50 protein-coding genes, 1 pseudogene and 1 CRISPR repeat array (1 of these 52 running past the window's edge) are annotated in these 57,671 nt (G+C 71.2%); of the genes and pseudogenes, 26 read left to right on the top strand and 25 right to left on the bottom strand.

Annotated features, from left to right (window positions below; genetic code table 11):
• Positions 1-314: the 5' portion of a VOC family protein gene (locus tag QSJ59_RS21140; protein ID WP_285761477.1), read on the bottom strand. Its footprint begins 70 nt before the window's first position; only the first 314 of its 384 coding nucleotides appear in the window; the start codon lies at positions 312-314; its stop codon lies beyond the left edge, outside the window.
• Positions 315-457: 143 nt separating this feature from the next.
• Between QSJ59_RS21140 and QSJ59_RS21135 the strand changes: the two genes are divergently transcribed.
• Complete coding sequence (locus QSJ59_RS21135) at positions 458-844, top strand: winged helix-turn-helix transcriptional regulator (RefSeq protein WP_285761476.1); 387 nt, start codon at positions 458-460, stop codon at positions 842-844.
• Between the two features lie 5 nt (positions 845-849).
• On the opposite strand, the gene QSJ59_RS21130 is transcribed toward QSJ59_RS21135, so the two are convergent.
• Positions 850-1,386 carry a kinase gene (locus tag QSJ59_RS21130; RefSeq protein ID WP_285761475.1) on the bottom strand — a complete coding sequence of 179 codons (537 nt, stop codon included), beginning with the start codon at positions 1,384-1,386 and terminating at the stop codon, positions 850-852.
• A gap of 408 nt (positions 1,387-1,794) precedes the next feature.
• Here QSJ59_RS21130 and QSJ59_RS21125 point away from each other — a divergent pair, with 408 nt between their 5' ends.
• The 7 genes from QSJ59_RS21125 to QSJ59_RS21095 are packed head-to-tail and all read left to right on the top strand — an operon-like array spanning position 1,795 to position 7,754.
• Positions 1,795-2,712 (top strand): DUF6282 family protein, encoded by a 918-nt coding sequence (locus QSJ59_RS21125; protein ID WP_285761474.1) that lies wholly within the window; start codon positions 1,795-1,797, stop codon positions 2,710-2,712.
• Between the two features lie 3 nt (positions 2,713-2,715).
• Entirely contained in the window at positions 2,716-3,639 is a 924-nt protein-coding gene (locus QSJ59_RS21120; protein WP_285761473.1) for a cupin domain-containing protein, read from the top strand.
• A complete protein-coding gene (locus QSJ59_RS21115) occupies positions 3,636-4,388 on the top strand; it encodes an HpcH/HpaI aldolase family protein (protein WP_285761472.1) in 753 nt (250 codons plus the stop codon). The genes QSJ59_RS21120 and QSJ59_RS21115 overlap by 4 nt, the downstream gene beginning before the upstream one ends.
• The gene (locus tag QSJ59_RS21110) at positions 4,381-5,151 is read left to right on the top strand and encodes an ABC transporter ATP-binding protein (protein ID WP_285761471.1); all 771 of its coding nucleotides are present in this window, start codon (positions 4,381-4,383) and stop codon (positions 5,149-5,151) included. Before QSJ59_RS21115 ends, QSJ59_RS21110 begins: the two co-directional genes overlap by 8 nt.
• Entirely contained in the window at positions 5,148-6,014 is an 867-nt protein-coding gene (locus QSJ59_RS21105) for an ABC transporter permease (protein WP_285761470.1), read from the top strand. Before QSJ59_RS21110 ends, QSJ59_RS21105 begins: the two co-directional genes overlap by 4 nt.
• A gap of 23 nt (positions 6,015-6,037) precedes the next feature.
• Positions 6,038-7,123: an ABC transporter substrate-binding protein gene (locus QSJ59_RS21100; RefSeq protein WP_285761469.1), complete on the top strand. Its 1,086-nt coding sequence runs from the start codon at positions 6,038-6,040 to the stop codon at positions 7,121-7,123.
• Positions 7,116-7,754, top strand: coding sequence for a flavin reductase family protein (locus QSJ59_RS21095; RefSeq protein ID WP_285761468.1), 639 nt, complete (start codon positions 7,116-7,118; stop codon positions 7,752-7,754). The genes QSJ59_RS21100 and QSJ59_RS21095 overlap by 8 nt, the downstream gene beginning before the upstream one ends.
• Before the next feature lie 43 nt (positions 7,755-7,797).
• Here the strand turns inward: QSJ59_RS21095 and QSJ59_RS21090 are convergent, their stop codons facing one another.
• The 4 genes from QSJ59_RS21090 to QSJ59_RS21075 form a co-directional block, all read right to left on the bottom strand.
• Entirely contained in the window at positions 7,798-8,520 is a 723-nt protein-coding gene (locus QSJ59_RS21090; protein ID WP_285761467.1) for an IclR family transcriptional regulator, read from the bottom strand.
• Positions 8,521-9,078: 558 nt separating this feature from the next.
• Positions 9,079-9,735 (bottom strand): CoA-transferase, encoded by a 657-nt coding sequence (locus QSJ59_RS21085; protein ID WP_285761466.1) that lies wholly within the window; start codon positions 9,733-9,735, stop codon positions 9,079-9,081.
• Between the two features lie 35 nt (positions 9,736-9,770).
• A complete protein-coding gene (locus QSJ59_RS21080; protein WP_285761465.1) occupies positions 9,771-10,466 on the bottom strand; it encodes a 3-oxoacid CoA-transferase subunit A in 696 nt (231 codons plus the stop codon).
• Positions 10,463-11,668 (bottom strand): thiolase family protein, encoded by a 1,206-nt coding sequence (locus QSJ59_RS21075; RefSeq protein WP_285761464.1) that lies wholly within the window; start codon positions 11,666-11,668, stop codon positions 10,463-10,465. Before QSJ59_RS21075 ends, QSJ59_RS21080 begins: the two co-directional genes overlap by 4 nt.
• A 71-nt stretch (positions 11,669-11,739) precedes the next feature.
• On the opposite strand from QSJ59_RS21075, the gene QSJ59_RS21070 reads away from it, so the two are divergent.
• Complete coding sequence (locus QSJ59_RS21070) at positions 11,740-12,621, top strand: LysR substrate-binding domain-containing protein (protein WP_285761463.1); 882 nt, start codon at positions 11,740-11,742, stop codon at positions 12,619-12,621.
• Positions 12,622-12,798: 177 nt separating this feature from the next.
• On the top strand, positions 12,799-13,077 hold the full coding sequence (locus QSJ59_RS21065; protein WP_285761462.1) for a hypothetical protein: 279 nt from the start codon (positions 12,799-12,801) through the stop codon (positions 13,075-13,077).
• A gap of 92 nt (positions 13,078-13,169) precedes the next feature.
• Here QSJ59_RS21065 and QSJ59_RS21060 read toward each other — a convergent pair whose 3' ends face one another.
• Together QSJ59_RS21060 and QSJ59_RS21055 are read right to left on the bottom strand one after the other, a co-directional pair.
• The gene (locus QSJ59_RS21060) at positions 13,170-15,161 is read right to left on the bottom strand and encodes a hypothetical protein (protein WP_285761461.1); all 1,992 of its coding nucleotides are present in this window, start codon (positions 15,159-15,161) and stop codon (positions 13,170-13,172) included.
• 386 nt (positions 15,162-15,547) lie between these two features.
• The gene (locus tag QSJ59_RS21055) at positions 15,548-15,955 is read right to left on the bottom strand and encodes a DUF6924 domain-containing protein (RefSeq protein ID WP_285761460.1); all 408 of its coding nucleotides are present in this window, start codon (positions 15,953-15,955) and stop codon (positions 15,548-15,550) included.
• A gap of 270 nt (positions 15,956-16,225) precedes the next feature.
• Between QSJ59_RS21055 and casA the strand changes: the two genes are divergently transcribed.
• The 8 genes from casA to QSJ59_RS21015 all read left to right on the top strand — a co-directional run bounded on the left by casA (position 16,226) and on the right by QSJ59_RS21015 (position 24,773).
• Complete coding sequence (casA, locus tag QSJ59_RS21050; RefSeq protein ID WP_285761459.1) at positions 16,226-17,866, top strand: type I-E CRISPR-associated protein Cse1/CasA; 1,641 nt, start codon at positions 16,226-16,228, stop codon at positions 17,864-17,866.
• Positions 17,863-18,546 carry a type I-E CRISPR-associated protein Cse2/CasB gene (casB, locus tag QSJ59_RS21045; protein WP_285761458.1) on the top strand — a complete coding sequence of 228 codons (684 nt, stop codon included), beginning with the start codon at positions 17,863-17,865 and terminating at the stop codon, positions 18,544-18,546. The genes casA and casB overlap by 4 nt, the downstream gene beginning before the upstream one ends.
• Complete coding sequence (cas7e, locus tag QSJ59_RS21040; RefSeq protein WP_285761457.1) at positions 18,543-19,679, top strand: type I-E CRISPR-associated protein Cas7/Cse4/CasC; 1,137 nt, start codon at positions 18,543-18,545, stop codon at positions 19,677-19,679. The genes casB and cas7e overlap by 4 nt, the downstream gene beginning before the upstream one ends.
• Positions 19,676-20,446, top strand: a complete 771-nt coding sequence (gene cas5e, locus QSJ59_RS21035) for a type I-E CRISPR-associated protein Cas5/CasD (protein ID WP_285761456.1) — start codon at positions 19,676-19,678, stop codon at positions 20,444-20,446. Before cas7e ends, cas5e begins: the two co-directional genes overlap by 4 nt.
• Positions 20,443-21,126 carry a type I-E CRISPR-associated protein Cas6/Cse3/CasE gene (gene cas6e / locus QSJ59_RS21030; protein ID WP_285761455.1) on the top strand — a complete coding sequence of 228 codons (684 nt, stop codon included), beginning with the start codon at positions 20,443-20,445 and terminating at the stop codon, positions 21,124-21,126. Before cas5e ends, cas6e begins: the two co-directional genes overlap by 4 nt.
• A 3-nt stretch (positions 21,127-21,129) precedes the next feature.
• Positions 21,130-22,128 carry a type I-E CRISPR-associated endonuclease Cas1e gene (gene cas1e / locus QSJ59_RS21025; protein ID WP_285761454.1) on the top strand — a complete coding sequence of 333 codons (999 nt, stop codon included), beginning with the start codon at positions 21,130-21,132 and terminating at the stop codon, positions 22,126-22,128.
• Complete coding sequence (gene cas2e, locus QSJ59_RS21020; RefSeq protein WP_285761453.1) at positions 22,125-22,451, top strand: type I-E CRISPR-associated endoribonuclease Cas2e; 327 nt, start codon at positions 22,125-22,127, stop codon at positions 22,449-22,451. Before cas1e ends, cas2e begins: the two co-directional genes overlap by 4 nt.
• Before the next feature lie 81 nt (positions 22,452-22,532).
• Positions 22,533-23,109: direct repeats of the CRISPR family, unit length 29 nt; unit sequence GTGACCCCCGCGCAGGCGGGGATGGGCCG.
• 470 nt (positions 23,110-23,579) lie between these two features.
• A complete protein-coding gene (locus QSJ59_RS21015) occupies positions 23,580-24,773 on the top strand; it encodes a UDP-N-acetylglucosamine--N-acetylmuramyl-(pentapeptide) pyrophosphoryl-undecaprenol N-acetylglucosamine transferase (RefSeq protein WP_285761452.1) in 1,194 nt (397 codons plus the stop codon).
• Between the two features lie 141 nt (positions 24,774-24,914).
• On the opposite strand, the gene QSJ59_RS21010 is transcribed toward QSJ59_RS21015, so the two are convergent.
• From QSJ59_RS21010 to QSJ59_RS21000, 3 genes are all read right to left on the bottom strand, one after another.
• On the bottom strand, positions 24,915-25,631 hold the full coding sequence (locus QSJ59_RS21010) for a CPBP family intramembrane glutamic endopeptidase (protein WP_285761451.1): 717 nt from the start codon (positions 25,629-25,631) through the stop codon (positions 24,915-24,917).
• Between the two features lie 280 nt (positions 25,632-25,911).
• Entirely contained in the window at positions 25,912-26,463 is a 552-nt protein-coding gene (locus QSJ59_RS21005; RefSeq protein ID WP_285761450.1) for a GNAT family N-acetyltransferase, read from the bottom strand.
• A 46-nt stretch (positions 26,464-26,509) separates the two neighbouring features.
• Positions 26,510-26,941 (bottom strand): DUF3592 domain-containing protein, encoded by a 432-nt coding sequence (locus tag QSJ59_RS21000; protein WP_285761449.1) that lies wholly within the window; start codon positions 26,939-26,941, stop codon positions 26,510-26,512.
• A 166-nt stretch (positions 26,942-27,107) separates the two neighbouring features.
• Here QSJ59_RS21000 and QSJ59_RS20995 point away from each other — a divergent pair, with 166 nt between their 5' ends.
• The gene (locus tag QSJ59_RS20995; RefSeq protein WP_285761448.1) at positions 27,108-27,821 is read left to right on the top strand and encodes a response regulator transcription factor; all 714 of its coding nucleotides are present in this window, start codon (positions 27,108-27,110) and stop codon (positions 27,819-27,821) included.
• Positions 27,821-29,269 carry a sensor histidine kinase gene (locus tag QSJ59_RS20990; protein ID WP_285761447.1) on the top strand — a complete coding sequence of 483 codons (1,449 nt, stop codon included), beginning with the start codon at positions 27,821-27,823 and terminating at the stop codon, positions 29,267-29,269. Before QSJ59_RS20995 ends, QSJ59_RS20990 begins: the two co-directional genes overlap by 1 nt.
• A gap of 83 nt (positions 29,270-29,352) precedes the next feature.
• On the opposite strand, the gene QSJ59_RS20985 is transcribed toward QSJ59_RS20990, so the two are convergent.
• From QSJ59_RS20985 to QSJ59_RS20970, 4 genes are all read right to left on the bottom strand, one after another.
• Positions 29,353-31,017, bottom strand: a complete 1,665-nt coding sequence (locus QSJ59_RS20985; RefSeq protein WP_285761446.1) for a CotH kinase family protein — start codon at positions 31,015-31,017, stop codon at positions 29,353-29,355.
• Positions 31,018-31,022: 5 nt separating this feature from the next.
• On the bottom strand, positions 31,023-31,709 hold the full coding sequence (locus QSJ59_RS20980) for a DUF4956 domain-containing protein (RefSeq protein WP_285761445.1): 687 nt from the start codon (positions 31,707-31,709) through the stop codon (positions 31,023-31,025).
• On the bottom strand, positions 31,706-32,626 hold the full coding sequence (locus QSJ59_RS20975; RefSeq protein WP_285761444.1) for a polyphosphate polymerase domain-containing protein: 921 nt from the start codon (positions 32,624-32,626) through the stop codon (positions 31,706-31,708). The genes QSJ59_RS20980 and QSJ59_RS20975 overlap by 4 nt, the downstream gene beginning before the upstream one ends.
• A 125-nt stretch (positions 32,627-32,751) precedes the next feature.
• Positions 32,752-33,930 carry a zinc-dependent alcohol dehydrogenase gene (locus QSJ59_RS20970; RefSeq protein ID WP_285761443.1) on the bottom strand — a complete coding sequence of 393 codons (1,179 nt, stop codon included), beginning with the start codon at positions 33,928-33,930 and terminating at the stop codon, positions 32,752-32,754.
• 196 nt (positions 33,931-34,126) lie between these two features.
• On the opposite strand from QSJ59_RS20970, the gene QSJ59_RS20965 reads away from it, so the two are divergent.
• The 4 genes from QSJ59_RS20965 to QSJ59_RS20950 all read left to right on the top strand — a co-directional run bounded on the left by QSJ59_RS20965 (position 34,127) and on the right by QSJ59_RS20950 (position 38,304).
• The gene (locus QSJ59_RS20965; protein ID WP_285761442.1) at positions 34,127-34,531 is read left to right on the top strand and encodes a ChaB family protein; all 405 of its coding nucleotides are present in this window, start codon (positions 34,127-34,129) and stop codon (positions 34,529-34,531) included.
• Positions 34,532-34,635: 104 nt separating this feature from the next.
• Positions 34,636-37,017 carry a phosphoketolase family protein gene (locus tag QSJ59_RS20960; protein WP_285761441.1) on the top strand — a complete coding sequence of 794 codons (2,382 nt, stop codon included), beginning with the start codon at positions 34,636-34,638 and terminating at the stop codon, positions 37,015-37,017.
• A complete protein-coding gene (locus QSJ59_RS20955; RefSeq protein ID WP_285761440.1) occupies positions 37,014-38,108 on the top strand; it encodes an acetate/propionate family kinase in 1,095 nt (364 codons plus the stop codon). The genes QSJ59_RS20960 and QSJ59_RS20955 overlap by 4 nt, the downstream gene beginning before the upstream one ends.
• Positions 38,109-38,157: 49 nt before the next feature.
• Complete coding sequence (locus QSJ59_RS20950; protein WP_285761439.1) at positions 38,158-38,304, top strand: hypothetical protein; 147 nt, start codon at positions 38,158-38,160, stop codon at positions 38,302-38,304.
• Between the two features lie 57 nt (positions 38,305-38,361).
• Here the strand turns inward: QSJ59_RS20950 and QSJ59_RS20945 are convergent, their stop codons facing one another.
• From QSJ59_RS20945 to QSJ59_RS20930, 4 genes are all read right to left on the bottom strand, one after another.
• A complete protein-coding gene (locus QSJ59_RS20945; protein WP_285761438.1) occupies positions 38,362-38,625 on the bottom strand; it encodes a beta-ketoacyl-[acyl-carrier-protein] synthase family protein in 264 nt (87 codons plus the stop codon).
• A gap of 86 nt (positions 38,626-38,711) precedes the next feature.
• Positions 38,712-39,266 (bottom strand): AAA family ATPase, encoded by a 555-nt coding sequence (locus QSJ59_RS20940; RefSeq protein ID WP_285761437.1) that lies wholly within the window; start codon positions 39,264-39,266, stop codon positions 38,712-38,714.
• A gap of 61 nt (positions 39,267-39,327) precedes the next feature.
• A complete protein-coding gene (locus QSJ59_RS20935) occupies positions 39,328-39,708 on the bottom strand; it encodes a hypothetical protein (protein ID WP_285761436.1) in 381 nt (126 codons plus the stop codon).
• A 184-nt stretch (positions 39,709-39,892) separates the two neighbouring features.
• Complete coding sequence (locus tag QSJ59_RS20930; RefSeq protein WP_285761435.1) at positions 39,893-40,381, bottom strand: acyl-CoA thioesterase; 489 nt, start codon at positions 40,379-40,381, stop codon at positions 39,893-39,895.
• 340 nt (positions 40,382-40,721) lie between these two features.
• On the opposite strand from QSJ59_RS20930, the gene QSJ59_RS20925 reads away from it, so the two are divergent.
• Positions 40,722-40,910 (top strand): hypothetical protein, encoded by a 189-nt coding sequence (locus tag QSJ59_RS20925; protein ID WP_285761434.1) that lies wholly within the window; start codon positions 40,722-40,724, stop codon positions 40,908-40,910.
• 44 nt (positions 40,911-40,954) lie between these two features.
• On the opposite strand, the gene QSJ59_RS20920 is transcribed toward QSJ59_RS20925, so the two are convergent.
• From QSJ59_RS20920 to QSJ59_RS20900, 5 genes are all read right to left on the bottom strand, one after another.
• Positions 40,955-41,716, bottom strand: coding sequence for an SDR family oxidoreductase (locus QSJ59_RS20920; RefSeq protein ID WP_285761433.1), 762 nt, complete (start codon positions 41,714-41,716; stop codon positions 40,955-40,957).
• Positions 41,717-41,742: 26 nt separating this feature from the next.
• Positions 41,743-42,891, bottom strand: coding sequence for a tryptophan dimethylallyltransferase family protein (locus QSJ59_RS20915; protein ID WP_285761432.1), 1,149 nt, complete (start codon positions 42,889-42,891; stop codon positions 41,743-41,745).
• Between the two features lie 38 nt (positions 42,892-42,929).
• Positions 42,930-44,309 carry a cytochrome P450 gene (locus tag QSJ59_RS20910; RefSeq protein ID WP_285761431.1) on the bottom strand — a complete coding sequence of 460 codons (1,380 nt, stop codon included), beginning with the start codon at positions 44,307-44,309 and terminating at the stop codon, positions 42,930-42,932.
• A 4-nt stretch (positions 44,310-44,313) separates the two neighbouring features.
• Complete coding sequence (locus QSJ59_RS20905) at positions 44,314-53,028, bottom strand: non-ribosomal peptide synthetase (protein ID WP_285761430.1); 8,715 nt, start codon at positions 53,026-53,028, stop codon at positions 44,314-44,316.
• 1,211 nt (positions 53,029-54,239) lie between these two features.
• The gene (locus tag QSJ59_RS20900) at positions 54,240-55,517 is read right to left on the bottom strand and encodes a PucR family transcriptional regulator (protein WP_285761429.1); all 1,278 of its coding nucleotides are present in this window, start codon (positions 55,515-55,517) and stop codon (positions 54,240-54,242) included.
• 132 nt (positions 55,518-55,649) lie between these two features.
• Between QSJ59_RS20900 and QSJ59_RS20895 the strand changes: the two genes are divergently transcribed.
• On the top strand, positions 55,650-57,305 hold the full coding sequence (locus QSJ59_RS20895; protein WP_285761554.1) for an FAD-binding dehydrogenase: 1,656 nt from the start codon (positions 55,650-55,652) through the stop codon (positions 57,303-57,305).
• Positions 57,306-57,312: 7 nt separating this feature from the next.
• Here QSJ59_RS20895 and QSJ59_RS20890 read toward each other — a convergent pair.
• Positions 57,313-57,671, bottom strand: a pseudogene (locus tag QSJ59_RS20890) (PTS mannose transporter subunit IIA); the annotation flags it as partial.

Raw genomic sequence — 57,671 nt, 5'->3', positions numbered from 1 at the left:
GCGTGCCTGGCGTACAGGAACCGGCCGGTCGCGCTCGCGGCCTCCGGGGTGGTCACCTCGGCGCCGTGCGCCGCCAGCTCGCGCGTCAGTTCGTCGAGGTCGGAGACGACCACGGTCGCCGACGCGTGCGCGTACCGGGCGCGTACCCCCGGCGGTCCGGCGACGACCAGGAAGTCCCCGATCGCGGCCAGTTCCACCCCCTCGAACGCGAACCGCAGGTCGGGTCCGCGCCCCACCAGCGAGCGCAGCAGGGGCAGTGTCCGGTCGAGGTCGTCGGCCCACAGCCGGGCGTAGGTCTTCAGGATGGTCGTCACGGTGCTCGTCCCGTCGGTCGGAGGCGGTTCGGGGCCGGATACCGTCCGGGGAGGATCGCCCCGGCCCGCTACTGGCGGGAATGCTAGGCGGCCGGCAGGCGTCCCTGGAAGAAGGCACTTTTTCGTGAGAGGGGAACCCCGAGGTGACCGAACAGGTCAGCGGTGCGTCCGGCACTGCCGATGTGACGCGGGTCAACGCCGTGGCCAACGAGGTCTTCGCAACAGTCGCCGGCCGGTGGGCGCTTCCGGTCGTCTACGCCCTGGGCCCCGACACGCTGCGCTTCACCGAACTGCGCGCCGCGCTCCCGGGCGTCAGCCACAAGATGCTCACCCAGACGCTGCGTGCCCTGGAGCGCGACGGCCTGGTCAAACGGCTGGTGCATCCGACGGTGCCGCCGCGCGTGGACTACTCGCTCACCGAGGCCGGCACGGCCCTGCGCGCGACCATCGACGGCGTGTGCGACTGGACCAGGCGCCACCTCGACCACATCGACGCCTCCCGTCGAGACTTCGACGTCTCCGCTGGTTAGCCCGGTCACGAACCGGCGGGGTGCGCGGGGGACAGGCCGGTGTCGGCGACGATTCGCCGCACGGTCTCCGGCAGGGTGCTCGCCGCCCCCACGACCTGTTCGTACCCGCCCGGCAGCAGGTCCGACTCCAGGTACCACGCGCGCATCTGCTCCTCGCCGATCTCGGCGGCCACCGGTTTCGTGGCGTGGCGGCGCAGCGTCTCGGCGAAGGGGACGTCCAGGTAGTAGTAGCGGCTCCGGCCGAGGTGGTCGGCGCGCAGAGCCTCCAGCACAGGTCCGTAGCGGTCGGCGTAGAGGATTCCTTCCACGACGACGTGATAGCCGGCGTCCAGCGCGTATCGGGCGACCGTGTCGATGAGCCCGATGTTCGCGGCGCCCGGGGTGTCCCGTTCCCGCAGGACGTCGCGTCGGATGGTGTCCTGGGCGATTAGTGCCACGCCCCGGCCGTGGTGCTCCCGCAGGGCGCGGGCGATGGAGCTCTTCCCCGAAGCGGAGTTGCCGCGCACCACGATCAGCACCGTCGCTGCCGAACCCGTCCGCACAGGGGAACCCTACCGACCGGCAGCGGGGGAGCGGGGGCTTTTCGTCCGCAACGGTTCGGGCCCCTCCGGGGCCGGCCGTGCGGTCTCCGTGACCGGGTTCCCGGCGTAGCGCCGCGCCCCGGCTCCCCTGTAGGTCTCCCGACAGGCGCTAGGCGAGTTTAGGACGCGCACCCGCCGCGGGCGGGTGGAGGGGACGCCGGGGGTGCGGGCCGTGGAGGCGGATACCGCGCCCGGGAGGCATCGTCCCTGCGTAGCGAACCCCCTATGCCGTAGAGGTTCTCGGCATCCCGTGGCACCACGGGCGACGCCGCCCTGCCGCGAGAGGCCAAAAGACAGGCTTGACAGTCGCCATATGAACATGAATGATTTAATACGAACATGTGACCCTGATCTCAAAGGTGTGCCCCTATGACTGTTACGTCCCTCCCGCCCATCGCGGAGGCTCTCGACGGAGCCGTCGATCTGCACTGCCACTCGGGGCCGAACCCGTTCGCGAGGGAGTTCGACCACGTGGAGGCGGCTCGCGACGGCGAGCGCTTGAACATGCGCGGCATCCTGGTCAAGTCGCACCACCACAACACCGTCATGGACCTGCTCGCGATGCACCGCGAACTGGACGGCATCGCCACGCCGATCTTCGGCGGGATCGCCCTCAACGCCCAGGTGGGCGGGCTCAACCCCTACGCTGTCGCGATGTCGTTGCAGATGGGCGGTCGCGCGGTGTGGTTCCCCACCTTCTCCAGCCGCTGCCACTGCGAGAACGAGCACCACGGTTTCCCCGAGTCCGACTACGACATCCCCAACCGGATCGTCGACGTGGTCGACGCCGAAGGCCGCCTCGTCGACGCCGCCCACGAGGTCATCGACCTCGTTGCGGAGTCCGACGCCCTCCTCTCGGCGGGCCACCTGGAGCCCGCCCAGTCGGCCCAGCTCTTCGCCGCCGCCACCGAGCGGGGCGTGCGGCGCATGATCCTCAGCCACCCGAACTTCGTCGTCGACGCCGACGTCGAGCGCTGCCGCCAACTGGCCGGCCTCGGCGGTTACATCGAGCACGAGGTCGGCATGTACGACCCGCAGGGCTTCCGCAAATGGGACCCGGGGCTGTTGATGGAGTGGATCCGGGCCATCGGCCCCGACCGCACGGTGCTGTCCTCGGACCTGGGGCAACGAGGGCGTCCCATGCCGGTCGACGCCTTCATGCGGGTCGGCGGGGAACTGCTCCGCAGAGGTCTGTCGGTCGAGGAGCTGCGCCAGGTCACGTCGCACAACGCAGCCTTCCTGCTCGGCCTGGACGACGAGCGGCCCGCCCCGGTCGAAGGGCGCTGAACGATGGCCTATCTCGCGAGTGACCCGCGCAGCCAACTGGCCGCCTCGACCGAGCCCGACGCCGACGCCGCGCTCGACCCGCAGTACTTCGCCTTCGACGAGCTGGCTCCCACCGAGACCACGGGACACGGCGGACGCCTGTGGACGGTACGGGCCGCCAACGTCGCCGTCGTCTACGCCGAACACGCCGACGGCGACGTCCTCGACCGCGAGGACACCGACGAGACGATGCTCGTGGTCCTGCCGTCCGCGGGCCGCCTCACGCTGCGCACGGCGCAGGGTGAGGCGGTCACCGTCGCACCGACGAGCATCGCGACGGTCCGGCCGGGCCCCTGGCGCTACGAGGTCGAGGGGGCACTGCGGCTGCTGCGCCTGCACACGACGGCGACATCCGACGTGCTCGACCGGGCGCTCAACGCCGACGCCTACGCCGACGGCCTCGGACTCAGCGTTCGCGCCACCCCGTGGCCCGCTCCTGCCGGCGACGCCGCGATCCGCGTCTACGAGGCAATCGAGGACATCGCCCCGCAGGAAGGACGCATGGGGCGCATCTTCCGCAGCCGCCACGCGATGGCGAACGTGCTGTACCCGCGCGTCGGCCCCCGGGACCCGCGCACGCTGTCCCCCCACACCCACGACGACTTCGAGCAGTTGAGCTTCGTCGACGCCGGCGAGTACGTCCACCACATCCGACGCGCGTGGGGAAACGACCGCACCGCCTGGCGCGCCGACGAGCACCACCGGATCGGCGGGCCGTCGCTGACCGTCATCCCGCCGCCGCTGGTCCACACGAGCGAGGCGGTCGGGGCGGGCGAGAACCGCATGATCGACATCTTCGCCGGACCGCGCGATGACTTCTCGCGCCGACCCGGCTGGGTCCTCAACGCCGAGGACTATCCGGCCCCGCGACGAGAGGAACTCCAGTGAGCTGGGCACGCAGGTCCGACGGCACGTGGTGGGCCGCCTGGGTCAAGCTCGACTCCTGGGAGTCCACCACCATCCTCGCCCACGCCGGGATCGAAGTGATCGTCATCGACGCCGAGCACACGATGCTGGACCTATCGGCGATCGCCCGGCACATCGCCGTCGGCCAGGCCCACGGCCTGCGCACCCTCGTGCGGATCCCCGACCAGGGGGCGTCCTTCGTCCAACGCGTCCTGGACGCGGGCGCCGACGGGATCGTCGTCCCCCACGTCGACGGTCCCGCAGCCGCCGCCGCGATCGTGTCCGCGACGCGGTTCGCCCCCGAGGGGCGGCGCGGTTCAGGTGCGACGTCGCGCGCCGGGGCATGGGGGCGGCGCCCGCGAGCCGACTACCTGGCCCGGCCGGTCGAGGTGATCGCCCAGATCGAGTCGCTCGCCGCGTTGGAAGCCGTCGAGGACATCGCCGCAGTCGAGGGGATCACCGGACTCCTCCTCGGGGCAGCGGACCTCACGCTCGACGCCCGCCGTGTCGTCGCCGACGCAGACGCCGTCGTCGCCGCCGCTGCCCGGGCGCACGGGATCGCCGCGGGAGCGGCCGGCGGCCCTGACGGCGCCGCACGCGCCCGCGAACTGGCGTTGGACTTCTTCGTCGGCGCCGCCGACACGACACTGCTCGCGGACGCGGCCGCAGGTGCCGTCGAGCGTATGCGGGCACACGAGGACCACACAGGAAAGGCGCCGCTCCATGCATGAACCGGTCATGAGCTTCATCCACGCCAAGAAGCACTACCGCGGTGGGACGGTGGCGGTCGAGGACTTCCACCTCGACATCGCCGACGGGGAGTTCGTCTCCATCGTCGGGCCGAGCGGATGCGGCAAGAGCACGCTGCTCAAACTCATCATGGGCCTGGAGCCGCTGACCGAGGGCAGTATCGAGTACCGGGCCGAAGCGCGCAGCGAGTCGGCGATGACCGGGATGGTGTTCCAGCAGCCGCTGCTGCTGCCGTGGAACACCGTCCTGGACAACGTGCTCGTCCCCTCGACGCTGCAAGGGCGTTCGCAACGGCGGCGCGACGAGGACCGGGCCCACGAGCTCCTCGCGATGCTCGGACTGTCCGACTTCGCCGCCAGCTACCCCTACGAGTTGTCGGGCGGGATGCAGCAGCGCGTCGGAATCGCCCGGGCCCTCCTGCACGACCCGCGGATCCTGCTCATGGACGAACCGTTCGGCGCACTCGACGCGATGACCCGCGACCAGCTGACGATGGACCTGCTGGACATCTGGGAGCGGGACCGCAAGACCGTCGTGTTCATCACCCACAGCATCTCCGAGGCGGTGCTCCTCTCCGACCGCGTCGTCGTGATGACCCCCCGTCCGGGGCGCATCGGCGACGTCGTCGACATCGACCTGCCGCGCCCCCGCACCCTCGACGTCGTGAGCACCGCCGAGTTCGGCGAGTACGCGCGTCGCATCAGAACCGTTCTCGACAAGGCCGAAGTGGTGACCACCCCATGACCACCCCACCGCTGGATTCCCCGCCGGCCGGGCGGACCCTGACCGTCCGCCGCGAGGCGGGCGGCACCGAGAGGCGCCGCCGGCTCTCCGACCTGCCCGGCTGGTTGCTGTCCAGCACCACGGTGCTCGCCCTGCTGATCGTCTGGGAGGTGACGGTACGCACGTTCGAGGTCTCGGAGATCTTGTTCCCCGCGCCCACCCGGATCGTCCAGGCACTCGTCGAGGGCTTCACCCACGGGCCGTTCCTGCGCCACACCTGGGTCACGCTCCAGGAGATCATCTACGGGTTCTGTATCGCCGCGGTCTCCGGGCTGCTCGTCGCCGTGTGGGTGAGCTCTTCGCGGCTCGCGGAGAAGATCGTCTTGCCGATCGTGGTGGTGCTGCAGACCGTGCCGAAGGTGGCGCTCGCGCCGTTGTTCCTCGTCTGGTTCGGCTTCGGCATGGAGTCGAAGATCCTCACGACGGCGCTGATCGCGTTCTTCCCGATCCTGGTCAACGCCACGCTTGGCTTCAACTCCACCAGCAGCGACCAGATCAACATGATGCGTTCCTTCGGGGCGACGCGTCTACAGGTCCTCACCCGGCTGCGCCTGCCCACGGCCGTCCCCAGCATCGTCGCCGGCCTGGACGTGGCGGTCGTGCTCTCGGTCATCGGCGCCATCGTCGCGGAGTTCGTGGGCTCCCAGGCCGGACTCGGCTACCTGATCATCGCCAGCAACACCTCACTGGACGTGGCCACGATGTTCGCGGCTCTCGTCGTGCTGTCGGTCATCGGCCTCGTCCTGCACTACGCGGTCGTCTTCGGGGGGCGGCGGCTCGCGTTCTGGTCCGAGGAGAACCGGGCCCGCTCCACCGGCAAGTAATGCTTCGAACCGAAAGAGAACTCATGCCCATCACACACGCTTTTCGTAAGGTTCTACAGGGTGGCGCGGTCCTGGCCATCACCCTCCCGCTCGCGGCCTGCGGCGGGTCGGGGAGCGGCGACGGTGCCCAGCAGGTCTCCATGACGCTCGCGACACCGACCTGGAACGCGGGGATCGCCTCGATCGCGGTCTCCGAGGAGATGGGCTACTTCGAGGACGAGGGCCTGGACGTCGAGGTCATCCTGACCGACTCCGCGACGACCCAGGCCCAGCAGATCGCGACCGGGCAGGTCGCGACCGGGGCCGTCAGCCCCGAACCGGTGATCCTCGGACGCCAGCCCGGCAAGAACCTCGACCTGACCTACTTCATGTCCTACTACAAGGACAACATCTACGGCCTGAGAGTCCCCGCCGACAGCGACATCACCTCGATCGAGGACCTCAAGGGCAAGACGGTCGGGGCGATCAGCCTCGCGAGCGCCTCGGTGACGCAGGCGAAGGCTGGTCTGCGCGAGGCCGGGATCCCGGAGGACTCGGTGACGTTCGTCGCGATTGGGACGGGAGGCCAGCAGGCCGCGGCGGTGGAGAACGGCCAGGTCGACGCGATCGCATTGCTGGACACGTCGTTCCAGGTCCTTGAGAACCAGGGCATCGAACTGCGCGAGATCGAGGTGCCGGGGGCCGAGAACCTCACGAGCGGCGGACTCGCGGCCCGGGCCGGCGACCTGGAGGAGGACCGTGAGCTGTACGTCAAGCTCGGTCGCGCGGTCGCGAAGGGCGTCGTCTTCAGCGAGGCCAACCCCGAGGCCGCGATCAAACTGCTGTTCGACGCCTATCCCGAGGCGCGGCCCTCCGGGCTTGAGGACGACGTCGCCGTGGCGTCGTCGGTTTCCGTCCTCGAAGCGCGACTGGCCAACCTGGGCGCCGACGACGACCCCTACGGGGCGGTCGACCCGCAGGCCCTGCAGGCGACCGTGGACTTCCTGCTCGAAGCGGGCGAGCTGACCGAGCCCGTGGACCCCGCCGACCTGTACGACGACACGCTGATCGAGGACATCAACGACTTCGACCGCGACGCCGTCCGCCAGGAAGCCGCCGATCATGCCTGACGACGAGATGACGGCGATCGACCCCGAGGGCCTGAGCGCGCAGGAGAACTACCGGCTGCTCACCGGATGCGTCGTCCCCCGCCCCATCGCCTGGGTGACGTCGGTGGGCCGGGACGGGGCGGCGAACCTGGCACCGTTCAGTGCCTTCACGATGGTGTCCAACGAGCCGCCCATGGTCGGGATCAACATCGGCCGGCGTTCCGGCGCGTTCAAGGACACGGCCCGCAACATCGCCGAGCGGGGCGAGTACGTCGTGAACATTCCCGGCTGGGAGCAGTGGACGGACGTCCACCGGTCGGGGGACGTGCATCCCCCGGACGTCGACGAGGCCGAGCTCCTCGGCCTCGAAACGGTGCCGAGCGACGTGGTGGGCGTGCCCCGATTGGCCGCCGCGCGGGTGAGCCTGGAGTGCCGGCTGGCGCGCGTGGTGGAGTTCGGCCGGGCCGGCGCGCAGTTCACGGTGGGCGAGATCGTGCGGTTCCACGTGCTCTCGTCGGCCCTGGACGGCCTCAAGATCGACACCACGGCGATCGACCCGGCGGCGCGCCTGGCCGGACCGACCTACGGACGGCTCGGGAGCGTCGAACGGTTCGGGAGCGTTGAGCCGGGCGGAGCCGCGCAGGCGCCGTAGCCCGCCGAAGGCACCTGACCGGCAAGCGGCGGCCGGGACCGGCTCACTCGGGGGCGCCGAGCGACCGGGAGATCGTCGTCGCCGCGTTTCGCAGCGCCGCCAGCTCGGAACTCTCGGCGTGGACGTCGAGTACGTCGCGGGTGCTCAGCAGCGCGAGTGAAGCAGCGAGGCCGTGCTCGTCCCACACAGGGGTGGCGAGCACGGCGATGCCCCGGGTACTGACCTGCGCGGCATAGCCGCGCTCGGCCGTCTCGCGCACCAGCCGCCCGATCCGTTCGCGCTCCTCGGTCGGGAGCTGTCGCGCGGCCCGTGCCACGCTGGGGGCGTCGGACATGAACGTGTGGAAGACGCCGGTCTGGGCGGCGGCGGTCGACAGCTGCATCCCCACCCGCACGGAGACGACGATCTCACGGCGCGGAGGTTCCTCGACGTGCGCGACGACCGGTGACGAAGCGCCCCAGAGCGACAGCACCGCCGTGATCTCGGTGTCGCGGGCCAGGGTCTGCATGGGCTCCACGGCGAGGCGCAGGATGTCGCGGCGGCCGAGGGCGAAGGCGCCGAGCTGTACGAGCGTCGGTCCCGGGGCATACGTGCGGTCGTCGCGCAGGGCGAGCACATTGGCGTTGACCAGGGACGTCAGATAGCGGTAGGTCGTCGTGCGATTGAGCCCGATGAGGTCGGCGGCTTCCGATGAGGTCACCGCTTCGCGATGCGGGCCGAACAGTGCGAGGATCATTCCCACCCGGTCTACCGCTTGGATGTCCACCCGGAGCCCCTTGACTCGATGTGTTCCGCTTGTTCATATGGCGACCACATCGTACCCCGCGTGTCGACCCTCGAAGGGGCGAAACCGGTGCCCGGAAGGACCGAAGTCCCACCTTCTCAGCCCCGAGCAGGGCCGGTCGGGAGCCGACGGCCACAAAAAAGCGGGGGGTGAGGACCCGGCGCCTCTGGCGGGGGGCGCCCCAGCCGGCAGGGGCGCCGATCGCGGATCGGCCGGGCCCCACCCGCACACGCCGGCGGATGCCGTCGATCGACGCGCGCCCGTACCGTGCGGGTGGCCGGCCGGTGCAGGAGCCGGGCAAAAGCGGCTCGGGCGGGCCTCACCAGGCGTCGGCGGGGCAACCGCGCACGGGCCCGGCCAAAGTCGCGGCGACGCCTTCGGCGGGCCCGGTTCCCTCGGTCCTGGACTCTTGCGCCGAAGGGTTCGCCCATGCGCGGGGTGATGCGCCCGCGGTTGCCGATTCGACGCTCGTGTTCCTGCCCCGACCGGTTCCCGAACGGGCCGGTGCTTCTGGTCGTGGCCGGCCCGCAGGGGCCCGGATCAGTCGTGGAGCGGGGCGTCGCAGAGCGCGATGTCGAGCCGTTCCGCGAGTTCGCTGGCGCCGACCCCGTACGTCTCCCGGATACGGATGCCCTCGGGGCCGACGTCGAAGACGCCGTGGTCGGTGTAGACACGGCTGACGCAGCCGACCCCGGTCAGCGGATAGGTGCACCGCGCTACGAGTTTCGCCTCACCGGAACGGGTGAGAAGGGGCATCATCACGTAGACGTCCTTGGCGCCGATGGCGAGGTCCATGGCACCGCCGACGGCGGGAACGTCGTCGGGTCGGCCCGTGTGCCAGTTGGCGAGGTCGCCGTTGAAGGCCACCTGGTAGGCGCCGAGGACACAGATGTCGAGGTGCCCGCCGCGCATCATCGCGAAGGAGTCGGCCTGGTGGAAGTACGCCGATCCGGGCAGCTCGGTCACCGGGACCTTGCCGGCGTTGGTCAGGTCGGGGTCGACGGCGTCGCCCTCGGCCTTCGGCCCCATGTTGAGCATGCCGTTCTCGGTGTGCAGCACCACCCCGGAGCCGATCGGCAGGTGGTCGGCGATCTTGGTGGGCTGCCCGATCCCGAGGTTGACGAAGGCGCCGGCCGGAATGTCGCGTGCGATGACGGCGGCCAGTTCGTCCATCGACAGGCGATGGTCGATGCTCATCGGTGCCCCGACGTGAGGCGGGTTGCCCGACGCGGTCATCGTGCCCCCTGGACGGTGTAGCGACGGGTCTGCACCTGCACGACCCGGTCGACGTAGATGGACGGGGTGACGACGGCTTCGGGGGCGAGCTTTCCGGCCTCGACGACCTCGTCGACCTGGACGATGGTCGTCGTCGCGGCCGTGGCCATGACCGGTCCGAAGTTGCGGGCGGTCTTGCGATAGGTGAGGTTGCCCAACGTATCCGCCCTGTGCGCGCCGATCAGCGCGTAATCGCCTTTGATGGGGTACTCCAGCAGGTATTTCCGACCGTCGATCTCGCGCTCCTCCTTGCCTTCGGCCAGTGGTGTGCCGACCGCCGTCGGGCAGTAGAAGGCGCCGATGCCGGCCCCGGCCGCGCGCATCCGCTCGGCGAGGTTGCCCTGCGGCACCACCTCCAGTTCGATCCTTCCCGCACGGTAGAGACCGTCGAAGACCCAGGAATCGGCCTGGCGGGGAAAGGAGCAGAGGACTTTGCGCACCTGGCCGGCCGCCAGCAGCGCGGCGAGCCCGACGTCGCCGTTGCCGGCGTTGTTGGACACGATGGTGAGGTCCTTCGCGCCCTGGCGGATGAGCGCTTCGATCAGGTCGAACGGCATACCCGCCAGGCCGAAGCCGCCGACGAGGACGGTGGCCCCGTCCTCGATCCCGGACACTGCCGCATCGGTGCTCCCGACGATCTCTGCCCGGCTCATCGGACCCGCTCCGCAACGTCGCAGTTCTCCAGGACGACGGCCAGTCCCTGGCCGACCCCGATGCAAATGGCTGCGAGGCCGTAGCGCTGCTTCGTCTCACGCAGCACCTTGGCCAGGGTGGCGAGGAGGCGACCGCCGGAGGCACCCAGCGGGTGTCCGATCGCGATGGCGCCGCCCTTCTGGTTGACGATGGCGGGGTCGATCCTCCACCCGTCGAGGCAGGCGAGCGCCTGCACGGCGAAGGCCTCGTTGAGTTCGACCGCGCCCACCTGGTCCCAGCCGATCCCGGCCCGCGCCAGCGCACGGTTGGCGGCCTCGACCGGGGCATAACCGAAGCCCTGCGGGTCCAGCGCCATCACCCCGCGCCCGGCGATGCGGGCGAGCGGGTCGGCCCCGATCCCGGCCGCGGCCTTCTCGCTGCCCAGCAGCATCGCGGAGGCGCCGTCGTTGAGGGGGCTGGCGTTGCCCGCGGTGATGGTGCCGCCCTGCTCCGGTGCGCGAAACACCGGCTTGAGGGTGGCCAGTACCTCCGGCGTGGATCCGGTCCGGATGCCCTCGTCCCGGTCCAGGTCGACCCCCTGGACCGGTGCCACGAGGTCGTCGTAGAAACCTGATTCCCATGCCTGGTCGGCCAACCGGTGGGAGCGGGCGGCGAACACGTCCTGTCGTTCCCGGGAGATCCCGAAGCGCTCCTGGAGTTGCTCGTTGGCCTCGCCGAGGCTGACCGTCCACTCCTTCGGCATCCGCGGGTTGACCAGACGCCAGCCGAGCGTGGTCGACACCGCGGTGAGGTCACCGGCCGGGAACGGTTTCGCCGGCTTGGGCAACACCCACGGCGCCCGCGTCATCGACTCCACGCCGCCGGCCAGCACCACCTCGGCGTCGCCGGACTCGATCGTGCGGCTGGCCGTCATCGCCGCGTCGAGGCTGGAGCCGCACAGCCGATTGACCGTGGTACCCGGCACGCTCACCGGTAGTCCGGCGAGCAGCGCCGCCATGCGGCCGACGTTGCGGTTGTCCTCCCCGGCGCCGTTCGCGTTGCCCCACACCACATCGTCGATCGCGGCGGGGTCGAGCCCCGGCACTTTGGCAAGCGTCGAGGTGATCGCGGCTGCGGCGAGGTCGTCGGGGCGGACACCGGCCAGCGCGCCGTTGAAGCGACCGAACGGCGTCCGCGTCGCGGCGTACAGGAAAGCACTCATATCAGCGACGGTAATCCCTGGCCGCGATATCTTGAAGTATGCATATCCACGCCTATTGATATGGACGAAATATGGATCTGCGTCATCTTCGGTACTTCGTGGCGGTGGCGGAGGAATGCCACTTCGGTCGGGCCGCCGAGCGGCTCCACATGGCCCAGCCGCCGCTCTCCCAGCAGATCCGTCAACTCGAAGCCGAACTCGGTGTCGAGCTGCTCCGTCGCACGACACGCCGCGTCGGCCTCACCGAGGCCGGCCGGGCCTACCTGGAGCGGGCGCGCGCGATTCTCGCCGACGTCGACGAGGCCACCCACCACGCGCGTCGCGTCGCCTCCGGCTCGGTGGGCCATCTGGCGCTCGGATGCGTGGGTTCGGCGACATACAGCCTCCTGCCCACGCTCTCCCGTCGGCTTTCGGCGCAACTCCCCGGCGTCGACTTCTCCTTCCGCGGCGACATGCTGGCGCCCGACCAGGTCGAGGCGTTGCGGACCGGGACGATCGATGTCGCGCTGCTGCGCCCCCCGGCGGTCGGCCCCTCCCTCGTCGTGCACACCCTGCGCCGGGACCGGCTCGTCGTCGCCCTGCCGGTCGACCACCGCCTGGCGCGCCGCAAACGCCTGCGCGCCGCGGACCTCGCCGGTGTCGATCTGATCGTGCACTCCGCCGACCGCCGGTCGGTGATGTACGACATCGTGCTGGGCCTCCTGCGCGACGGCGGCGTCGAGCCGCGCATCCGCCACGAGGTCGGCGAGACCTCGACGCTGGTGACCCTCGTGGCCGGCGGCCTCGGCGTGGCGGTCGTGCCCGAACCCGTGGCGGCGCTGGCACTCGACGGCGTCGTCTACCGGCCGCTGGCCGGGGCCGACGCACGGGTGGAACTTGCCGTCGCCCACCGCCCGGACCGCTTTGAGCCCCACCTGGCGCGCACCGTGGAGATCATTCGAACAGCGGTGTGAGTACCGCACCCGGACAGGCGCACCGGGCGCAACCCCTGGCACAGGTCGCGCACGCGGGGACAGATCTGGCATTTCCCCAGGTCAAAATAGTTTTGATGGGCGTGGTGGGTGCGGTATCCGGTGGGCGGGCTGGTGGAATCAGGACGCCGGATCGTTACTCTCTGTCATTGGAGTGCTGTGAAAAGCATCGTCACCGTTCTTGCGACCGCCGGACTGGTTCTGGCCCACGCCGTCCCCGCCTCCGCCGCGAACGGCACGCTCACGCTCGGCCCCACCTCCATCACCAACCCCAGCGGGTGCTACAGCAGCGACATGTGGCCGTTGAGCGTCCGGAACCAGACCGACGAAACGGCCATCGTCTTCAGCGGACGCAACTGCCACGGAATCCTGGTCGGTGAGGTCGAGCCCGGTGGCCAGGGGGTGTTCGAGTTCGGGACCAGCGTTTTCATTCCGTGAGCAAGCCCCGGCCCTGAGCGTGCCGTGTTCCAGGACCGCGACGTCGAGCGGTGGCCCCACCGGGGGCGTGCCCGCGGGCGGTCCGGCCGGGGTCACGTGACGAGCCGGGCCCGGACCTCCTCGCGTGCCGCGCGCAGCCGCTCCACCTCGTCGGCGTGCACCCTGACCGGCCGGGTGTGCTCGGGGCGGTCCAGGACGGTCGTCTCGTCGGCGAGCCGCAGCACCCGGCGGCGCGCTTCCTCCGGCAGGGTCGCGTCGCCCGCGACGCGCAGCGCGGCCTCCAGGGCGCGTCCGGAACGCTCCCGGAAACGGTGCTCCCACAGGCCCGTTCCGCCTTCCGCCAGGGAGACGGCGACGGTGGCGAACCCGCGCCGCACGTACGGCGGCTGCTCGGGCGCCTCCAGCAGCGACGCGCAGGCGGCCTCCACCACAGTGATGCCCCGCAGCCTCGCGCGCACCAGGCACAGGGCGTGCCGGGCGGCGCCCGAGCCCTTTCCGCCGCCGTGGGCCGGGGCGACGAGTTCGGCCTCCGTGGCCAGGTCCTCCTCCCGGCCCCGGCCGACGGCCCCGTGCACCATTAGGCGCACGGGCAGCGACCACTGGCGCTTGTCGCGCAGCACGGCGTCGACGACCTTCCCCGCTGCGGGGGCGTCCACCCCGGCGAGGGCCGCCGTGTACACCACGAGCGCAGGCGGGGCGTCCGTGTAAGGGGTCGGCTTGACGAAGAGGCGCTTGCGCCAGGTGCGCGCGAACGGGGCGAGGTCCTGCGGGCGCAGGGCGTTTGCGCCCGAGAGCAGTTCGAGCAGGACCGCGAGGGCGGGCTCGTCGAGGTCCTCGCGCGCCAGCGCCGCCCGCAGGCCGTCCAGGTGCCGGGCGACGACGGTCTCGCGCAGCTCGATCGCCGCGTTGCGGTCGGGTCCGTGCGCGAGATCGAATCCGGGGCTCGGGGGCAGTCCGGCCGACGCGCGCACCTCGTCGACGGCGTCGGGCCAGGCGGCCGCGGTCGCCACGGCCCCGGGCGCCGTCGCAAGGCCGGGGCGCAGGGGGTGGGAGTGGTCGGCGCGCAGACCGTCCACGGTCACGGGGCTCCGGGTCCAGCGGTCGGCGATGACGACACGGAGCCAGGACGGCACCCGCTCGTCGCGGAGCGCGCGCAGGGCGTTGTCCCGGCCGCTCGCGCCGTAGCGGCCGACCAGGCGCAGGGCGACCTCCGCGACGCGTGCGCCGGAGTCCTCGCCGCCGTGCGTTCTGATGTCCTCGGCGAGTGCGACGGCAGCGGCCACGGGGTCCCCGCCGTCGGCCTCGACCAGGTCGAGGTAGGTGGTGGCCTCGCGTCCGGCCAGGGCCGAGGCCCGGGCGGCCCGCACCGCTTCGGCGGTGTCGTCCCAGGCGGTGAGGACGCGGGAGTCGGCGCGGCCCTGCCCGGCCAGTGCGGCGGCGGCCCGGCGCGCCCCGGGGTGGTCCGCCGCCAGGGCGTGGGCGACCACGGGGGATGCCTCGGCGCCGAGGGCGTCCACGCCGTCGGGGGACAGCGTGGTGTCGAGGTCGGCGGGGGTCAGCGCCGACCGGATGCGCAGGGCCCGGACCGCTGGGGCGAGGAGCTCGCGCATCCCGGGGTGTGCGACGAGGGCGTGCAGGAGCGCCTCCTCGCCGTCGCGCAAGGGGGCCGGCCCCGACCGGTCGTCGCCGAGGACCGCCAGGCGGGTGCGCCATGCGTCGGCGAGCGTGTGATCGACCCGCTCGGGGGAGGCGTCGCGGTGCAGTACGAACGACTCGGTGTCGCTGCGCCCGCCCAGGACGGCGAAGCCGTGCGGCTCCAGGAGCGACAGGGCGCGGGCGACGACGGCGCGGTCGCCGCCGAAGAAGACGCGCTGGGGGCGGACGAGGGTGCCGCCGCGGCCGAAGCCGTTGGCCTGGGTGTGCCAGCCGACGTAGGGGTGGGAGGGGGGCAGGCCGCGCCGCTCGCGCTCCTCCTTCGCCAGGGTGTGCACCTCGTCCTGCATGACCAGGTGAGGGCCGGGCTCGATGAGGAGCACGCCCGGTGCCGTGCGGAGGGTGCCGAGGATGAGAGTGCGGTCCGACATGGGGCGAACCTACCGGGCGGGTGGGACAACCTCGCTGGTGCGGGACTTCGCGGCCCGGGGGAGCAGGGGCGCGTGTCGATTCCGACGGATCGGGGAGGGCTCCGTCACCGGGAGTGCCCTCTGGGCCGGCGTCCTCGGCCCGGACCGTGCGCATTCCCTCGGGGCCGGGCAAACGGTCACCGCGGTGGCAGGGACTCCTCGGCCGCGGCCCGGTCGGCCCGCCGCGGGTGCGGGGGCGCTCGTCGAGACGTACCCGGTTCGCCATTGCCCGGGCGGGCCCGTCCCGGAGCCCCGGCCATTAAAAATCTACGCCGTAAGGGTGAAGTTGAGGTGCTCTCGGCAGGGAGCGGCCCGAGCCCAGCACCCGCTCCCGGGCCGGGAACGCCTCAGAAGCCCTGCTGGACCTCGCCCTCCTCGACGTAGAAGTCCGTGAAGTCCATGTTCGCGATCGACAGGTTGTTCTCGATCGACTGGATGGCGCGGGGCGCGGCCCGAAACGCCAGGCCGGGCTCCTCGGACAGGTCGACGACCAGCAGCGGATGTCCGGGCTCGCGGACGGTCACGTCGTCCACCACCATCAGGAACGTGTGGCCGTACCCCTCGGGTACCAGTGCCATCAGCTCTTCCTTGGCGGCGCCCGTGTAGGCGGGGTCGTCGAGCAGGTCGACGTAGGCGAGGAAACCGTCGTCCTCGCTGGGCGCGCGCACGGCCTCGACGACGGCCGTCCAGACCGCGTCGTCGGAGTAGTCGGTGCGCACGATCAGTGCGTCGTCGGTGAGCGGCAGGGGTTGCATCGGTTCCGTCCGGGGCGGGGCGCCGACCGTTTCGGCGCGGAACGGCAATGTACCCGGGGCCACCGACACGGGCCCTCCGCCGCCCGACGCCCGGGAGGGGCGAGTCGTCCCCCCGGAACAATTTCGGTCACTCCGGGTAATCAAATCCAGCGATTTTCCGAATTCGCCCCGCGTTTCGCGGACGCCGCTGCCACGCTCGTCTCATCGGCGGACCACCGGTGTTTTCCAGGTGATCCGCGCCCCGCACGGTGCCCTGTGCGCCTCCGGTACGTGACGCGAACTCCTGGAGGGGTTATCACCGATTCACCATCCCCCGGCTACGACCTGGCAACCTCGCCCTGGGTCGTTGCTCATGGGTGTGACCTGCTGGAATCTCCGGTCTCCCTGGGGCTCAAGGACGTCCTCCTGCGCGCCGGTGGGCTCGTCGACGTCGAACTCCCGCTCCCGCCCGCCTCGGCGATGCTGTGGCGTGTACTCGTAGTGATCACCGCGCGTGCCTCGGGGCTCGACGAGGCCGAGGACAAGGAGGAGTGGCAGGACCGCCGCTGCGACCTCCTCGGCGCAGGCGCGCTCGACGCCGACGCGGTCGAGGGGTACTTCGCCGCACACGCCGACCGTTTCGACCTCTTCCACCCCGAACGCCCCTGGATGCAGGACCCCCGGCTGCGCACGGAGTGCCCCAAGCCCTCGGGCGTCAACAAGCTGGCGTGGGGTCGCACGGCCGGGCAGAACCAGGTGTGGCTGGGCGGCCACCACAACGACCTCGCCCCCAGGCCCCTCGGTGCGGCCGAGGCCGCCTGGCACCTGCTGGCCACCCTGGGCAACGGCCCCTCGGGCCGCTGCTCGGCGCGGGTGGTGCGCGGCCGAAACGAGGCCAACGTGACCGCCGGACCGCTGCGCGGCACCGTCTCCTACCACCCGGTGGGGCGCACCCTCTTCGAGAGCCTGATCCTCAACATCCCCTACCCGGGCGATGCCGAGCGCGCTCACGACCTCGCCCCGTGGGAGCGCCCCGACCTCGACGACCCGCTGGGCCTGCCCCCCGCCCCCGAGGGGCCCGCGGCGATGCTCATGGGCCAGGCCCGCCACGCCGTGCTCCTGGAGCCCTCGCCCGACGGCTCCGAGGTGGTGGACGCCTGGGTCACCTGGGCCCGGCGCGAACGCGTCGAGACGCCGCTGGACCCCTACCTCATCTACCAGCCCACCAAGGAGGGGCGGCTCTACGCGCGCCCCGCCGACGCCGACCGCGCCGTGTGGCGCGACCTCGACGCCCTGCTGCGCCACGGCGACACCAGAGGGCGGCGTCCGAACATCCTCGACGACTGCACCCAGCAGTCCGGCGTGCCCGCGGAGATCCTAAACGGGGCGCGACTGCGCGGCTTCGGGTTCGACCAGGACGGCCAGACCCGGGACCGCCAGTGGTTCGCCGCCACCACGCCCGAGGTCCTGCGTTGGCTGGCCGAACGCGACGAGGAGGGCACCGAACGGGTGCGGACGCTGCGCCGCATCGGCCTGGCCCGCGCCTCCGCCGAGGCGCTCGGCCGCCGCCTGGACAACGCGTGCAAGGACGCCTGGAAAGCCGCGAACAGCCCCGGCGGGGGAGGGCCGCGCACCGACACCGGCAGCGGGCCGTGGGCGCGCCCGGCCGCGAGCCGTTACTGGTCGCGCGCGGAGGCGGCGTTCTGGGACATCGCCCACGACCGTTCCACCAGCGGTTACACCCGGGGCGCCGCCGGTCCCGGCAACGCCTTCAACCTGGCGGCGCTGGCCGCCTACGACCAGGTCACCGGGCCCTACTGCGAGCGTCCCCGGGTGGCCCGGGTCGTGGAGCGCTTCCGCAGCACCCTGTTCGACAACTGGCAACCCGCCAGGGCCCAGAAAGACACGAGAACCAAGGAGGTGGGCGCGTGACCGACAGCGAACGGATCCTCGCCCGCGCGGACCTGCTCGTCGAGCGGGTCCGCGCCCTGGTCGTCAAGGAACCCGCGAGCCGCGCGGCACTGCGCCGCGGGGTCGGGCTCACCCCGGACGACCCCCGCATGATCCCCGCGCACCGCATCGTCGCGCCCTTCACCGCAGGGGAGCGGGCCGCCACCGAGCGTGCCTTCTACGCCGTGGCCGCGATGATGGCCGCCCAGTCAAGGACGGCCCGCGACGCCGACGGCGCGGCGAAGGACGAACCGGAGGAGCAGGCAGCACCGGAACAGGAAACAGCTCCCACCGCTGTCGCGGAGCAGGCGACCACCGCGCCGCAAGGCCCGGCCCCCAAGCGGCTCAACCTCGGTGCGACCCTCGCCGACGCAGTCCTGCACGGCGAGGCCAAGGCCGACACCACCGAGCAGCGCCTGCACCTGCTGGCCCGCCAGCCGTTGGAGGGCGTGCACCGCCACCTGCCGCGCCTGGTGCTGCACCTGCGCGCCGACCACGTGGCCCTGGACTGGGGCCTGCTCGCCCGCGACCTCGCCCGCTGGGGCCGCACCCCCCGCCAGGTCGCCAAGGAGTGGGTGCAGACCTACCACCGGGCGCTGGAGACCGCGCGCCGCACGAACGACACGACCACCCCCACCGACGAAGAGAGCAAAGCCGCATGACATCGCCCCTGTACCTGGACGTCCACGCCCTGCAGACCCTGCCCTACTCCAACGTCAACCGCGACGACCTCGGATCGCCCAAGACGGTCGTCTACGGAGGAAAGGAGCGCACCCGCGTGTCCAGCCAGAGCTGGAAACGCGCGGTGCGCCACCAGGTCGAGCAGCGCCTGGGCGACTCCGCGGTGCGCACCCGCCGCCTCATCGGCCAGGTCGCCGAGCGCCTGGTGGCGCGCGGCTGGGACGCCGCCCTCGCCGAGCACGGCGGCCGCCAGATCGTGTTGTCGGTGGCCAAGGGCGGCATCAAGCTGGAGAAAGAGAAGGAGGGCGAACCGCCCGCGACCTCCGTGCTGTTCTACCTCCCCGTCTCGGCCATCGACGCCCTCGCCGGCATCGCCGCCGACCACAAGGAGGAGATCGCCAAGGAAGCAGCGAAGAAGACCCCCAAGGCAATCCTGCCCGGCGAGCCGATCGTTGCCGTGCTCAGCAGCCGCAACGCCACCGTCAACCTGTTCGGCCGGATGCTCGCCGAACTGCCCTCCACCGAGGTCGACGGCGCCGTGCAGTTCGCGCACGCCTTCACCGTGCACGGCACCGCCGTCGAGGTGGACTTCTTCACCGCCGTGGACGACGTGCCCAAGGACAACGACCGCGGCAGCGGCCACATGAACGCCGGCCAGTTCAGCGCCGGCACGTTCTACCGCTACGCCAACATCGACCTCGCCGGGCTGCTGCGCAACCTCGACGGTGACGCCGCCACCGCGCGCGAACTCGTCACGGAGTTCCTGCGCGCCTTCGTGCAGACCGTGCCCTCGGGCAAGCAGAACGCCACCGCCGCCATGACCCTGCCCGACCTGGTGCACGTGGCGGTGCGCGCCGACCGCCCCGTCTCCTTCGCGCCCGCCTTCGAGACCGCGCTGTACGGCGCGGACGGCTACGCGGCCCGCGCCCGCGACGAACTCGACGCCTACGCGCGGCGCGTCCAACAGCTGTGGTGGCAGGACAGCCTCATCCTTGGCGGTTACGCAGCCCGGGATGACAAGGACGAGCTCACCGGGCTGGGACGGCAGCACGACTCCTACCCCGGGCTCATCGACGCCGCTGTCACGGCCGCGTTCCAGCGGGACCAGGCGTGAGCGGACTGCTGCTGCGCCTGGCCGGGCCCATGCAGAGCTGGGGTGAGCACAGCGCCTTCGGTGAACGCGACACCCTGCCCTACCCCACACGCTCGGGCCTGATCGGCATGTTCGCCGCGGCCCAGGGCGTGCAGCGGGGCGAACCCCTGGAGCGCTACGCCGAACTGGAGCTGACCGTGCGCGTGGACCGGCCCGGCGTGCGCATGGTCGACTTCCACACCGTGGGCGGCGGACTGCCCCGCGACCGGACGGTTCCCACGGCCGAGGGCAAGCGCCGGGGCGAGAACCAGACGACCATCGTCACCCGGCGCTCCTATCTCGCAGACGCCGTGTTCACGGTGGCCGTCACCGGCCCCGCCACCCACGACATCGCCGACGCCCTGCTCACCCCGCACTGGCAGCCCTATCTGGGGCGGCGTTCCTTCGTCCCCGACCCCCTGCTGGTGCTGCGCCGCAGCGTCGCCGACCCCGTCGCCGAACTGCTGGGTGCCGTGCCGCTGCCCTACCGCCGGATGTCCGGCACCGATGCGGAGACCGTTGTGGACGTGCTGTACGAGCGCGACCCCGGCGGGGAGGGCCCCGAGCGGACGCTGGCCGTGCTCAGCGACGTCCCGCGCTCCTTCGCGTCCGCGAGCAGGCGGTACGCCACCCGCCGTATCAGCATCGTGCCCACCGGGGTCCCGGCCGCACTCGTGTCCGGGACATCCGGTGACTACCAGGACCGCGTGTTCGCCTACGCGGGACTCGACACCGGGGAGTCGCCATGACGTGGCTGACCAGAATCACCGCCGACCTGCGGAACAGGGAGGTCCGCGCCGATTTCCGCAGCGCGGGCGAACTCCACCGCAGGCTCATCAGGCTCGTGCCCGGCCTCGGCAGCGCGCCGCTGCCCGACCCGCGCCGCCGAGGGGGGCTGCTGTTCCGGGTCGACGAGACCCGAAGCGGCGTCCAGTTGCTGGTGCAGAGCACCGACCGGTTGAAGACCGACGTCCTGCGCGGCGGCTACGGCGACGTCCAAACCCGCGACCTCACCCCCTTCCTCGGACGGTTGGAGAAGGGGCAGGCCGTGCGCTACCGGATCGTGGCCAGCCCGGTGAGCCGGCTGGGCAAGTCCGAGCACAACGCCGAACGCCTCGGTCGAGACCCCGGGACCCCCGCCAGGGCCTACACCCGGCCGCTGCGCGGGGCCGAGGCCGACGCCTGGTGGGCCGACCGCGCGGCCACCAACGGCCTGGACCTGCGCAGCGCCGCTTCGACGGGCCTGGACGACGCCCGCGACGACGGGACCAGCACCCGCAGGCGCGGCATCAAGCACCCGGTGGTCCGCTTCGAGGGCACCGCCGTCATCGCAGACGCCGAGGCGGTGCGCGCGGCCGTGCTCACCGGTATCGGCCGCGGCAAGTCGCACGGGTGCGGGCTGCTCAGCCTCGCCTTCGCGGAAGGGTGAGGCATGGGAGCCGAGGACAACGCCCGGAAACTGCTGGCCCGCCCCACCCTCGCCATGCTGCCCAGGGTGTCGGACGGATTGTCGTTCCTGTTCGCCGACATCTGCCGGATCGTGCAGACCGACACCGGCGTGTGCGCGGAGATCGAGACCGAGGCCTCCGGTGTGCAACGCGTGCCCATCCCCACCGCGTCGCTGGCGTGCGTGCTGCTGGGGCCGGGCACCTCCATCACCGGCCGGGCGATGGAGACGTTCATGCGGCACAACACCACCGTCGTCAACTGTGGTGCGGGAGGCATCCTCAACTACGGGAGCTTCCCCGCGCCCAACCGCACCGTCAAGTGGCTCGACCGCCAGGCCCGCGCCTACGCAGACGACGAGCGCAGGCTCGACGTCGCAACGCGCATGTACGAGATGCGGTTCGACGAGGAGGTAGCCGAGGGCACCTCGATCGAACGGCTGCGTGCGCTCGAAGGTCAGCGCATGAAGGCCCTGTACCGGCAGTTGGCCGCGAAGAACGGGGTGAAGCCGTTCAAGCGCAGCTACGACCCCGGCGACTGGGACGAGCAGTCCCCGGTGAACAAGGCGCTGTCCTCGGCCAACGCCGCGCTGTACGGGGTGGCGCACTCGGTGATCGCCCACCTGGGGTGCTCGGCTGGGCTGGGGTTCGTGCACTCGGGAAAGCAGCATTCGTTCGTGTTCGACGTCGCCGACCTCTACAAGGCGCGCATGACCCTCCCGCTTGCCTTCGCACTGCACGACTCCTCCTCGCCGGAGGGGGAGGCGCGGGTCCGGCTGCGCCGCAACCTCACGCTCTACCGCCTGATCCCGCGCATGGTCCGCGACATCCAGGAACTCCTCGACCCGGGAGCGGACGAGGACGACGACGATGAGCCCGTCGGCGCGGGTCCCTGGCCGGTGGCCGACCTGTGGGACCCGCTCGTGGGCGCGGTCGCCGGCGGAGTGAACTACGCCGACCGCGCGGTGGACGGGGAGGGGCGGTGACCAGGCTCGTGGTGATCTCCACGACGGCCGTCCCGGACCGGGTGCGCGGGGCGCTGTCGCGCTGGATGCTGGAGCCGGTGGCCGGCGTCTACGTGGGGACGATGAGCGCCCGCGTCCGCGACGAGCTGTGGGAGGTCGTGAGCGCGTCGGTGGAGGACGGCGCGGCCGTCTGCGTCCACCCCGACGACAACGAGCAGGGCTTCACGATCCGCACGGCGGGGGAGCGCCGCCGCATCCCCGTCGACTTCGACGGACTGCGGCTGATCGGCCTCTCCCCGCTGGAGAAGGACGAGCCCACGGCGATCCTGCCGGACGGGTGGTGAGGGGAGGGCTTCCTGCATTCAACCCGACAAAACGGAATATCTCATTATGATAACGCGCCGCAAAGCCGCAGGTCGTTAACTGTGACCCCCGCGCAGGCGGGGATGGGCCGTTGGGATGCCGGATGATCCCGGCCGCCGGGACGTGACCCCCGCGCAGGCGGGGATGGGCCGTTCATCAACGCCGGCGTCACCGTCATCTACTTGTGACCCCCGCGCAGGCGGGGATGGGCCGGCGTGGCTCCAGCGGCAGAGCAGCGCCCGACTGTGACCCCCGCGCAGGCGGGGATGGGCCGGACTTCGAGTTGAAAGCTCAGCTGTTCGACGAGTGACCCCCGCGCAGGCGGGGATGGGCCGGCCGGAGCACCCCCGCCGCCCCGACCCCCGGGTGACCCCCGCGCAGGCGGGGATGGGCCGGCGGCGCGTATGCGGAGTCGATCATCGCGGCGGTGACCCCCGCGCAGGCGGGGATGGGCCGTAGGCGTTCTCACCGAAGCGGCGACCACGTCCGTGACCCCCGCGCAGGCGGGGATGGGCCGTGAACGAAAATTGGAATTAATACCCCACTGCTGTGACCCCCGCGCAGGCGGGGATGGGCCGGCATCCCGTACATGGCGACCGGTGAGGTCCGCGTGACCCCCGCGCAGGCGGGGATGGACCTCGCGTGTGCGCTGCCAACGTCGGTCGTAGCCCGTGCCCCCGCGCAGGCGCGAACGGTCGGCGCCCGCCCATGGATTACTGCGCACGGAAGCGTTGCCCTCCCCGCGCAGAGGTGCGCGCATCCTCCGGGCGTTCCCGCAGGCAGGGGCGGGGCGCCTCCCGTTTGCTCCTGATCCGACCCCGCCCGCACCGATTCCGAGGTCGGTCCCCTACGTCCGGATTCCCTGCCCCGTAGGGGCATCCGCGTCGGCCGCGAATACAGCGGCCACCGTGAACACGCGGTACAACTGACGGACCCCGTTTTTTCCGGACAGGAAGAACAAGGGGCCCAGTGAGCGCTTCCCCCTTACGCCGAACGGCCCTTGAGGACGGGGGCGTTCCGCGTGTCCGGACGCCGATTCCCGAGCACGACAGCCGTCGAAGAAACCCACTACGGCACAGCGAGCCCCGGTGCAGCCAGATTGGAACCTTGTGAACAGTGACGACGCCACCCGTCGCCCGCCCGAACCCGAACCGGCCTTCCGCCTGATCGTCACCGGAGGCGGGACGGGCGGCCACACCTACCCCGCCCTCACCGCAGTGCGCACGCTGCGCGCACGGCTCGCGGCGGCAGGCAGAGGACTGGAAGTCCTGTGGGTGGGAACGGCCGACAGCCTTGAGTCCCGTATCGCGGCGGCCGAGCAGATCCCCTTCGCGGCGGTCGCCACCGGCAAGATCCGCCGCTCCGCGAACCCGCTCAAGCTGGTCTCCCGGGAAAACGTCAAGGACATGAGCAACGTCCCCCGCGGAGTCGCCCAGGCCCGCAGGCTCGTCTCCGACTTCCGCCCCGACGTGGTGCTCGCCACCGGCGGCTACGTCGCCGTCCCCGTCGGCCTGGCCGCCAAGGTCTGCCGCCGCCCGCTGGTGGTCCACGAACAGACGGTCCGGCTGGGCCTGGCCAACCGGGTGCTCGCCCGCGTCGCGGCCCGGGTCGCCGTCTCCTCCGAGTCGACCATCCCGCTGCTGTCCGACTCCTCCCGCGAGAACGCCGTCGTGACGGGCAACCCGGTACGGCCCGAGGTGCTTTCCGGCAACGCCGACCACGCGGTCAAGGCCTTGGAGTTCAACGGCCACGACCCGGAGCTGCCCACCGTCTACGTCACCGGCGGGGCACAGGGATCGGCCCAGATCAACACGACCGTGCAGGCCCTCCTGCCGTGGCTGCTGTCGCGCGCCAACGTCGTCCACCAGTGCGGTGCGGCGAACCTGGACGCGCTCCGTCAGAGCGCCGCGGCGCTGCCCGGCGACCTGGCGGCCCGGTACCACCTGACCGACTTCGTCGGCCCCGAACTCCCCGACGTCCTCGCGCTGGCCGATGTAGTGGTCTCCCGCAGCGGCGCCGGGACGATCGCGGAGCTGACCGCGCTGGGCAAGGCCGCCGTCTTCATCCCGCTGGCCTCCTCCGCCGGTAACGAGCAGGCGCACAACGCCCGCCATTTGCAGGAAGCCGACGCCGCTGTGGCGCTGCTGGAGGAGGTGTCCGCCGAGCGCCTGCGCGAAGCGGTGGAGCCACTGCTGGCCGACCCCGGACTGCGTTGCGCCATCGCCGAGCGGGCCCGGTCCCACGGTCGGCCCGATGCGGCGGAGCGGCTGGTCGACGTCATGCTGTCCGCCGCCGCCGACTAGGCACCGCTCCTCGGAAGCGGGAGGGCGGCGCGGGGTCTGTCCTTGCAGTGTGGACCGCGTGCCTGGGCGTCGTGGACTCTGCGACGACCCCAGGGGCGAGGCGGGTGCGCACCGGTCCGGTGGACCGGTGCGCATTGTGGGTCACATGGCGGTGGGGACCAGGGCGAAGATCGCGATGCCGATGGCGTTGTTGACCGCGTGCACGACCACCCCGGGCCAGACCGATCCGCTGCGGCGGTAGAGCTCGGCGGTGATCAGCCCGACGATCAGGGCCGAGGGGAAGACGACGTTGACGCCGTGCATGAGCGCGAACACCACGGCACTGCCCACCACGCCGACCAGGGCGCCGTAGCGCAGCAGCACGGTGGTCACCACGCCGCGGAACAGGAACTCCTCGCCGATGGGCGTGATCACGGCCAGGGTCAGCATCATCAGCACCAGCGCCCCCGCGCCGGCACTTGCCCCGGCGACATAGCTGGCCTGGGTGTCGGTCTCCACGTCGAACAGCGCGGTGAACAGGGGCACGGTCACGATCTTGGCGATCAGCGCGAGGAACCCTCCGGCGACGCCCATCAGCAGCCAGCGCACGGTGGTGGGGCGTACGCCGAAGGCGCGCCAGGAGCGCACGCGCACCAGCGCGGCCACGGCGAAGGCGACCAGCCCGGCGCCGCCACTGAGCAGACCCGAGACGATGCCGGCGGTGGGCCCGCTCATACCCAGCTGGTTCAGCAGCGACGCCAGCGAGAACGTGACGAGCGCCATCACCACCAATCCCACGACGAGCTCGATCCATCCGGGGCGCGGCGCGTTCAGGGGCGTGCCCGGTTCGTCGCGGAGGGAGGAGTGTGAACGGTTCACCGGTCGGGGTCCTTTCCCAGGGCGGTTCTGCACGGCAGACCGTGGGCCGTTCGCCCCGGTGGGGAGAGCGGCCCGGCGATCGCAATGGATCACTTGTGCCCCCGAAACACCGCACTATTCAAGAAAGGCGGTCCCGACAGGAAGTCCAAGGGAGCCCAGGGGCCGGGCAGCGCCGGGACCACGTCTTGGCTGTTCGTCACCGAGCGGTCCGTGCACGAGCGCGTCGGCCGCCCTCCTCGCCGAGCCCGACCTGTCCTCGGCGGGAGCGCGCGGCCCTCACCTACCCGTGGGAGCGAGCGCGCCCCGCATCCGGGGGACGTTTTAGGGAGTAGAGGGCGCAAGGGGTGCCGCAGTGCCGGATGTCGTGACGGTACGTCATCCCCAGGCGGCGCATCACCGCCAGGGACGGGGCGTTGTCGTGTTCGGCGAACGCCACCACCTCGTCGGCCCCCAACTCGCCGAACGCGAAGTCCAGGCCCGCGCGGCCGATCTCGGTGGCGTAGCCGCGCCCGCGCAGACCGGGACGGACCTCCCAGCCGGCCTCCCAGCGGTCGATGTCCTCCACCTGCTGCAACGAGACGCCGCCGCGCCCGACCACCGCGCCGCTCGCGGCGTCGTAGGCCATCCACTGCTGGGCGCCGTGCAGAGCCCACCCCGCCGCGCAGCGCTGCGCCGAGCGGGTTGCGGCCTCCCGGTCCCACGCTTCGCCCGGGGAGGGAACGGCCTCCTCCCGGTGGAGTTCCAACAGGTCCTCGATGTGCTCGGGGCCTACCGGTTCCAACCGCAGGCGCGGGGTCGTGCGCACTCGCCGCCGCACAGCGAAGTCGTTCACCGGCCCAATCTATGCGGTGCGGGGCGCGACGGCCGGCGCGACGCGGTCAGCCCAGCAGTCGCGACACCAAAATCACGGCCCCCACCAGGAAGAACAGGCCGCCCACGGTGATGAGGAGCACCGCTCCGCCGATCTGGTTTTTCGCCTCGACGATCTCGGCCTGCCGGGGATCGGCCGGATCGTAGGCCACCGTCACCGGCTGCCCCTGCCGCAGCAGGGTGTGCGACACCGCGATCTTCTGCTGCACCCGGACCGGGTCGCCGTCGACCGTGCGGAACTCGAACACCGCGGCCCGGTTGCGGCGACGGTTGGTGGAGGAATAACCGACCTGGCCGACGATCGTGCCCCCGACCCGCACCCCCGTGGAGCGCAGCCGGGAGGTCCGCAGCAACTGGCGTACGCCGACTACGGCGGCCAGTCCGCCGATCCCGAGCATCATGATGATCGGCATGACACGTTCCATCTGCTCGCCGAGCATGGCGGCCTCCGTTGCTGGGGGACGGGTCCGACCACGCTAGCGTGCGGCTCCGCGCGGTGCCGTTTCCCCGGCGGTGGGCACGCGCACCACGGTTCTCTTACCCGGTTCTGACCCTGAGCGGCTACGCTGGCGCGCTGTCGCCCTCCCCACTCCTGTTGGAGGCAGTGTGCCTGGTCAGAGCGGTTCGACCGCGGCCGTCCTCATCGTCGAGGACGAACCCAACATCCTTGAGCTGCTCACCGCCTCCCTGGAGCTCAGCGGCTTCCACGCCCGCGGCGCGGGAACCGGGGCAAAGGCCCTGGAGGTGGCCGCCGAGTGGCGGCCCGACATCGTCGTCCTCGACGTCATGCTGCCCGACCTCGACGGCTTCGCGGTGGCGCAGCGGTTGCGCGCCGCCGCCCCGGACCTGCCGGTGCTCTTCCTGACGGCCCGCGACGGGGTGGCCGACCGGGTCGCGGGGCTGCGGGCCGGGGCCGACGACTACGTCACCAAGCCCTTCAGCCTGGAAGAGGTGGTCCTGCGCATCACCGCGATCCTGCGCCGCACACGCTCGGCGGCACCGGCCCCGGAATGCCTGCGCTACGCCGACCTCGAACTGGACGAGGGCCTGCGGGAGGTGCGTCGCGCGGGCCGGCCGGTGCGACTCTCGCCCACCGAGTTCAACCTGCTGCGCTACCTGCTGGTCAACGCCGAGAGCGTCGTCAGCAAATCCCAGATCATGGACCGGGTGTGGGGGCAGGACGCCGGTGACAGCCGCGTCGTGGAGTCCTACATCAGCTACCTGCGCCGCAAGATCGACACCGGGGCCGAACCGCTGATCCGCACCGTGTGGGGGATCGGCTACACCCTGCGCCGCTCCGCCACCCCCGCGGGCACCTGATGCGTCGTCCCCACGGCCTGCGCGGGCGCCTGGTGCTGGCCGTCCTGGCCCTGACCGCCGCCTGCCTGGTCGCGTTCAGCCTGGTCGGAGTGGTACTGCTGCAACGGTCGCTGCTCGACGACATCGACGGACGCCTCCGTGAACTCGCCAGGCCAGTGGCGATGGGGCCGCCCCCCGACACCCCCGAGCAGGTACCGGGACCGCGCGCGCCCACCGACTACCGCATCGTCGCCCTCGACGAGGCGGGGGACGTGCTCTGGAGTACGGGACAGGGCCAGGGCGACACCGGAGACCCCGACCTCGGCGGCGTCGACGGCGCCGACGTGGGAGGTGACCCTTTCACTCTGGACGACGTCGCCGGAGGCAGCGACTGGCGTGCCATCGCGATGCGCACCACCGATGGCGAAACGATCGTGGTGGCGCGCTCCCTCGCCTCGATCGACGACACCCTCACCCGGCTGCTGCTCATCGAGTGTGTGATGGGGGTGCTGCTGCTGGCCGCGCTGGGCGCGGGCGCGGTGGCGATCGTGCGGATCCAGCTGCGCCCCCTGGAACGCATCGAGCGCACCGCCGAGGCCATCGCCGCCGGGGCCCTGGACGAACGCATCACCGACCCCGACCCCCGAACCGAGACCGGGCGCCTGGCGGCCTCCATCAACACGATGCTGGCGGAGCTGGCGAGGGCGCTGGACGAGCGCTCCCGCTCCGAGGCGCGGATGCGGCGGTTCGTGGCCGACGCCTCCCATGAACTGCGTACCCCGCTCGCCTCCATCCGCGGGTTCGCGGAGTTGCACCGGCAGAGCCGCAGCGCGGGCGCGCCCCCCGACGGTGGAGGAGTGGACCGGTGGATGGAGCGCATCGAATCGGAGGCGTCGCGTATGGGGCGGCTCGTGGACGACCTGCTGTTCCTGGCCCGTTTCGACGAGGAACCCGACCTCCGGGCCGACGACGTGGAGCTGGCGGGGATCACCCGCGAGGCGGTCGCCGACGCGCGGGCCCGCGCGCCGCACACCGTCCTGGAGCTGGACGCGCCGTCTGCGATCCGGCTGGTGGGCGACGAGTTGCGACTGCGCCAGGTGCTGGTCAACCTGATCGGCAACAGCCTGGTCCACACCCCGCCGGGTACACCCGTGCGGGTGTCGGTGCGCCGCTCCGGCATCCGCGCCCCGGAGCCGGGCGCGGTGGTCTCGGGCCGACTGCCCGCGGGAACCCGGACCGTCGCGGTGCTCACCGTGCGCGACGAGGGCCCCGGTATCCCGGCCGGGGCGGCGGCGCACGCCTTCGACCGCTTCTACCGGGTGGACGCGGCGCGCTCGCGTGCCGCGGGCGGGGCCGGCCTGGGGTTGGCGATCTCCGCGGTGATCGTGACCGCTCACGAGGGCAGGGTGGAACTGGTCAGCCGGGAGGGGCGGGGAACGTCGGTGACGGTTCTGCTGCCCCTGGAGTGAACCGTCACCACGTACGGAAAGGAGCCCCCGCACGGCCCTCCTTCCTGGGGGCGCGCGGGGGCTCCGCGACCATGACGGTCCGGTCAGTTGACGTCGGCCGGGTCCACCTCCTCGGGCAGGGACGCCGCGCGGTCCTGGACGAGGGCGCGCAGCTCTGCGGCCTCCGTCGCGACCTGGTCGGGGTCGGTCGATGCCTCGGCGGCGGCCCGCTCCTGCTCCTCCAGCTTCTCCAACAGCACGCCGCCGGTGTAGAGCAGCTGGTAGAGGTCGCCGTACGCCTCGGCGTACCGAGCGGCGAACCCCTCGTCGGCCAGGAACCGCTCCTTCAACGCGTTGCCGCCCATCATTTCGCCCATCATGTCGCCCATGAGGTCCCCGGCGGGGCCCCGGCCGCCTTCCGGCGGGGTCATGCCCCCCGCTTCGTCGGGGCCGCCCGGCCCCAGGGCGCCTATCCCGGAGAAGGCCAGGTTGAGGTCCCACGAGACCACCGTGAAACGCCGGTCGTCCAGGTCGTACCACAGGTAGTAGTTGTTGCCCGGGCCGGATATGTCGTCGAAGTTGCCCATCAGCTCCTGCAACGCCAGGTAACGGGCCAGCGAGTCGGTGTCCACCCACGTGTCCAGCTCGGCGGCGAACTCCTCGTCGTCGGCCTCGGCCACGAACCGCAGCAGGTCGATCACCGGCTGGGTGTCCTGACTGCCCAACAGGTTGATCTGCTTGAACGCCTCCGTGTAGTCGGTGGGGTCCTCGCCCACATAGTCGAAACCGCCGGTACTGAGCGCCTTGTACAGCACGCCTTCGCCGTTGAGCCGGTCGGTGTACCCCTCGTCGGGGTGTTCGAGTACCAGCCGGGGCGTCGTCGCGCTTCCGTTGACGCTCACGGAGAAGTAGGCGTGGTCCTGTGCGGGTTCCCCGGCGGCCTCGATCGCCTCCAGCGCGACCGCCTCGTTGAGCGCTACCGCTCCCGACATGCTGGCCGGGCGGATCGCCAGTTCGCGGTGGCCCTGGTAGCGCACTCCCTCGACGAACTCGTCGAAGCGCACCAGCCACGGCAGTGTCTCGGGTTCCTCGACAGAGAGGGTGACCATGCCGCCACCCGGTCCGCCCGGACCGCCCGGACCGGGCGCGTCCCCGTCCGCGTCGCCCCGGGCGTCGGCGTCCTGCCCGGGAGGGGCTCCCGGGGGGCCGCCCTGGCCGGGTGCGAACCCGCCGGGCGGCCCCATCCCCTCCGGTAGTTCCATTCCTTCCGGTAGTTCCATTCCCTCCGGCAGTTCCATCCCTTCGGGCGGTCCGCCACCCATACCCAGGGAGGGGGTCCGCCCCTCGGAGTCGGTCAGGCCCTGGAGGGTGGAGTTGCCTTTGAGGCGGATGCCGACGTCGGTGATCAGCGTGCCGTCGATGGTGATGTCGGCCGGGATGTACTCCTTCTCGCCGTCGGAGTAGAACGTCGCGATCATCCGGTCGTAGTCGGCCTGGCTGAAGGTCAGCTCGATGGTGTGGGCGACCGAGTCGTCGAACACGTCCGAGGTGCCCTCGATGTCGTTGGTGACCACACTCGCGCTCTCGCGGGACTCGCCGGTGACGTAGGCGTGCACGCGCACCGTCCCGGCGAGGACCACCAGGGCCATCAGCCCGGCGGCCAGCACCGCGAGCAGCCGCCAGTGGTGGCGCACCCGCACGGGCAGGCGGCGCAGCAGCCGACGGTGCAGCGGAGTCGTTGGAGTGGGCCGTGGTGTCGTGGTGGCCACGGCGATCACATATCGGTCTGGTCGTAGCCGGTCAGGACGGTGGCACGCTGTCCCGCGGTGACCTCGTTGAGCGCGGTGACGAGGTCACCGGGGGCGACCCCCTGCTTCAACCGGGCCGTGTAACACAGTTCGGTGAGCGAACCGCCGCGGATGGACTCGGTGCTGATCAACTCGAACTCCTTGGTACGGGCGATCAGGACGTCCTGTACCGCCGCGGAGTGGTCCATGCCGTCCGCGGGCACCTGGACCTTCACCACCTGGCGCTGGACGTCGAGGTGGAACCAGTCGAAGCGGTGCATCAGCATGATCACACCCAGGATCATGGCGTCGGCGATCGCGGCCAGCAGGTAGAACCGGGTGCCGCACGCCATGCCGATTCCCATGACCAGGAAGATGAACCCGACATCGCGGGTCTCCTTGATCGCGTTGCGGAACCGCACCACCGACAAGGCGCCCACCAGCGCGAACGCGCGGGCGATGTTGGAGCCGACCACCAGCATGATCAACGCGATGATCATGCCCAGGATGATCAGGGTGTGCACGTAGCTCTGGCTGTAGGAGACGTTGCGGTGCGTGGCGCGGTAGACCCAGGCGACCGCCAGGCTTAGCACGAACGACAACGACAGCGCGAGGACGACGTCGGTGACGCTGAACGTCCCCGACAGGTCGGTGAGGGTGAAGTCGAGATTCATCGGTTCGCGCTTTCTGAGGAATGGGGAAGGAGGGGACGGGAATCCAGGACGGGATCCTCGGCGGGGACGTGGAACACCGAGCGCGGCGCCTGGCCGTGCGCCTCGATGGACTGGCAGTACTTGGACACGCGCTGGACCTGGAGGCCGTGGCGGGCGGTGAGATCGGTCAACCAGTAGGGGACCCGCTCGTTGGCCTTGACCTCCAGCACCGCTCGCGCGGGCGGGAGGATGAACCGGTTCTGCGTCTCGGCGCGCAGGTCGAAGTCGCGGTCGCGCCCGCGCACCCGGTGGTCCATGGTGACGCGCAGCCCCAGGTCCGACCCGGTACCGACGAACGCCTCGCGCTGGTAGCCGGTCATCGCCGTGGGACGCAGGTCCAGCCGCACGACCAGGTCGAGGATCTCCTGGACCAGGAACCGTTCGCCCGGCGCGTGCTCGACCTCTTCGCGCCGGTCGCACAGCGCCCGGGCCCGGTGGTAGGGCATCGCCACGCGCCGCTTCTGGGTCACCCGGTTGACGCGCTGCTTGATCTCGACGAACACGTCGGTGTCGTCGTCCACCCCGGAATGGTCGCCGTAGTGGCGGATACGCAGCTTGCGCCGGAACTTCAGGCCCTCGATCTTCTCCCAGTAGAAGCGCAGGTGCTGGGTGTCGTAGTAGAGGCTCCACACCCCGTAGGCGCCGTTCGCGCCGTGCCCGTCGGCGGACATACGGGCCGCCAGTTCCGCCCGCACCGCGGGCACGACGGCGGCGTCCACCAGGTACTTGATCTCATAGCGGTTGAAGGCGTGCAGCGGGCTGGGCGCGCGCAGTGAGTGGCCGCGCGCGTCGTCGGCGGCCCCGGTCGGGGCCGGGGCCACCGGGGGACCGTTGCCGGTGCGCGCCTGGCGCGCGCGCTCGCCGAACCGGATGAACATGGGTTTTCACGCTCCTCATCACCGTGCGTGGGCAGGATGAGGAAGAGGAAACCCCGACGATGTCGGAACTCCGTGCCAAAAGTGTGTGAACTTCCTGGGAACGGCGCGCCCGAGGGTTCAGCGGGTCAGGGCTGGAGCAGCACCTTCACCGCGCCGTCCCGCTTCTTCTGGAACATCGCGTAGGCGTCGGGTCCGTCCTCCAGCGGCAGCCGGTGGGTGGCGAAGGTCTCCACCCCCAGCGGGTCGTCGTCACCGAGCAGCGGCATGATGTCGCCGACCCAGCGCTTGACGTTGGCCTGCCCCATGCGCAGCTGGATCTGTTTGTCGAAGAGGGTGAGCATGGGCAGCGGGTCGGCCATCCCGCCGTAGACGCCCGACAGCGAGATCGTGCCGCCGCGGCGCACCAGGTCGATCGCCAGGTAGAGGGCGGAGAGACGGTCCACCCCCACGGTTCCCATCAGCTTGACCCCCACGCTCCTGGGAAGCGCGCCGGCCAGTTTGTGCGCCACCGAGCCCACGGGGGAGCCGTGGGCCTCCATTCCCACGGCGTCGATGACGGCGTCGGGGCCGCGGCCCCCGGTGTGCTCGCGGATGGTGTCCACCAGGTCGTCGTCGTTGACGTCGAACGCCTGCGCACCGAACACGCGGGCCCGGGCCAACCGCTCGGGGACCAGGTCGACGGCGAACACCTGCTCGGCGCCCAGGTGCCGGGCGATGCGGCACGCCATGTCCCCGATGGGGCCCAGGCCCAGTACCGCGACGCTTCCCCCTTGGGGGATCGACGCGTAGCGCACCGCCTGCCACGCGGTGGGCAGCACGTCGGAGAGGTAGACGAAGCGGTCGTCGGAAGGCCCGTCGGGCAGTTTGATGGGGTTGTAGTCGGCGTGGCGGACCCGCAGGTATTGGGCCTGGCCACCGGGCACCGCGCCGTAGAGACTGGTGTATCCGTACAGTTGCGCCCCCATTCCCTGGTCGCGGACCTGCGTGGTCTCGCACTGGGTCTGTAGGCCCTCGTGGCACATGAAGCAGTGCCCGCAGGCGATCTGGAAGGGGACGACCACCCGGTCGCCGGGGCTCAGGTTCGTCACGTCGGCCCCCACGGCCTCCACCACGCCCATGGGTTCGTGGCCGAGGATGTCGCCCGGGTTCATGAACGGTCCCATCACCTCGTAGAGGTGCAGGTCGGAACCGCAGATCCCGGAGGAGGTGACCCGGATGACCGCGTCGGTGGGGTCCTGGATGCCGGGGTCGGGGACGGTGTCCACCCGGACATCCCGTGGCCCGTGCCAGGTGAGCGCGCGCATAGTTCCTCTTCCGTCGATGCGTGTCGGACAGGGCGGTGTCGGACCGCCGTGTCCGTGGGTGCACGTGTACGGCTGTCCCGGTTCGGCCAGGGGAAACACGGCGGCCTCGGCCGGGCGGGTGCGGCGCGGGTTTGCGAGTGCCGCGAATTGGTAGCCGCCGCGTGTACCCCGCGACGCCCGGACCGAGGAGGGGCCCATGCCCGCCGAGCAGGAGATGCCCGAGACGCTGCGCCGCTCGCCCCGCAAGGCGCAGCGCACGTGGGCCAAGGCCCACGACTCCGCGGTAGGGACGTACGGGGAGGGCGAGCGCGCGCACCGCACCGCAATGGCCGCGCTCAAGCACACTTTCGAGAAGGTCGGCGACCGCTGGGAACCCAAGCGGGAGAAGGGGCCCTCCGACGCGCAGGCGGCCAACCCCGAGGCTGGAAGAGGCAGGGACCTGCCCACCGCGGAGGGCGTGGACGCGAACGCCGCCAAGGGCCACCTCTACGCCCGGGCCCGCCAACTCGGGGTCCGGGGGCGTTCCAAGATGACGAAGGCCCAGCTCGTCGAGGCACTGCGCGACGCCAACCGTGATCGGACCCGTCGGGCCCGGGCCTGAACCGGCCTCGGCACCGAGCCATCCGTGACGAAGGTCCCGCACGCCCGGCACGGGGGCGGCCAGAGCAGGGACGCCACACCCGATCGAGACGAGGACGGACGCCCATGACGCACCCCCAGACCCAGGAGATACCGGGGCTCGCTCCCGAGGAGCTGCGCCGGATCGACCTCTACTGGCGAGCCGCCAACTACCTCTCCGTCGGCCAGATCTACCTGATGGACAACCCGCTGCTGCGCGAACCGCTCTCGCCCGAGCACATCAAGCCGCGGCTGCTGGGCCACTGGGGCACCACTCCCGGCCTCAACTTCATCCACGCCCACCTCAACCACCAGATCCTGCGACGCGACATCGACGTGATGTGGGTGGTGGGGCCGGGGCACGGAGGTCCGGCTGCGGTGGCCACCGCATGGCTGGACGGCACCTACTCCGAGATCTATCCCGAGGTCGGCCGGGACGCCGAGGGGATGCGGCGGCTCTTTCGCCAGTTCTCCTTCCCCGGGGGAGTGCCCAGCCACGTCGCCCCGGAGGTCCCCGGTTCCATCCACGAGGGTGGCGAGCTCGGCTACGCGCTGTCCCACGCCCACGGTGCGGCCTTCGACAACCCCGGCCTGGTGGTGGCCGCCGTGGTCGGCGACGGCGAGGCCGAGAGCGGACCGCTGGCCGGGAGCTGGCAGGCCAACCGGTTCCTCGACCCGGCCCGCGACGGCGCGGTCCTGCCGATCCTGCACCTCAACGGCTACAAGATCGCCGCCCCCACCGTGCTCGCCCGCATCCCCGAAGCCGACCTGATCGCGCAGATGCGCGGCCACGGCTACGAACCGCACCTGGTCAGCGGCGACGATCCGGCCACCATGCACCACCGCATGGCCGCGGCGATGGACGCGGCCCTGGACCAGATCGAGGAGATCTGGATCGGTGCGGGCCGTGACGGCGAACGCCAGGACGTGCGCTGGCCGATGATCATCCTGCGCAGCCCCAAGGGCTGGACCGGTCCGAAGGAGGTCGACGGGCTGCCGGTCGAGGGCACGTGGCGTTCCCACCAGGTCCCCCTCGCCGGGACCCGCGACAACCCCGAGCACCGTGCCCAGCTCATCGAGTGGTTCAACCGCTACCGGCCCGAGGAACTGTTCGACGACAACGGGGCGCCCTTCGCCGAGATCACCGCGCTGAGCCCGGCGGGGGAGCGCCGCATCAGCGCCAACCCGCGGGCCAACGGCGGACTGCTGCTCAAGGACCTGCGCCTCCCCGACTTCCGCGACTACGCGGTCACGGTGACCGAACCCGGCACCGCGACGTCGGAGGCCACCAAGGTGCTCGGCGGCCTCCTGCGCGACATCGTGCGCGCCAACCCCGACACCTTCCGCATCATGGGCCCCGACGAGACCGCCTCCAACCGCCTCGGCGCGGTCTTCGAGGCCACCGACCGGGCCTGGAACACGGCCCGGCTGCCCACCGACGAGAACCTCGGCCCGCGCGGCCGGGTGATGGAGGTCCTCAGCGAGCACCTGTGCCAGGGGTGGCTGGAGGGTTACCTGCTCACCGGGCGCCACGGCCTGTTCAACTCCTACGAGGCGTTCATCCACATCGTGGACTCGATGCTCAACCAGCACGCCAAATGGCTCAAGGTCAGCCGCGACCTGCCGTGGCGGCGCCCGATCGCCTCGCTCAACTACCTGCTCAGCTCGCACGTGTGGCGCCAGGACCACAACGGGTTCAGCCACCAGGACCCCGGCTTCATCGACCACGTGATCAACAAGAAACCCGAGATCGTGCGGGTGTATCTCCCGCCGGACGCCAACACCCTGCTGTCCACCGCCGACCACTGCCTGCGCTCCCGCGACTACGTCAACGTGATGATCGCCGGCAAGCAGCCCAGCCTGGACTACCTGCCCATGGACGCGGCGATCGCCCACTGCACGCGCGGCGCCGGGATCTGGGAATGGGCCAGCAGCGACGCCGCCGACGAGCCGGACGTGGTCCTGGCCTGCGCCGGCGACGTGCCGACCCTGGAGGCACTGGCCGCCGCCGACCTGCTCCGCCGCAACCTTCCGCAGCTCAAGGTCCGCTTCGTCAACGTCGTGGACCTCATGCGGCTACAGACCGAGGGCGAGCACCCGCACGGCATGAGCGACGGCGAGTACGACGCGCTGTTCACCACCGACAAGCCGGTGATCTTCGCGTTCCACGGCTACCCGTGGCTCATCCACCGCCTCACCTACCGCCGTGCCGGCCACGCCAACCTGCACGTGCGCGGATACAAGGAGGAGGGCACCACGACCACGCCCTTCGACATGGTCATGCTCAACGACCTCGACCGCTTCCACCTGGTGATGGACGTCATCGATCGGGTCCCCGACCTGGGCGTGCGCGCCGCGCACCTGCGCCAGCGCATGGTCGACGAGCGGTTGCGCTGCCGCGCGTACACGCGGGAGCACGGCGAGGACGCCCCCGACATCCGGGACTGGCGTTGGGAGCACACGCCGTGACCCGGGTCCTGGTGGTCAACTGCGGGTCCAGCAGCGTCAAACTGCGGCTGCTGGACCACCACAACGAGGTGACCGACAGCCACGACCTCACCGGGGTGGAGGGCACGGTCTCGGCCGGTGCGATGGAGGAGGCCCTGCTGGGGTTCGGCGCCTTCGACGCGATCGGGCACCGCGTCGTGCACGGCGGCCCGGACTTCACCGGTCCGGCACTGGTCACCCCGGCCGTGCTGGAGCGGCTGCGCGCCCTCACCGACCTTGCCCCACTGCACCAGCCCAAGGCCCTGGCCGGGATCGACGCGCTCCAGCACTTGGCGCCGGGCACACCTCAGGCGGTCTGCTTCGACACCGCCTTCCACGCCGGACTCCCCGCAGCCGCGGCCACCTACGCCGTCCCCGCCCGTTGGCGCGAGCGGCTCGGGGTCCGCCGGTACGGCTTCCACGGCCTCTCCTACGCCTATGCCGCGCGCCGAGCCGCGGAACTGGCCGGCACCGACCCCGGCCGCCTCGTCATCGCCCACCTGGGGGCGGGCGCCTCCCTGGCCGCGGTACGCAACGGTCGAAGCGTCGACACCACCATGGGGTTCACCCCGCTGGAAGGGCTGGTCATGGCCACCCGGAGCGGCGACGTGGATCCGGGGTTGCTGGTGTGGCTGCTGCGACACGGCGGCCTGAACCAGGCGGAGTTGAACACGGGACTGGAACGCGAAGGAGGGCTGGTCGGGCTCACCGGCGACTCCGACATGCGTGCCGTCGCCGCGCGGGCCGACGCCGGCGACCGCGACGCGGTCCTGGGGGTGGAGGTGTACCTGCACCGGCTGCGCGCCAAGATCGCGGCGATGGCCGCCGCCCTGGGTGGCCTGGACACATTGGTGTTCACCGGGGGGATCGGCGAACACCAGCCCCGGGTACGCGCCGGAGCGCTCGACGGACTGGGCTTCCTGGGGGCGCGCCTGGACCGTACCGCCAACGATGCCGCAAGAGGCGACGCCGAGGTCACCGGATCGGGGTCGCGGGTCCGTGTCCTGGTCCTGACCGCCAGGGAGGAAGTCCAGGTCGCCGAGGAGACGCGCACGACGCTGCGGGCACGGTGAGTCGGGGTTCACCGAGTGGGGCGCGCTGCCGCGGGGTAAGTTCGCGGTCATGAGCGACTTCGACCCCGACCAGCCCCGCACCGACGACCCCGGCCCCGCCATCGACGTCGAGACGTGGTTCCCCGCCCCCGCCCCCGCCCCGCCCGCCCCCAAGGTCCCCGACGAGGATCCGGGGGTCGACACCGGACAGATCTGAGCGCGGTGCCCGCCGGGTTTTCGGGCCGGGCCCCGGCGGGCACCGCGCTCCGCGTCCTCAGTGCAGCGCCGTCAGGTGCGTGTGCTCGGGTGGAAAACCGAGATTCGCCGCCGGCGCTTGGACCATGCGGCCGTCGGCCTGGTGCGGTACGAGGTGCGGTTGCCCGGCGCCGTCGGTGGGGTGGGCGTTTGGGAAGTCCCGGATGAACGGTCCGACCCGGCTCTCCACGCAGTGACGCACGGCCGGGCCGTCCATCGTGAAGTGGCGCAGGCTCAGGGCGAGGGACTTTGCCGAGACGGGGATGAGGGAGCCACCGGCCACCGGCCACCGGCCGGGACGCGGACCGGTTCCCGCTTCTCGGGGAAGGTGGCGAGGTGGATGGCGATCACGTCCCGGACGGTGCCCCATCAGTCCAGTGTTCGGTCCAGTACGAAGTCGGCCCTGGTCGCGACGTCGGTGCGCGGAAGCTCCACCAACCGGTATCCCAGATCGGTGTAGGTGCGGACCATGGACGCGTGCGTGCGTTCGGCCTCATCCAGGTCCTGGCGGCGTTCGGCGTCACCCGTGAAGATGTCCGGCCAGGGCGGGGCGACGAAGACCTGCGGCGCATAGCGCACATCCCGGGCCGCGACCGTGATGTGCTCGGGGACGGGCAGGCCCAGCAGCCGCAGGTAGCCCACGACATCGGGGACCCCGCGGTCGAAGAACACCGGTTCGGGGCGCGGGGCCGCCTCCCGGTAGGAACGCATCTCCCACGACAGCATCAGTTCGGCGAACAGCGGCGGGTCGATCCAGGGCAGCGCTCGCCCGCCGACGGCCATCTGGTCCCTGATCACGCCGCGTCCGGCTTCGGGGGCGGCGGCGTGCCCGCGGGCACGCAGTTCCTCGATCAGCGTGGTCTTGCCCGAGCCGGGACCGCCGGTGAGGACGAAACGCGGTCCGTTCTGCACGGCGACGGTCATGGTGGCGTTCTCCTCAAGGGGTGAAAAAGGGGATCGGTGGACGCGAACCACGGAAGAGGGCTCAGCCGTGGCGCCGCAATCCCCGCCGTTGGGATCGCGCGTCGCGCCGCCCCAGCAGCACGAGTGAGGCGCCCCACAGGGCGAGGACGGCGGCCGTGCCGAGCCGCGCCGTCGGGGGCCCGTGGACAACGGTGACCGGACCGCTGTCGAGGCCGAGCACCCAGGTGCAGGTCCGGCCGGGTGGGAGCCATGACCAGCTCACCGTACCGAAGACGGAACTCCCGGGTGAGAGATCGCAGGAGGTGGGCCCGCTCGTCGCCCACTCGGCCACGAGGAGTCCGAGCCAGAGCGCGGTGGCGGCCAGCCACGCGATACCCGGTCCCACGGTGCGGGGGCCGAGGGTCCGCTTTCTGTCGTCTGCTCCGCTGGTGCCGGTCGTCACGCGGATGCCTTTCGCCGGGACTGGGCCACCGCCCGGGTCCGGTGGCGGGCGGTCGGGGAGGCGCAGAGGAGGAGCCTGAGCGCGGGGGCGTTTCGTCGGCCGTGCTGTTCGTCGGCGGAGGGCGGCCACAACGGGGGTGTCGCGCCATGGACTCGACACCCCCGTATGCCTCGGGTTCCTGAGGCTAGGCGGTCTCTCCCGGCGGCTGGGCCGGAGCGCGCAGCAGCGGCTGCGCGGCTGCGCGGACCTCGTCGCTGAGCGTTGCGGGCGTGAGCGTCGTGGGGTCGAGGTTGATCTGGACGCGAGTGCCCTCGGCGTGCACGGTCGCGCCGTCGAGGGAGATCACCCGGAAGCCGTAGGTGTAGCTGGAGCGTCCGATCCGCTCGATCCAGAGGTGCACCCCCACCTTGCCGGGCTCGGTGACGGGGAAGTGGTAGGTGATCTCGAAGGCGCGTACCGCCATGACCGAATCGCCGGCGAAACGGGACCGTGCGGGGTCGTGGTGCCATCCCTGCTCGCTCCAGTACGCGGAGGCCGCGTGCTCCAACAGGAGCGAGTAACGGGAGTTGTGCAGGAACCCGGTGGGGTCGAGGTCCTCGAAGTGGACGTCGACCGACTGGACGCGACCGAACTCCGGTTCGGCGGCGGGCGGAGTGTCCTCGAAGGTGCTCACAGGGGGCCTTTCCGTCGACGGTGGGGTGAGGCGGGCGGCTCCGGGCAGCTCTCGCGATGCCACGGAAGGCAGCCGGCCACGGGCCGCGCCGCAACCCTAACGCCTCGACGGCGTGTCCTCGGGCGGGAAAGCGACCGGGACCGCGTGTCCTCGCGTGGGTGATGACCGGTTCCGGGGAGGCGTCGGAGCCACGACCACTGGATTGGGCCAGAGGGCATCGTTGCCGATGGCAGAGCGGCACACGCTCCATAATCATGGCTCGCCACCTGCAAATATGACTCTGAGTATATGATTGGCGACTAGAAGTAACTTTTCGTGATCGCAATCGATCGGAGCCGTCATGCGTCGCCTTCTCACCGTCCTCGCCCTGTCCGCCGCGGTTGTCGGGACGGCAGCCGCGCCTGCCGCAGCCGCGTCCACGGACCTCATGGGGCTGTGCCCCTCGACCGCCGAGGGCGAGGAGACCCAGGCGGTCAACGGTCTCATCGGTGATCTTCTCACCGGTATCAACGATTTCGTGTGTCGGTGACCTGAGCCGGTAGCAGGGGCCCGGCCGTTGCGGCCGGGCCCCTCTCACGCCAGCCCGCCCGCGGCGCGCAGATTCTGCCCGGTCAGCCAGCGCGAGTCGGGACCGGCCAGGAACGCCACCACGTCGGCGATGTCGCCGGGCTGCCCGAGCCTGCCCAGCGGGGTCGCGGACGCAACCTGGTCAAGGGCCTCCGCGGGATTGTTGGTGCGCAGCAGGTCGGTGTCGACGGGGCCGGGGGAGACGGAGTTCACCGTGATGTGCCGCGCCGCGAACTCCTGGGCCGCGATCCGGGAGAACTGCTCCAGCGCCGCTTTGCCCGCCGTGTAGGCGGCAGTGCCCGGCTGGGCCACGGCGGTGTTGAGCGAGGAGATGTTGACGACCCGCCCGCCGTCGCGCAGGCGCAGCCCGGCCTGACGCAGTGCGAACAGCGGAGCCTTGGCGTTGATCGTCATGGCCCGGTCGTACTCCGCTTCGGTCATGTCGACGATGGAACCGGTGACGGCCGTTCCGGCATTGTTGACCAGGATGTCCACGCCGCCGAACGTCGCGATCGCCGTGTCGAACAGCCGCTCGACGTCGGACAGGACCTCCAGGTCGACGCGCTGGATCGCGGCGCGTCCCCCGGCGGCATGGATCTCGGCGGCGACCTTCTCGGCGGCTGCCTCGTCCCGGTGGTAGCTGAGTGTCACGGCGGCACCGTCGCCGGCCAGCCGCAGCGCGATGGCGCGCCCGATCCCGCGGGAACCTCCGGTCAGCACGGCACTCTTGTGGGCCAGGGGCAAAAGCGGCCCGGTGGAATCGTTCATCTGCTGCGCCTTCCTCGCGCGGGGGGTCAGGAGTAGAGGCCGGGGGCGGCGTAGCCGGAGAAGCGGGCGGTGCCTCCGGGCGGCGCGGGTTCGTAGGCGATGAAGTTCTGGTTGCCCGTCTCGTGGAGCGGCCGGTCGGCGATCGAGGACAGGAAGGACACGTAGGGAATGGGGTCGATTCCCACGCCGTCCAGGAACGCCGCGGTCCGGTCGCGCGCCGCGGCGTCCTCCACGAACTCCGGGATCATCGGCACGTACAGGGTGGCGGCCGTGGGCGCGGGCATCCCCTGCCGGAACGCGAAACAGGTCACCGGGGGCTTGGCGAACGGCGGTCGGGTGTGGCCCAGGATCGTGCCCAGCGCGGCCTCGAACGCGCCCGGTACATGGCTCGGGGCGATCTCGGCCTGCCGGTCGATGGTCGCCGCGTCCAGGTCGGCGTACTGGAGGTAGACCTTTGCCCGCGCCCGGGCCGGATCGGTGAGGTCCAGGGCCAGCGCTCCGATCCGGCCGGGCCCGCCCAGCGGTGCGGCGTGGGCGAGCGTGGCCTGCCACGCGTTGCTCAGGCCCAGTCGGGCCATCGCCTCGTCGATGATCGCGGGAGCGTGCTCGGAGCCGTTCACATGCGGATCGAGATAGACCTTGAACAGCGGTTCCGCGTCGGAGCGCCACGCCACCCCGTGCATCATCCAGTAGTGCTCGCGGGGAGCGGGCGAGCGGAACAGGTCCTCCAGTGCCAGCACCCGCCCCACATCCACCCCCGGGCGCCCCGCCAGCCCGCGCAGGTAGTCCCAGGCGAAGTCCTGGTTGGCGGCGGGCTCGGGCGGGTCGGCCAACGCTTCGACCGTGATCCGCACCTCCACGTCCGTGCCCCGCCACGACGCCGAGAGCTCGAAGGGGGAGCCGTCGATGGAGACGTAGCAGCGCCAGCGCGGTCGTCCGATGGGCAGGCGCCCCCGCGGTCCCCACACCTCGGTGAGCAGATCGGCGGCAGCGCGCGCACGCTCGGGGGACAGGCCCAGCCCAGCGTGGCACCGGGACAGTTTGTCCACGGCGGCCTCGACAAGAGTGGTGTCCGGTGAGTAGCGGTCGGAGGCCAGCCGCAAGGGGTGGTGCCGTGACGGCGGTCCACTGGTGACAAAAGGATCGCCGCCCTGGTGCGGGTTCGTCGTGCTCACGTCCTCGGGTTCCTTCCCGTCGGTTCCTGCGCGGCGGATCACCAGCACACCGGTAGGTGCCGGAGGATCCGTACCTGAATGCCTTCCTTGAACGCCATCTCCTCGGGGGCCACCGCAGGACGCAGCCCGGGGAACCGGCGCAGGAGCGTGTCCAGCCCCTCCTCCAGTTCGATCGTCGCCAGAGGTGCGCCCACACAGCGGTGGATCCCGTAGCCGAAGCCCAGATGGGGGTTGCGGTCGCGGTGGAAGTCCAGGACGTCGGGGTCGGTGAAGACCGAGGCGTCCCGGTTGGCCGAGGGCAGCACCGGGAGTACCGCCTCACCGGCCCGGATCAGGGTTCCGCTCAACTCGACGTCCTCGCGTGCGTAACGGGCGAAGGCCACGTGTGCGTCCAGGGGCACGAACCGGAGCAGTTCCTCCAGGGCCTTCGCCAGCAACCCCGGCTCCAAGCGAAGCTCGGCGTATGCCGTCGGATGCGTGAACAAGGCGTAGACGGAGTTCATGAGCTGGGCCGACGTGGTCTCGTAGCCGGCGATCAGGAGGACGCTGACCAGTTCCACGAGCTCCTGCTCGCTCAGTCCCGCCGTCTCGTCGTGCACCTTCACCATCGCGCTGATGAGGTCGGGGGCCGGCTCCCTCCGGCGGCGCGCGACCAGGTCGGCGAGGTAGCCGTAGAGCGCGGCGGTGCGCGACTCGATGTCCGCGAGGCCCAGCGCCGTGGTGCTGGAGAACGCGTCCAGCCACACACGAAACCTCGGGCGGTCATCGTAGGGAACGCCGAGAAGTTCGCAGATGACAAGGGCGGTGAGGGGGAGGGCGAAGTCCTCCACCAGGTCGCCGGGGGCGCCGCGCCGCTCCATGTCGGTGAGCAGGTCCAGGCTCATCTGCCGCACACGCGGACGCAGTTCCTCGACCCGCCGCGCGGTGAACGCGCGGCTGAGCAGGCGCCGCAACCGTGTGTGGTCGGGCGGATCGGTACCGAGGATGCTGGTGTTCACCGGCAGGGGAGTGAGCCGTGACTCGTCGTGCTGGGCCACCAGCGCCCGGCTGAAGCGGTGGTCGCCCAACACGGTCTTGACGTCGGCGTGCCGGGTGACCAGCCAGGCATCGTCTCCGTAAGGGACCCGGACCCGGAGTACCGGCTGGTGGCGGCGCAACTCTGCGTAGACGGGGTCCATTTCGAGCCGGTCGTAGTCGCCGAACGGGTAGGACACGGGCGTGGCGGCGACCAGGCTCGCGGGACGGATGTCGCTCCAGGCGCGTTCGATGTACTCCAGGCAGGCGCTGCGGCTGTCGCGCCCGTGCCGCACCGTCCACCCGGCAGGGACGTCGATGGACGCGGGCCACAGCGAGTGCTGCCCCTCGTCGTTGGTGAGGACGAGGTAGACCCCCTCGGGGTCCTCGAACGGGTTGGTCATGGGGTCACGCCTTTCGGTCGTGGCAGGGCGCCACGGTCGGCCCATACGGTCGCGGGAAGAACCCCGATCGCGTGAAGTACTCGATGTAGCGGGTCAGCAGGTCGGTGTCGACGGCGGGGAACCCGAGGCCGGTGCCGTCGAGGCCCGCCGTGGTGTTGCTCTGGTCGAACCGCAGCGCGCCGAGCTCGACCAGACTGGGGAGGACGTCACTGAGCAGGGCGGCGGCCTCCAGACCCGTGCCCGCCGCGGGTTCGCTCGCGCGGCGCAGCAGCAGGGTGGTCCACTCCGGATCGGGCAGGACCACCAGATCGTGGCCGACGCGTCGCAGGGCGTCGGTGAGGTCGGTGAACCGGATCGGGTGCGGACACGTCAGATGGTGGGTCAAACCGATCGACTCCCGACGCGTCGACAGGTGAACCATCATCCGTGCCACATCGTCGACCGGGACGAGGTCGACGGTGGCCGTGGGGGCACAGGTGCTCTGGGGGGCGGCACCCAGGACGAGCATGGCCCGCACCAGGTGCCACAGCGTGTCGTCGGTCCCTCCGGCGCCGGAGACGGAGTGCCCGCTGATGCGCCCGGGGCGGTGCACCGTAACGGGCAGGCCGCGCCGGGACGCGGCTTCCAGAAGCCCCTCGCCCACCCATTTGCTGGCGACATAGCCGCTGGGTATCACCGAGCGCGCGGGCGCCCGGTGCCCTTCGCGGAGCACGGCAGGGTTGCCGCCCTGGGACACCGCGACCGCGGCGGTGGACACGAAATGCACCGGTACCGCCCGCGAGCGCGCGGCGAGGCGGATGATCTCGTGTGTGCCCAGCACGTTGGTGTCGCGCAGACGGGCATAGGGCTCGACCGCGCTCACCTGCGCTCCGTTGTGGTAGACCGCGTCGACCAGGTCGGCCAGCTCGTCGAAGCGCTCCGGCGACAGTCCCAGCAGCGGGCGGGTGAGATCACCGGGGACGGCCACGACACGAGCGGCCATCGCCGGGTCGGACCACGGCCCGTAGCCGAGGACGTTGCGCCGGATGCGTTCGAGACCGCCGGCCTCATCACCGGCCCGCACCAGGCAGTGCACGGTGGCGCGGGTGTGCTCCAGCAGTGTGCGCAACAGTGCCGCGCCCAGAAAACCGGTGGCACCGGTGAGCAGCACGTGCGCGGGCGAGGTGCTGCGCGCAAGGTCGACGTCCTGTCCGACGGGCAGCCCGATGTCCGGATCGAGCGCCGATTCGGCGACGAGGTCGACCGCGCCCGCACTGTAGCTCTCCTGCGGACGCGGGGCGACCGTCTCCTCGATCTCACGACCGAGCGCGGCCACGGTCTGGAGTTCGAACAGCCGTCGCACCGTCAGGTCCGCCCCCAGCCGGTCGCGGATTCCGCTGAGCAGTCGGGGGACGAGCAGCGAGTGGCCGCCGAGGTCGAAGAACCCCGCATCGACGCCCACCCTGGACAGGGGAAGTCCCAGGACGTCGCTGAACAGAGTGCGCAGGGTGCGTTCCGTGCCCGGGTGCGAGGACCGGTCCGCCACGGTCGCGCCGTACTGCGGTGCCGGCAGCGCAGCCCGGTCGACCTTGCCGCTGGGCAGCACCGGCAAGGAACCCAACGGCACGATTGCGGCCGGAACCAGGTAGGCCGGCAGGAGACCGGTGGTGTAGCGGCGCAGCTCCGCCGCATCGACGGGGACGGTCGCCGGGACCACGTAGCCGACGAGGCGCCGGTCGCCCGGACGGTCCTCGCGCGCGATCACGGTTGCCTGGGCGACCCCCGGATGGCGTTCCAGGACAGCGGCGACTTCCCGGGGCTCCACCCGAAAACCGCGGATCTTGACCTGTTCGTCGGCTCGCCCGACGAACTCCAGCTCCCCCGACCGCGTCCAGCGGGCGAGGTCCCCGGTGCGATACATCCGCTCACCCGGCTCCCCGAAGGGCGCGGCCACGAACCGGGTGGCGGTGAGGTCGGGGCGGCCCACGTAACCGCGGGCGAGACCGGGACCACTGACGTAGAGCTCGCCGGCGGACCCGGCCGGCAAGGGGGTGAGCCCCTTGTCCAACACGTAACAGCGCGCATCCACGGTGGGCCGCCCGATGGGGGGCGGGGCGTCCCCGTCCTCGGACAGAGGTTCGCTCAACGTGGCGCACACGGTGGTCTCGGTGGGGCCGTAGCCGTTGAAGAACCGCCGCCCGCGGGCCCACGCCGCGGCCAGACGACGCGACAGCGCCTCACCGGAAGAGATCAGCGATGACACCCCGGCCAGGTCGGTGGGCGCCATGACCGCGAGAACCGCCGGGGGCAGCGTCGCGTGGGTGATCCTGTGCCGTGCGGCCAGCGCGGCCAGGGCCGGCCCGGGCGTGATCTGGTCGGCGGACGCGGTGACCAGGGCGGCGCCCGTCGCGAGCGTCCCGAAGATCTCCCACACCGCGCCGTCGAAGCCGACCGGCGCGAACTGCAGGACCCGCGCGCCCTCGGCCACACCGAAACGCTCGCGCTGGGCGGCCACCACCCCCGGAAGCCCGGAATGGCTGACCACAACACCCTTGGGCCGCCCGGTGGACCCGGACGTGTAGATGACGTAAGCCGGGTGCCCCGGACGCAGCGCGATGTGCCGATGGGAGTCGGTGACATCGGTGTCGGCAAGACCGGTCGCTTCTGCCTCGATCGCCTCTAGCGTCGTCGACGGCGCGGTCCCGGGCAGTGCCGTGATACTCCGGTCGGTTCCCAGCACCAGCACCGGCTCGAGGTCGGCGAGCATCAGAGCGACGCGTTCGGCGGGATGGTCGGGGTCGATCGGAAGATAGCCGGCCCCCGACTTCACGACCGCGAGGATCGCCACCACCAGCTCCGCGCCACGGGGAAGCGCGATCGCCACGTAGCGCTCCGGTCCCGCCCCACGGCCGATGAGCGCGCGGGCGAGCCGGTTGGCGCGGGCATTCAGCTCGCGGTAGCTCAGGGTGGTGTCGCCGTGCACGAGAGCCGGTGCGTCGGGGGTGCGCGCGGCCTGGCGTTCGAAGAGCTCCGGGTAGGGCACGCGGGGGATGTCCCGCGCAGTGGCGTTCCACGTCACCAGGGTCCGGTGGCGCTCCTCGGCGTCGAGAGCGTCCAAAGCGCTGAGTCGCAGGTCGGGGTCTGCCGCGGCTCGGGTCAGCATCCTGATCAGCCGCTGGACGAGCGCCTCGATCGTCGCGCGGTCGAACACGTCGGTTCCGAACTCGGCGACCCCGGTCAGCCCGCGGGGCGACCGGTCCGCGCCGATGTGCTCGGTGAGGCTGAACACCAGGTCGAACCGGCACGTACCCACCCCCATGAGATCGACCTCGGCGGCGACGCCCGGGGGGTTGAACTGTGTCGCGGGCGCGTTCTGCAGGGCCAACATGACCTGGAAGAGAGGGTGGTGGGAGAGCGAACGCGCCGGACGCAGCTCCTCGACGAGCCGTTCGAAGGGGAGGTCCTGGTGCGCGTGCGCGGCGAGATCGATGTCGCGGACCCTGGACAGGAGGTCGCAAAACCGTGGGTCGCCGGAGGTGTCGGTGCGCAGCACGAGGGTGTTGACGAAGAACCCGATCAGGTCGTCCAGCGCGTCGTCGGTACGACCGGCGATCGGGCTGCCGATCGGGATGTCGGTCCCGCAGCCCAGCCGGGTGAGCAGTGCGGCGACCGCGGCGTGCACCACCATGAACAGGCTGACCCCGTGTTCGTTGGCCAGGGTGCTCAGCGCACGGTGCAGTTGCTCCGGCACGGTGAAGTGAACGGTGTCGCCGCGATGGCGCGCCACGACCGGGTGCGGCCGGTCGGTGGGCAGCTCCAGGCGTTCGGGGAGCCCGGACAAGGTCTGTCGCCAGTAGTCCAGTTGCCCGGCCGCCAGGCTGTCCGGCCCTTGGCCCAGCAGGTCGTGCTGCCACAGCGTGTAGTCGGTGTAGTGCACGGGCAGCGGTTCCCACGCCGGCGCGCGCCCGGCCGACCGCGCGGTGTAGGCGGCGGCCAAGTCGCGCCACAGAGGGGCGAGCGACCACCCGTCGCAGGCGATGTGGTGCACGACGACCAGGAGCACGTGTTCGTCCTTGGCGAGGCGAAACAGCGTGGCGCGGATCGGGATCTCGGAATCGAGGGCGAACCCGCGGCGCCCCGCGACGTACGCCTGGGTGGCCAGCCGCTCCGGGGTGGTGCGGGTGAGGGTGAACTCCGGACGCGCGTCCGCCAGCACCACCTGGTGGGGGACTCCGTCATGGTCGCCGACCACGGTCCGCAGGCTCTCGTGTCGCCCCACGACGTCGGCCAGCGCCTCGCGCAGCGCCCGACGATTCAGGTGCCCGGCCAGCCGGATGCGTATCGGCACGTTGTAGGTGGGGCTTGGACCCTCCAACTGGTGCAGGAACCACAACCGGGTCTGGGCGTGGGACAGCGGAATCCGTGCGGGGCGCGGCCTGGCGCAGAGGGGCGGCCGGGTGACCGGCCCGGCCCCGCCCCGTCCGAGACGGTCCACCAGTTCGACGACGCGGGGAGCCTCGAACACGGCACGGACACTGAGCTCGACGCCCAGTGTGCTGCGCACCCGGCTGGCCAGGCGGGTGGCCGACAAGGAGTGCCCGCCCAGCGCGAAGAAGTCGTCGTCGATCGTCACCGGTGCGACGCCCAAGACCTCGGAGTAGAGTCCGCACAGCCGCTCTTCCAGCGGGGTGCGGGCCGCCCGGCCGGCGGTGACGGTGCCGACCCTGGGTGCGGGAAGCGCCGCGCGGTCGAGTTTCCCGTTGCGGGTCAGGGGCAGGCGCTCCAACACCATGACGTGGCGGGGCACCATGTGGTCGGGGAGCCGGAGGTCCAGATGCGCGCGCACCCGGGCCAGGAGGGCGCCTGCCTGGCGCGACACGTGGGGGCTGCTGGTGTGGAGCGCCAGGTCCGCGCAATCGGTGCCCGGGGCCCGGTACAGGCCGGTCGGTGCGACCGGCCGTGTCGTCGCCCCGTCGAAGAAGTGCACGTCGAGGCTGCCGTCCGGGGCGTTCGCCGTCCAGGTGACCACCGCCTCGTAGCCGGTCCGCCGGGCGACCGCGTCCAGTTCCTCCGGTTCCGGTGCTTCAGCGGGTGCGTCCAGGAGCCGCCGGGCGAGGTCGGCGTCGTTGTCCTCGTGCAGCGCCCGCCAAGCCAGCATCGCCGGTACCACGCGTGCGTTGGGCACCCCGAGCAACCGCACGTGGGGGAGGCGCCGTGTGCTCAGCAGGGTCGCCAGCGTGTCGGCGTCGGTGACGTCGACACCCCAGGACAGGTCCACCGGAGCAGGCATCTCCTCCGGTGCATTCGGTACGGGTGCGGTGTGCAGTACGGCGTCGTAGCGGTACTGCGACATCTCGTTGCGGAAGAGGCCGCGTTTGATCCGCACGTCGGCGCCGGTCACGTGGGGAACGGCGTGGGCCAGGGCGGCGAAGTAGTCCGGTGCGACCAGCAGTTCCTGCTCGGCGGCGGCGTTGCGTTCGAGGGCGGCGCGTACCGCCTCCGGTCCGGTGCCGGGTGCGGCCCTGCGCAGGGTGGCCTCGGTGTGGAAGAGCCGGGAGAGCCGGAGGTCGCGTACGTCGCCCACGAAGACCACGCCGCCCGGGACCAGCAGCGCTGCGGCACGGCGCAGTACGTCGGTGAGGTAGTCGCCGTTGGGGAAGTACTGCGTGACGGAGTTGATGACGACGGTGTCGAAGTAGCCCTTCGGCAGCTCGCTGACGTCGTCGGCGGTCCGCACCCGTAGTTGCACCCGGTCCGCGAGACCGGGATCCGCCGCGACATGCAGGCGCAGCGCGTCGATGGCCGGACGGGAGAAGTCGGTGCCCCAGTAGGCGTCGCACCCGGGAGCCAGGCGCGACAGCAGCAGACCCGTGCCGACCCCGATCTCCAGCACACGCCGCGGACGCAGGGCGCGGATCCGGTCGATGGTGGCGTCGCGCCACTCGCGCATGTGTTCCACCGGTACGGGGAGCCCGTCATAGCTGCTGTTCCAGCCGGAGAAGTCCGTTCCCAGTGCGGCCCGGCCATCGGGGGCGGCGGCCGGGGCGTACAGCCGGTCGTAGATTCCCTGCCACTCGGTGATCTGGTTGCCGGCCGCGTCGCCGTCGGCGTCCCGTGTGGTGTCGGCCGCCACCACGTACCCGGCCAGTTCCCGTTCGCCCGGCCGGTCCTCACGCACCACGACGGCGGCCTGGGCGACCCCGGGGTGATCGCGCAACACCGCCTCGACCTCTCCCGGCTCGATGCGGAAACCGCGGATCTTCACCTGGTCGTCGGCGCGCCGCACGAACTCCAGTTCGCCTGCGGGAGTCCAACGGACCACGTCGCCCGTGCGGTACATACGGGTGCCCGACGGGCCGTAGGGGTCGGGGACGAACCGTTCGGCGGTGAGCGCGGGGGCGTTCAGGTAGCCGCGCGCGAGGCCGGATCCGCCCAGGTACAGCTCCCCCGGGACCCCGGGAGGGACCGGGCACAAGTGGTCGTCGAGGACGCGGCAGCGCGTGTTGTCCATCGGACGCCCGATCGGCACCGGGTCGGCGGCCCGCCGGTCGGCGATCGCATGGCAGGTGGCGAAGGTGGTGGACTCGGTCGGGCCGTACACGTGCACCAGGGTCAGGTCCGGGCAGTGGTCGAGGACCCGCTGGAAGGCCGCGGTCGAGCCCTGCTCCCCGCCGGTCCACACCTCCCGCATACCCGAGAAGCAGCCCGGGAGCTCGTCGGAGATGACGCCGAACAGGGCGCTGGTGACGAACGCGCCGGTGACGCCGCCCTCGACGATCGTGCGTCTCAGCGTCGCCACGTCCAGTTCACCGGTCGGGGCGATCACCACCCGGCCACCGCCCAGCAGCGGTACCCAGATCTCGTACGTGGAGGCGTCGAAGGAGTAGGGGGAGTGCAGCAGTACCCGCTCATGCGCACCGTTGTCCCACCGGCGGTCGGCTGCCAGGGCGGCCACGGCCTGGTGGGTCACCCCGATGCCCTTGGGGCGGCCGGTGGACCCCGACGTGTAGATGACGTAGGCGAGGTCGTCGGGCTCGGATTCGACGAGTGGCGCACCGGGGTCGGCCTTGGACCAGACGTCCTCCATGACCAGCACATCGCGTTCGGTGATGGCGTCGGAGGGCGCACCGTGCGCGGCGGTCACGACGATGCGTGCCCCGGTCTCCGCCAGGACCAGGCGCAGCCGCGAATCGGGCTGGCGTGCGTCCAACGGCACGTAGGCCGCGCCCGCCTTGAGCACCCCGAGGGTGGCGATGATCAGGGCGGTCGAGCGGGGCAGTGCGATCCCCACGGTGCTGCCGCGACGACAGCCTCGTTCGATGAGGCGGTGCGCGAACTGGTTGGCGCGCGCATCGAGTTCGGTGTAGGTGAGGTGGTGTGTGCCGCAGGCCACCGCGATCGCGGTGGGCGTCTGTTTGACCCGTTGCTGGAAGAGGAGGGGCAGGGGCAGGCCGGGCAGTGGTTGGTCGGTGGTGTTGGGCGCGGTCAGTACCGTGTGGCGTTCCTGCGGGGAGAGAAGATCCACCCCGGCGGCGGACTGCTGCGGTTCGGTGACGACGCGGTGCAGCAGGGAGAGGAGGCGTCGGTGCTGCGCGGCGAGGAGATCGGTGCTGTAGTGGTCGGCGTCTGCGTAGAGGTGGAGTCCTTCGTCGAGGAGAAGGGACAGCCCCTCCACCGATCCGGGGTTGAGAACGCGCACGATGCCCTCGTGCGTGCCGAACCGGATGCGGGGCTCGACCGTGTCGACGGTGAGCAGCGGGGAGGGGGGAGGGCCGACCTCGTTGTCCTGAAGGTCGTTGTGCAGGTCGATCGTGCCGTACCGGCTATGGCGCTGGGCGATGGTGCGTTCGGTCGCGGCTGCGTGCACGAGATCGGCCAGGGAGGTGTGCGGGGGGACCGCCAGGGGCAAGGGGAGCCGGGTCGAGAACGCGCCCGGGGTCCGGTGCGCTGCGGATCGCTCGGTCCCGGACGCGACGAGGCCGACCGTGACATCGTCGCTCGTGCCGAGGCGCCGGGTGTAGAGCGCCGCGGCGGCCAGAACCGTGTCGACGGGCTCGACCCCGTGGTCCGCGCAGAACGTGCGGACGATCTCGCGCAGCCGGTCCGGGAGCGGTCGACCGTAACCGACCACGGTATGCGCGCACGCCTGTGCCGGGGCAAAGAGCGGGTCCCGCTGCGCGTAGCGGTTCAGCCAGTAGGTGCGATCGGCAGCGAATTTCTCGCCGGCTCTGAGCGTGTGCTCGGCGCGCAGTACATCGGGTAGCGCGAAGAACCGGCTTTCGGGGACGGGATGTCCGGCCTGGAGGGCCGTGTAGACGGCAGCGACGCGGGAACGTAGCAACGCCATCCCGCGGAGGTCCAGGAGAAGGGGGTGCGCGCTCTGCACCCACAGGAAGCGTTCGGGGCCGGTGATGACGAGGGCGTGGCGATACAACGGGCTGCCGGTTGTGGGGGCGGCGGTTCGCGCGCATTCGCGCTTCAGCCACGCCTCGGCGGCCGCCTCCGGGTGCCGGGTCGCGCTGAAGTCGATTTCGCGGGCAGGGGCCACGCTGACTGCGTCGAGGTGTTGTTGGAGGGTGCCCTGATCGGCTGTGAAGCGCAGGCGCAGCACGTCGGTCTCGGCCGCCACCCGGCGGAAGGCATCGGCGAAAAGGGCGCGGTCGAGAGGCCCGGAAATGGTGACGCACTCGCTCACGGCCTGCGCGGGGCGGCCCTGATGCGGTCGCGTCGCGGAGGCCACGGAGGCCGCCTGGTAGGGGGAGAGCGAAAAGCGAGGACTGAGCGGACCGAACACGAAACACCGATTCCCGTAAGCGAATTGCTATATGGCTGCTGAGACGTCGTGGCGGCAGCGGGGTTCTGGTTGCCGGCCGATTTCTTTCGCCTTATTGGTGTGCTGTGTGCGTGGAGAAGATAGCAGGAGGCGCACTGTGCCGAAGGCGGCCTACCCCTGGCGTTCGCGGAATAAACGATGCTTTTTCGAGAAGCAGTCGATCGTGGCCGTTTGGGCAGTGGAAAGCGGTTGGTGGGCCGTTTTTCGGCTTCCCGGCATTCGATTTCTCCCGATTCGACGCCAGGACCAGGGGCCCTTGTCCCTCTTTTCGGCGGGTGGTATACGGAGTGGCCTTCCTGCCTATTCGAATAGAATTTTTTCGTCTTGTTTTCATGAAATCCGGTTCGGTGGTGATGGGGCGGCGGGTGCGGATGGGGGTGCATGGACGCATGGTTGTCGATGGGAAAAGCGTTTGTGCTGGTGGATGAGTTGGCAGTGGTGCTCGGAGGTAACGGTCGACGGCGAGGCCGGCGGGAACCGTGCAGCATTTTTCCGTCGCGTCTTTTTCTGTGAGGCGGATGAATCCCCGTGGTCGGCCAATGGGAATGCGTCCCGAGCGGGCCGGTCGGCGGTGAGCGGTGTGCGAAAAGAAAGAAATGCGAGATTTCAGCCGCTTTGTTCGCTGGAATGCAATCGAATAGCACATGGAGTGATCCGTGGTGGGAGATGCAATTGATTTGCGATTTTCCCTCTAGTGTCGCGTGATCAGCTCGTTCTGTGGAATCGGATTGACGTTCGGTGTCGGAATTCCATCGCCTCGCGCAACAGAGAGGGATCGGAGTGTGGCGGTCGGCTTCCATCGGGTGCGGTTCTGTACTTTTGCGTCGAGGGAATCCGGCTGCGCCTTTCCGCTCGGAGATCGTGCCGCGCGATCCTGTGCGGCCGCACGATCAACCACCTCGCCGACCGCATCGGCCGTCCGCCGGCAGCGTCGGGCCCGATGAAGTGTCCGAATCCGGCTGCCGGCGCCCGCTGCACTGCCCCGCACGTCTGGGTGTTCGCGCTCCTCGGGGCAGGCGCGGGGCGACGGCCGTCATCGCACTTCTCACCCGCGACCATGCGGACCGGCCCGCCCTGCGACGCGTCGGAGCCGACCGCGATGCCCAGCGGTTCAGGGATCAGCCCCGGGCACCGCTGCCGGCAGTGCCGGTCTCCGCCGCGCGTGCCGCGCGTTCCTCACGGACCGGCGGCACCGGCCGGTGCCGCCGGTCCGCCGAGCGGGCGATGTCCAAGGTGAGGCGCTGCCAGGGGTGTCGGGGATCGCGCCCGGTCAACGCGCGCACGCGGCGCAACCGGTAGCGCAGGGTCTGGGGATGGAGGTGCAGCACCGTGGCCGCGGCAGCGGCCGAACCGGTGTCCAGGAACGCCGACAGCGCCGCGAGCAAGTGTTCGTTACCCGGTGTGGTGAGGGGCCCCAGCACATGGTGGCGCACCGCTTCGGGGGAGGCGTCGGGTGAGGCGCACAACAGCGCGACCACCCGGGCATCGGCCTCGTGCAGCAGCCCGGTGTCGTCGTAAGCGCGTTCCGGTGCACCGTCGAGTGCGTCGGAGGCCAGTCGGTAGGCGCGAGCCAGTTCGGTGAGCGGGTGGGCACCGGTCAGGCACCCCCGCCAACCCAGGCCCCGCAGTGCCGGACCGACACCACCCGCCGCGGCCTCGGGCAGCAGAACGACCACGCGGTGTCCGCGTACCGTCAACAGCAGGTCGTCCCCGATCCCACCGTCGGCGTCCTCCAGCGCGCCGAGAAGCCGTGCACCCGCCGCCCCCGCTGCGGCCTCGGGCGACACCCCGGGGTCGTCGCCGACCGTCTCGGCCACCAGCAGCAGCCCTCGGGCGGCCAGGGTCACCCCCAGCGCACGGGTACGGTCCACGACGGCGCCGGGAGAGGACTGCCGACCCACGACCAGATCGTCCAGCAGTGCACGTCGGGCCTGGGCCCGGTCGCCACTCAGCCGTGTCGACGTCTCGGAGTAACCGCTGAACAGCGCCTCGGACAGGGCGTCCAGCCCGGTCAGCCACAACTGGTTGAGCGCGAAGACGTCCTCGGGCGCAAGGAGGTCGCCGCACCCGCGGGCGATCAACCGGTCGGCCGCCGCCGCACCCACCCGGTAGGCGCGCAGCACTGCCGGAAGGGACCGGCCGTCGGCCGCGCGGGCCCCGCCGATACCGCGGAACCGGGCGAGGTCGGCGGCGCTGAACGACGTCTCCTCCACCCACAGCTCCAACGCCCTGGTCAGGGTCCATTGTGCGATCGCGCGCACCTCGGGCAACTGGGTACCGTGCAGTGACCGGTAGGCGGGTACCTCGGCAAGGATCGCGTCGACCACCTGGGTCACCGGATCGTGCGGATCGGACAGAACCCGGTGCCGGACGCGGTCGCGCTCGTCTCGCCCCATGCCGCCCCTTCGCTTTGTCACCTGGTGACAAAGTACCCCGCTCCTCCCGCGCAACAGTGTTGACCGTCACCGGTGACTGCGGTCATGGTCGAGGACACGTTCCGGTCCGTCGGGAGAGGCAGGGTGAGTCGAATGGCGCTGGACGCCGATGTCATCGTCGTGGGCGCGGGCCTGGCCGGCCTCACCGCCGCGGCCGAAGCCGCCGACGCCGGTCGCAGCGTGCTCCTGCTCGACCAGGAACCCGAGACGTCCCTGGGCGGCCAGGCGTTCTGGTCCTTCGGCGGACTGTTCCTGGTCGACTCGCCCGAGCAGCGCCGTATGGGCATCCGTGATTCCCCGGAGCTCGCCCGCCAGGACTGGATGGGCTCGGCCGGCTTCGACCGGCCGGAGGACGCCTGGCCGCGCAAATGGGCCGAGGCCTACCTGGACTTCGCCGCCGGGGAGAAGCGCTCCTGGCTGCACGGCATGGGGCTGCGCCTGTTTCCCGTCGTCGGCTGGGCCGAGCGAGGCGGCTACACCGCCAACGGTCACGGCAACTCCGTGCCGCGCTTCCACATCACGTGGGGGACCGGCCCCGGTGTCGTCGCGCCTTTTGAACGCCGGGTCCGCGCGGCCGTCGCCCAGGGCCGGATCACCCTCCTCTTCCGTCACCGCGTGGACGCACTGACGGTGACCGCGGGGACCGTGGATGGTGTGCGCGGCACCGTCCTGGAACCCAGTACCGCCGAACGCGGAATCGCCAGCTCGCGTAGCGCCGTGGGAGAGTTCGACCTGCGCGCGCAGGCCGTCATCGTCACCTCCGGCGGAATCGGCGGTGACCACGACCTGGTGCGCGCCAACTGGCCCGAGCGCCTGGGCGCTCCGCCCAAGCGGATGCTGTCGGGCGTTCCCGCGCACGTGGACGGCCGGATGCTGGCGATCACCGAGGCTGCGGGAGGCTCCGTCGTCAACCGCGACCGGATGTGGCACTACACCGAGGGCATCGAGAACTGGGATCCCATATGGGACCGCCACGGCATCCGCATCCTGCCCGGTCCGTCCGCGTTGTGGCTGGACGCCCGCGGAAACCGGCTTCCCGCGCCGCTGTTTCCCGGCTTCGACACGTTGGGCACCCTCGCGCACATCATGGGCACCGGCCACGACCACACGTGGTTCGTGCTGACCCAGAAGATCATCGAGAAGGAGTTCGCGCTCTCGGGATCCGAACAGAACCCCGACCTCACCGGCAAGAGCATCTCCGGCGTCCTGGGCCGGGTCCGTCCCGGCGCGCCGGGACCGGTGGAGGCGTTCAAGCGCAACGGCCGCGACTTCGTCGTCGCGACCACGTTGCGGGAGCTGGTGGCCGGGATGAACGCCGTCACCGAGGAACCGCTGGTGGACTTCGACACCGTCGCCGGTGAAGTGGTGGCCCGCGACCGCGAGATGGTCAACCCGTTCACCAAGGACCTGCAAGTGGTGGCACTGCGTGGGGCGCGTGCCTACCGGGGCGACCGCCTCATCCGCGTGGCCGCCCCGCATCAGCTGCTCGACCCCAAGGCGGGGCCGCTCATCGCTGTGCGCCTCAATATCCTGACCCGCAAGACGCTGGGCGGTCTGCACACCGACCTTTCGGCGCGGGTCCTGCGCGCCGACGGTGAGCCGCTCCCGGGCGTGTACGCGGCCGGTGAGGCCGCCGGCTTCGGCGGCGGCGGGATGCACGGCTACCGTTCCCTGGAGGGCACCTTCCTGGGCGGGTGCCTGTTCTCCGGAAGGGTCGCCGGGCGCGCCGCAGCCGAAACCTTGGGCTAGAGCCCGGCTAGGCGTTGGCCCCCTGCTCTTCCTCCTTCTCCTTGGCGCGCTCCGCGCGGCCGAAGCCGAGCAGGAGCGAGGCCACGGCGAAGGAGACCGCTGTGGCCACGAGGACACCCGCCAGGACTCCCAGGTGTCCGCCCTTGGGCGTAACCGCCATCAGGGCGATGATGCTGCCCGGGGAGGGGGTGGCGACCAGGCCGGCACCGAAGATCATGAAGGTGGTCACGCCCGATACACCGCCGGCGATCACCGCGAGGATCAGCTTGGGCTGGGCCAGGATGTAGGGGAAGTAGATCTCGTGGATGCCGCCGAAGAAGTGGATGATGATCGCACCCGGGGCGGTGGCACGGCTGATCTTGGGGC

Source organism: Nocardiopsis ansamitocini (assembly GCF_030268225.1).
GTDB lineage: Bacteria > Actinomycetota > Actinomycetes > Streptosporangiales > Streptosporangiaceae > Nocardiopsis_D > Nocardiopsis_D ansamitocini.
This window is presented reverse-complemented; position numbering and strand designations above follow the sequence as displayed.

Bases quoted from the DNA above. Each gene is read 5' to 3' on its own strand.
- QSJ59_RS21095 (WP_285761468.1), top strand. From the start codon at position 7,116: ATGCCTGACGACGAGATGACGGCGATCGACCCCGAGGGCCTGAGCGCG.
- QSJ59_RS20920 (WP_285761433.1), bottom strand. From the start codon at position 41,716: ATGAACGATTCCACCGGGCCGCTTTTGCCCCTGGCCCACAAGAGTGCC.
- QSJ59_RS20950 (WP_285761439.1), top strand. From the start codon at position 38,158: ATGAGCGACTTCGACCCCGACCAGCCCCGCACCGACGACCCCGGCCCC.
- QSJ59_RS21075 (WP_285761464.1), bottom strand. From the start codon at position 11,668: ATGAGTGCTTTCCTGTACGCCGCGACGCGGACGCCGTTCGGTCGCTTC.
- QSJ59_RS20895 (WP_285761554.1), top strand. From the start codon at position 55,650: ATGGCGCTGGACGCCGATGTCATCGTCGTGGGCGCGGGCCTGGCCGGC.
- QSJ59_RS21000 (WP_285761449.1), bottom strand. From the start codon at position 26,941: ATGCTCGGCGAGCAGATGGAACGTGTCATGCCGATCATCATGATGCTC.
- QSJ59_RS20965 (WP_285761442.1), top strand. From the start codon at position 34,127: ATGCCCGCCGAGCAGGAGATGCCCGAGACGCTGCGCCGCTCGCCCCGC.
- cas6e (WP_285761455.1), top strand. From the start codon at position 20,443: ATGACGTGGCTGACCAGAATCACCGCCGACCTGCGGAACAGGGAGGTC.
- QSJ59_RS20910 (WP_285761431.1), bottom strand. From the start codon at position 44,309: ATGACCAACCCGTTCGAGGACCCCGAGGGGGTCTACCTCGTCCTCACC.
- QSJ59_RS20975 (WP_285761444.1), bottom strand. From the start codon at position 32,626: ATGTTCATCCGGTTCGGCGAGCGCGCGCGCCAGGCGCGCACCGGCAAC.
- QSJ59_RS20940 (WP_285761437.1), bottom strand. From the start codon at position 39,266: ATGACCGTCGCCGTGCAGAACGGACCGCGTTTCGTCCTCACCGGCGGT.
- QSJ59_RS21080 (WP_285761465.1), bottom strand. From the start codon at position 10,466: ATGAGCCGGGCAGAGATCGTCGGGAGCACCGATGCGGCAGTGTCCGGG.
- QSJ59_RS20960 (WP_285761441.1), top strand. From the start codon at position 34,636: ATGACGCACCCCCAGACCCAGGAGATACCGGGGCTCGCTCCCGAGGAG.
- cas1e (WP_285761454.1), top strand. From the start codon at position 21,130: ATGGGAGCCGAGGACAACGCCCGGAAACTGCTGGCCCGCCCCACCCTC.
- QSJ59_RS20980 (WP_285761445.1), bottom strand. From the start codon at position 31,709: ATGAATCTCGACTTCACCCTCACCGACCTGTCGGGGACGTTCAGCGTC.
- QSJ59_RS20900 (WP_285761429.1), bottom strand. From the start codon at position 55,517: ATGGGGCGAGACGAGCGCGACCGCGTCCGGCACCGGGTTCTGTCCGAT.
- QSJ59_RS21120 (WP_285761473.1), top strand. From the start codon at position 2,716: ATGGCCTATCTCGCGAGTGACCCGCGCAGCCAACTGGCCGCCTCGACC.
- QSJ59_RS21125 (WP_285761474.1), top strand. From the start codon at position 1,795: ATGACTGTTACGTCCCTCCCGCCCATCGCGGAGGCTCTCGACGGAGCC.
- QSJ59_RS20970 (WP_285761443.1), bottom strand. From the start codon at position 33,930: ATGCGCGCGCTCACCTGGCACGGGCCACGGGATGTCCGGGTGGACACC.
- QSJ59_RS21085 (WP_285761466.1), bottom strand. From the start codon at position 9,735: ATGAGCATCGACCATCGCCTGTCGATGGACGAACTGGCCGCCGTCATC.
- QSJ59_RS20990 (WP_285761447.1), top strand. From the start codon at position 27,821: ATGCGTCGTCCCCACGGCCTGCGCGGGCGCCTGGTGCTGGCCGTCCTG.
- QSJ59_RS21055 (WP_285761460.1), bottom strand. From the start codon at position 15,955: ATGCAACCCCTGCCGCTCACCGACGACGCACTGATCGTGCGCACCGAC.
- QSJ59_RS21060 (WP_285761461.1), bottom strand. From the start codon at position 15,161: ATGTCGGACCGCACTCTCATCCTCGGCACCCTCCGCACGGCACCGGGC.
- QSJ59_RS20925 (WP_285761434.1), top strand. From the start codon at position 40,722: ATGCGTCGCCTTCTCACCGTCCTCGCCCTGTCCGCCGCGGTTGTCGGG.
- QSJ59_RS21070 (WP_285761463.1), top strand. From the start codon at position 11,740: ATGGATCTGCGTCATCTTCGGTACTTCGTGGCGGTGGCGGAGGAATGC.
- QSJ59_RS21100 (WP_285761469.1), top strand. From the start codon at position 6,038: ATGCCCATCACACACGCTTTTCGTAAGGTTCTACAGGGTGGCGCGGTC.
- cas7e (WP_285761457.1), top strand. From the start codon at position 18,543: ATGACATCGCCCCTGTACCTGGACGTCCACGCCCTGCAGACCCTGCCC.
- QSJ59_RS21105 (WP_285761470.1), top strand. From the start codon at position 5,148: ATGACCACCCCACCGCTGGATTCCCCGCCGGCCGGGCGGACCCTGACC.
- QSJ59_RS21110 (WP_285761471.1), top strand. From the start codon at position 4,381: ATGCATGAACCGGTCATGAGCTTCATCCACGCCAAGAAGCACTACCGC.